The 51,396-nt window shown below is 63.2% G+C and carries 43 protein-coding genes, 1 tRNA gene and 1 pseudogene; 24 read left to right on the top strand and 21 right to left on the bottom strand.

Annotation, left to right across the window (positions count from 1 at the left end; all coding sequences use genetic code 11):
* Positions 1-184 precede the first annotated feature (184 nt).
* The gene (locus CIC12_RS16270; protein WP_168665127.1) at positions 185-1,105 is read right to left on the bottom strand and encodes a LysR family transcriptional regulator; all 921 of its coding nucleotides are present in this window, start codon (positions 1,103-1,105) and stop codon (positions 185-187) included.
* 181 nt (positions 1,106-1,286) lie between these two features.
* Between CIC12_RS16270 and speB the strand changes: the two genes are divergently transcribed.
* Positions 1,287-2,276 (top strand): agmatinase, encoded by a 990-nt coding sequence (gene speB / locus CIC12_RS16265; RefSeq protein ID WP_168665126.1) that lies wholly within the window; start codon positions 1,287-1,289, stop codon positions 2,274-2,276.
* 109 nt (positions 2,277-2,385) lie between these two features.
* Here speB and cytX read toward each other — a convergent pair whose 3' ends face one another.
* On the bottom strand, positions 2,386-3,702 hold the full coding sequence (gene cytX, locus CIC12_RS16260) for a putative hydroxymethylpyrimidine transporter CytX (protein ID WP_168665125.1): 1,317 nt from the start codon (positions 3,700-3,702) through the stop codon (positions 2,386-2,388).
* A gap of 321 nt (positions 3,703-4,023) precedes the next feature.
* Between cytX and CIC12_RS16255 the strand changes: the two genes are divergently transcribed.
* From CIC12_RS16255 to CIC12_RS16200, 13 genes and pseudogenes are all read left to right on the top strand, one after another.
* Positions 4,024-5,337 (top strand): replication-associated recombination protein A, encoded by a 1,314-nt coding sequence (locus CIC12_RS16255; RefSeq protein ID WP_168665124.1) that lies wholly within the window; start codon positions 4,024-4,026, stop codon positions 5,335-5,337.
* Between the two features lie 156 nt (positions 5,338-5,493).
* On the top strand, positions 5,494-6,789 hold the full coding sequence (gene serS / locus CIC12_RS16250; protein ID WP_168665123.1) for a serine--tRNA ligase: 1,296 nt from the start codon (positions 5,494-5,496) through the stop codon (positions 6,787-6,789).
* Positions 6,790-6,973: 184 nt separating this feature from the next.
* A tRNA-Ser gene (locus CIC12_RS16245) sits at positions 6,974-7,063 on the top strand.
* 112 nt (positions 7,064-7,175) lie between these two features.
* Entirely contained in the window at positions 7,176-7,556 is a 381-nt protein-coding gene (locus CIC12_RS16240; protein ID WP_168665018.1) for a hypothetical protein, read from the top strand.
* A 99-nt stretch (positions 7,557-7,655) separates the two neighbouring features.
* Positions 7,656-7,700, top strand: a pseudogene (locus CIC12_RS33880) (hypothetical protein); the annotation flags it as partial.
* Positions 7,701-7,709: 9 nt separating this feature from the next.
* On the top strand, positions 7,710-8,648 hold the full coding sequence (locus CIC12_RS33770; protein ID WP_446728017.1) for an SAM-dependent methyltransferase: 939 nt from the start codon (positions 7,710-7,712) through the stop codon (positions 8,646-8,648).
* A complete protein-coding gene (locus CIC12_RS16230) occupies positions 8,563-8,850 on the top strand; it encodes a hypothetical protein (RefSeq protein WP_168665017.1) in 288 nt (95 codons plus the stop codon). The genes CIC12_RS33770 and CIC12_RS16230 overlap by 86 nt, the downstream gene beginning before the upstream one ends.
* Before the next feature lie 234 nt (positions 8,851-9,084).
* Entirely contained in the window at positions 9,085-9,870 is a 786-nt protein-coding gene (gene map / locus CIC12_RS16225) for a type I methionyl aminopeptidase (RefSeq protein WP_168665121.1), read from the top strand.
* Positions 9,871-10,057: 187 nt separating this feature from the next.
* Positions 10,058-10,591, top strand: a complete 534-nt coding sequence (locus tag CIC12_RS16220) for a GNAT family N-acetyltransferase (RefSeq protein ID WP_168665120.1) — start codon at positions 10,058-10,060, stop codon at positions 10,589-10,591.
* 232 nt (positions 10,592-10,823) lie between these two features.
* The gene (gene minC, locus CIC12_RS16215) at positions 10,824-11,660 is read left to right on the top strand and encodes a septum site-determining protein MinC (protein WP_168665119.1); all 837 of its coding nucleotides are present in this window, start codon (positions 10,824-10,826) and stop codon (positions 11,658-11,660) included.
* A 104-nt stretch (positions 11,661-11,764) separates the two neighbouring features.
* Positions 11,765-12,580, top strand: coding sequence for a septum site-determining protein MinD (gene minD, locus CIC12_RS16210; protein ID WP_007175863.1), 816 nt, complete (start codon positions 11,765-11,767; stop codon positions 12,578-12,580).
* 14 nt (positions 12,581-12,594) lie between these two features.
* Positions 12,595-12,849: a cell division topological specificity factor MinE gene (minE, locus tag CIC12_RS16205; RefSeq protein ID WP_008922443.1), complete on the top strand. Its 255-nt coding sequence runs from the start codon at positions 12,595-12,597 to the stop codon at positions 12,847-12,849.
* 401 nt (positions 12,850-13,250) lie between these two features.
* Positions 13,251-13,559, top strand: a complete 309-nt coding sequence (locus CIC12_RS16200) for a YXWGXW repeat-containing protein (protein WP_168665118.1) — start codon at positions 13,251-13,253, stop codon at positions 13,557-13,559.
* A 216-nt stretch (positions 13,560-13,775) separates the two neighbouring features.
* Here CIC12_RS16200 and CIC12_RS16195 read toward each other — a convergent pair whose 3' ends face one another.
* Positions 13,776-15,197: a chloride channel protein gene (locus CIC12_RS16195; protein ID WP_168665117.1), complete on the bottom strand. Its 1,422-nt coding sequence runs from the start codon at positions 15,195-15,197 to the stop codon at positions 13,776-13,778.
* A 212-nt stretch (positions 15,198-15,409) separates the two neighbouring features.
* Between CIC12_RS16195 and waaC the strand changes: the two genes are divergently transcribed.
* Positions 15,410-16,414: a lipopolysaccharide heptosyltransferase I gene (gene waaC, locus CIC12_RS16190; protein ID WP_168665116.1), complete on the top strand. Its 1,005-nt coding sequence runs from the start codon at positions 15,410-15,412 to the stop codon at positions 16,412-16,414.
* Positions 16,415-17,042: 628 nt separating this feature from the next.
* The gene (locus CIC12_RS33645; RefSeq protein WP_274597559.1) at positions 17,043-17,174 is read left to right on the top strand and encodes a hypothetical protein; all 132 of its coding nucleotides are present in this window, start codon (positions 17,043-17,045) and stop codon (positions 17,172-17,174) included.
* 19 nt (positions 17,175-17,193) lie between these two features.
* Here the strand turns inward: CIC12_RS33645 and CIC12_RS16185 are convergent, their stop codons facing one another.
* From CIC12_RS16185 to CIC12_RS16165, 5 genes are all read right to left on the bottom strand, one after another.
* The gene (locus CIC12_RS16185) at positions 17,194-17,373 is read right to left on the bottom strand and encodes a hypothetical protein (RefSeq protein ID WP_168665115.1); all 180 of its coding nucleotides are present in this window, start codon (positions 17,371-17,373) and stop codon (positions 17,194-17,196) included.
* 222 nt (positions 17,374-17,595) lie between these two features.
* Positions 17,596-18,903 carry an MFS transporter gene (locus tag CIC12_RS16180; RefSeq protein WP_168665114.1) on the bottom strand — a complete coding sequence of 436 codons (1,308 nt, stop codon included), beginning with the start codon at positions 18,901-18,903 and terminating at the stop codon, positions 17,596-17,598.
* 606 nt (positions 18,904-19,509) lie between these two features.
* Positions 19,510-20,049: an energy transducer TonB family protein gene (locus CIC12_RS16175; RefSeq protein WP_168665113.1), complete on the bottom strand. Its 540-nt coding sequence runs from the start codon at positions 20,047-20,049 to the stop codon at positions 19,510-19,512.
* A 388-nt stretch (positions 20,050-20,437) separates the two neighbouring features.
* A complete protein-coding gene (argH, locus tag CIC12_RS16170; RefSeq protein ID WP_168665112.1) occupies positions 20,438-21,844 on the bottom strand; it encodes an argininosuccinate lyase in 1,407 nt (468 codons plus the stop codon).
* Positions 21,845-22,055: 211 nt separating this feature from the next.
* Positions 22,056-22,868, bottom strand: a complete 813-nt coding sequence (locus CIC12_RS16165; RefSeq protein ID WP_168665111.1) for a helix-turn-helix transcriptional regulator — start codon at positions 22,866-22,868, stop codon at positions 22,056-22,058.
* A 169-nt stretch (positions 22,869-23,037) separates the two neighbouring features.
* Between CIC12_RS16165 and CIC12_RS16160 the strand changes: the two genes are divergently transcribed.
* A complete protein-coding gene (locus tag CIC12_RS16160; RefSeq protein WP_168665110.1) occupies positions 23,038-23,790 on the top strand; it encodes a class I SAM-dependent methyltransferase in 753 nt (250 codons plus the stop codon).
* A gap of 126 nt (positions 23,791-23,916) precedes the next feature.
* On the opposite strand, the gene ppc is transcribed toward CIC12_RS16160, so the two are convergent.
* Complete coding sequence (gene ppc, locus CIC12_RS16155) at positions 23,917-27,123, bottom strand: phosphoenolpyruvate carboxylase (RefSeq protein WP_168665108.1); 3,207 nt, start codon at positions 27,121-27,123, stop codon at positions 23,917-23,919.
* A gap of 450 nt (positions 27,124-27,573) precedes the next feature.
* On the opposite strand from ppc, the gene hemC reads away from it, so the two are divergent.
* From hemC to CIC12_RS16140, 3 genes are read left to right on the top strand one after another with little or no spacing between them, the layout of a single operon-like run.
* Positions 27,574-28,581, top strand: a complete 1,008-nt coding sequence (gene hemC / locus CIC12_RS16150) for a hydroxymethylbilane synthase (protein ID WP_168665106.1) — start codon at positions 27,574-27,576, stop codon at positions 28,579-28,581.
* A complete protein-coding gene (hemDX, locus tag CIC12_RS16145; protein WP_168665104.1) occupies positions 28,581-30,599 on the top strand; it encodes a fused uroporphyrinogen-III synthase HemD/membrane protein HemX in 2,019 nt (672 codons plus the stop codon). The genes hemC and hemDX overlap by 1 nt, the downstream gene beginning before the upstream one ends.
* Positions 30,600-30,601: 2 nt before the next feature.
* Positions 30,602-31,792, top strand: a complete 1,191-nt coding sequence (locus CIC12_RS16140) for a heme biosynthesis protein HemY (RefSeq protein ID WP_168665102.1) — start codon at positions 30,602-30,604, stop codon at positions 31,790-31,792.
* Between the two features lie 148 nt (positions 31,793-31,940).
* Here the strand turns inward: CIC12_RS16140 and CIC12_RS16135 are convergent, their stop codons facing one another.
* From CIC12_RS16135 to CIC12_RS16095, 9 genes are all read right to left on the bottom strand, one after another.
* Positions 31,941-32,342 carry a hypothetical protein gene (locus CIC12_RS16135; RefSeq protein WP_168665101.1) on the bottom strand — a complete coding sequence of 134 codons (402 nt, stop codon included), beginning with the start codon at positions 32,340-32,342 and terminating at the stop codon, positions 31,941-31,943.
* Positions 32,343-33,074: 732 nt separating this feature from the next.
* Positions 33,075-34,727, bottom strand: a complete 1,653-nt coding sequence (locus CIC12_RS16130) for a P-loop NTPase fold protein (RefSeq protein ID WP_168665099.1) — start codon at positions 34,725-34,727, stop codon at positions 33,075-33,077.
* A 67-nt stretch (positions 34,728-34,794) separates the two neighbouring features.
* Positions 34,795-35,148, bottom strand: a complete 354-nt coding sequence (locus tag CIC12_RS16125; protein WP_238812656.1) for a hypothetical protein — start codon at positions 35,146-35,148, stop codon at positions 34,795-34,797.
* A 258-nt stretch (positions 35,149-35,406) separates the two neighbouring features.
* A complete protein-coding gene (locus CIC12_RS16120) occupies positions 35,407-36,150 on the bottom strand; it encodes a hypothetical protein (RefSeq protein ID WP_168665096.1) in 744 nt (247 codons plus the stop codon).
* Between the two features lie 281 nt (positions 36,151-36,431).
* On the bottom strand, positions 36,432-36,725 hold the full coding sequence (locus CIC12_RS32810) for a hypothetical protein (protein WP_202984871.1): 294 nt from the start codon (positions 36,723-36,725) through the stop codon (positions 36,432-36,434).
* 462 nt (positions 36,726-37,187) lie between these two features.
* Entirely contained in the window at positions 37,188-37,973 is a 786-nt protein-coding gene (locus CIC12_RS16110) for a hypothetical protein (RefSeq protein ID WP_168665093.1), read from the bottom strand.
* Between the two features lie 601 nt (positions 37,974-38,574).
* Positions 38,575-39,891: an MFS transporter gene (locus CIC12_RS16105; RefSeq protein WP_168665091.1), complete on the bottom strand. Its 1,317-nt coding sequence runs from the start codon at positions 39,889-39,891 to the stop codon at positions 38,575-38,577.
* A gap of 215 nt (positions 39,892-40,106) precedes the next feature.
* Complete coding sequence (locus CIC12_RS16100) at positions 40,107-40,865, bottom strand: SDR family oxidoreductase (RefSeq protein WP_168665089.1); 759 nt, start codon at positions 40,863-40,865, stop codon at positions 40,107-40,109.
* Positions 40,866-40,921: 56 nt separating this feature from the next.
* Complete coding sequence (locus tag CIC12_RS16095; protein ID WP_168665087.1) at positions 40,922-42,361, bottom strand: aldehyde dehydrogenase family protein; 1,440 nt, start codon at positions 42,359-42,361, stop codon at positions 40,922-40,924.
* A 311-nt stretch (positions 42,362-42,672) separates the two neighbouring features.
* On the opposite strand from CIC12_RS16095, the gene ppa reads away from it, so the two are divergent.
* Entirely contained in the window at positions 42,673-43,200 is a 528-nt protein-coding gene (ppa, locus tag CIC12_RS16090) for an inorganic diphosphatase (protein WP_168665086.1), read from the top strand.
* A 313-nt stretch (positions 43,201-43,513) separates the two neighbouring features.
* Complete coding sequence (locus CIC12_RS16085) at positions 43,514-45,610, top strand: FUSC family protein (protein ID WP_168665084.1); 2,097 nt, start codon at positions 43,514-43,516, stop codon at positions 45,608-45,610.
* A 15-nt stretch (positions 45,611-45,625) separates the two neighbouring features.
* Here CIC12_RS16085 and CIC12_RS16080 read toward each other — a convergent pair whose 3' ends face one another.
* Together CIC12_RS16080 and CIC12_RS16075 are read right to left on the bottom strand one after the other, a co-directional pair.
* Complete coding sequence (locus tag CIC12_RS16080) at positions 45,626-45,952, bottom strand: GIY-YIG nuclease family protein (protein ID WP_168665082.1); 327 nt, start codon at positions 45,950-45,952, stop codon at positions 45,626-45,628.
* Positions 45,953-45,961: 9 nt separating this feature from the next.
* The gene (locus CIC12_RS16075) at positions 45,962-47,131 is read right to left on the bottom strand and encodes a GNAT family N-acetyltransferase (RefSeq protein ID WP_168665081.1); all 1,170 of its coding nucleotides are present in this window, start codon (positions 47,129-47,131) and stop codon (positions 45,962-45,964) included.
* A 132-nt stretch (positions 47,132-47,263) separates the two neighbouring features.
* Between CIC12_RS16075 and CIC12_RS16070 the strand changes: the two genes are divergently transcribed.
* Together CIC12_RS16070 and glnK are read left to right on the top strand one after the other, a co-directional pair.
* Positions 47,264-48,952 carry an NAD+ synthase gene (locus CIC12_RS16070; RefSeq protein WP_168665080.1) on the top strand — a complete coding sequence of 563 codons (1,689 nt, stop codon included), beginning with the start codon at positions 47,264-47,266 and terminating at the stop codon, positions 48,950-48,952.
* Between the two features lie 137 nt (positions 48,953-49,089).
* Positions 49,090-49,428, top strand: a complete 339-nt coding sequence (gene glnK / locus CIC12_RS16065) for a P-II family nitrogen regulator (protein ID WP_168665079.1) — start codon at positions 49,090-49,092, stop codon at positions 49,426-49,428.
* Positions 49,429-49,683: 255 nt separating this feature from the next.
* Here the strand turns inward: glnK and CIC12_RS16060 are convergent, their stop codons facing one another.
* On the bottom strand, positions 49,684-50,835 hold the full coding sequence (locus tag CIC12_RS16060; RefSeq protein WP_168665078.1) for a porin: 1,152 nt from the start codon (positions 50,833-50,835) through the stop codon (positions 49,684-49,686).
* Positions 50,836-51,396: the final 561 nt, after the last annotated feature.

The following is a 51,396-nucleotide window of genomic DNA, read 5'->3' as shown; positions in this document are numbered from 1 at the left end:
AGAAGAACCCGCCGCTGCCCACCGATGCATTCAAGTTCACGGTGCCGAAGGGCGCGGATGTGATCAACGGATAAGCCTGCTGATTGACATAGCTTTGCACGCAGGCAGCAACAAAGCCGCGCTCTTCGGGCGCGGCTTTTTGATTTTCGGGTGCTCGTCACAAGTACGAGCGCTGTAGGACGCGCTACTCGTCCCCCATCGGAACGGGTAGCGCATGTGCGGCTTTCATATCGTCGATAAATGCTTCGACGATCTCCGTCCGATGCTGGCGCGTGCGCGTGACCATGTGAAACGCGACGCGGTAGCGCATCTGCACCGGATTCAACGCGGCGAGCAGCCCTTGCGCGACGAACGGCGCCGCGAAATGCCCCGGCAAATAACCGAGGTGATGCGATGACAGCACCAGCATCGCAACCGCTTCCATGTTGTCCGCGACCGCGGTGACGTTCTGCGGCGTGGTCGAACTCTCCGCTTCGGGCAACGGATAACTGCGCCATGCCCATTCATTCTGTGCGGCCTCTTCAGGTGATACGTCGCCCGCCTGCGCGAACAACGGGTGACCTTTCGCGCAGTAGGCGAACTGGTCCTCGGCGAACACCTCGGTGTATTCGAGCGACGGCACGCGATGCCAGAAATAGCCGATGCCGATCTGAATCCGCCCATTGAGCAGCAGTTCTTCCAGCTCGCCCGGCGAGCGCACCAGAATCGAAAAACGCACCGACTGATCGCGCGCGCGAAAACGGCCGATCGCGTCGCTGATGCGCGCGCTCGCCGACACCGGCGTATGGCCGATCATGCCGATGTCGAGCGTGCCGACCAGCGTGCGGCCCACGTTGCGCGCCTGCATGCCGAAGGCGTCGACGGCCGACAGCAGCGCGCGGGCGGCCTCGATGAACTGCTCGCCGCGCGCGGTCAGACTGAAGCCGCTGCGGCCGCGCGCGCACAGGCGATAGCCGAGGCGCGTTTCGAGCGTTGCCAATTGGGTGCTGATGGTCGACTGGCCGATGTTGAGCGTCGCCTGGGCGGGCGAAACTCCGCCCGCGTCGACGATAGCGAGAAAGACGCGAATCAGCCGCAGGTCAAGATCGGTGAGTTGGGAGAACATGCTTCAGCATACATCGCCGTGGATCGATGTGAAGGATGCGCCACCGCTATTTAAGTTGGCGGGAAATGGCTCAAGAATTGGAGTTCCTCCAAAAGGCGCGCTGTTTTGGTCGCATTTTGGCCGCGTTTCGGCCAATTTCCGCCGATTTTTCGCGCCGAATCTCTTTCATTGCCGAGCCACGATGAATACTTCCTCCTTCATTTCCCCCGAAGCCGGCGAACGGCCGCAACCGCTGTCCGGTAACGCGATGCCGCGCTGCGGCGGTATCGCGACGATGATGCGGCTGCCGAACATCGGCTCGGCTGCCGGATTCGACGCGTGCTTCGTCGGCGTGCCGTTCGATCTCGGTACGTCGAACCGCACGGGCGCCCGCTTCGGGCCGCGCCAGATCCGCAGCGAATCGGTGCTGCTGCGCCCCTACAGCATGGCGACCCGCGCCGCGCCGTTCGACTTTCTGCGCGTGGCCGATCTCGGCGACGTCGCAATCAATCCGTACAACCTGCACGACTCGATCGCGCGGATCGAAACCGCGTACGACGAAATCCTCCAGCACGATTGCAAGCCGATCACGCTCGGCGGCGATCACACCATCGCGCTGCCGATCCTGCGCGCGATTCACCGTAAGCACGGCAAGGTCGGGCTGATTCACGTCGACGCGCACGCCGACGTCAACGACACGATGATGGGCGAGAAGATTGCGCACGGCACGCCGTTTCGCCGTGCGGTTGAGGAGGGGCTGCTCGATTGCGAGCGAGTCGTGCAGATCGGTTTGCGCGGCACCGGTTACGCGGCGGAAGACTTCGACTGGTGCCGCGATCAGGGCTTCGAGGTCGTGCAGGCGGAGGCATGCTGGAATCAGTCGCTCGCGCCGCTGATGACGCGCATTCGCGAGCGGATGGGCGACGGCCCCGTGTACATCACGTTCGACATCGACGGGATCGATCCGGCTTTCGCGCCGGGCACGGGCACGCCGGAGATCGCGGGCCTGACGGTGCCGCAGGCGCTGGAGATCATTCGCGGTGCGCGCGGCTTGAACATCGTCGGCTGCGATCTGGTCGAGGTGGCGCCGCCGTACGATCCGTTCGGTACGACCGCGCTCCTCGGCGCGAATCTCGCGTTTGAATTGCTATGCGTGCTGCCGGGTGTCGAATATCGCGCCGCCGTGCGTTGAAGTGACTGAACCGGGCAGAACGCGTGGAGCCTCATGCGCAAAAGAAAAAGCCTGCTAATGCAGGCTTTTTCTTCGTCAGCCGACTCGCGCTGACAACGCGCCCGATGCGTCAGGCGTATGCCGTCTTACGCGCCGACACGAACACGTAGTAGCACACGGCGCCGATCACGAGCGACGGCAAGGTCGCGCCGAGATTCGGCAGCCATTGATTGATCACCTGATACGAGGCGATGCCGATCGCCCACGCGATGAACGCGCTCAGATGCCAGCCGCCCGAGAAGCCGTAACGGCCACGCACGTCGGCGAGCACGGCGGCCTCGATACGGCGCTTGCGCACGATGAAGTGATCCATCAGCACGACGCCGAACAGCGGTGCGAACACCGAGCCGATCAGCAGCAGGAAGTTCTGATACTTCGCCATCGGCACGAGCAGCGCGATGAGCGTGCACAGCGCGCCGAACGCCGCCGACAGCAACGGCACGCTGCCGCGTGTCCAGAACGTGCCGGTCGAAACGGCGGCCGAGTGAATGTCGGCGAACGCGTTGTCGATTTCGTCGATCAGGATCAGCAGCAGCGCAAGGCCGCCGCCCGCCTGGGCCAGCGCGCTGGTCAGCAGCGCGTCGCCGCCGCCGGCCGCGAGCCCGTAGACCGCGCCTAGCGCGTAGAACCAGATGTTCGCGATGCCGTAGCCGAGCAGCGTGCCGCGGAACGTCTCGCCGGGTTGCCGGCCGAAGCGGGTGTAGTCGGCAATCAGCGGCAGCCACGACAGCGGCATCGCCACCACGAGGTCGATCGCGCCGCCGAACGACATCTCCCCAGTGCCCGGCCGGCGCATCAGCTCGGCCAGGTGGTGGCGCGCGAGCAGATTCCACGTGAGCCATGCAGCGCCCGCGAGCAGCAGCCAGATGCCCCACTTGCGCAGAAAGCGCCGCACGAACGACAGCGGGCCGCTGATCGCCAGCAGCGTCGCGAGCAGGCCGAACACGATGGTCCAGACCAGCGGCATCGACAGGCCGAAAGACTGTTTGGCGAGGGCGTCGGCGGAATCGCGCATCACGATCACTTCGAACGAGCCCCAGCCGACCAGTTGCACCGCGTTGAGCACCGCCGGCACCGACGCGCCGCGCACGCCGAGCGTCGGGCGCAGCGACGACATCGCCGCGAGCCCCGTGTCGGTGCCGATCACGCCGGCCAGCGCGAGCAGCACCACGCCGATTACGCTGCCGATCACGATCGCCAGCAGCGCGTGCGGCAGCGACAATCCCGGCACCAGCAGCGCGCCGGCCTGCGCGACCAGCAGGCCGATGCCGAGCGAGAACCAGAGCGCGAACGCGTCGCCGGTGCGGAACGCTCGGCGCGCGTCGGGCACCGGCGTGAGCGGCGCGTAGGTGGAACCGGCATCGCCGGCGAGAGGATCTTGTGCCATCTGTAGTTGTCCCTGTTGGTGTTGCGACGTTGCTTGCCATGCCGCCCGGCGGTGTGCGTGCCGGGTGGCTTGTTCTGTTATGTTTGCATTTGCCTTTCACGCCGCGGTGGTGTGCGCCGCTGCGGTCCTCATGACCGAACTTCCGGCGCGCGCTGCCGCCCGGGTCGCGCCGCCGCGCCGCGCAGCCATCGTACGCACGCCGTCACTGTCATAATGCGGGACGTTGCCCGCACCTTCACGTGCCGGCTTTGCGCTCATCCGGCAGCACGCCGCCTTCCCACGGACCGCGTCCGGAAAAGCCGAGATTATCCCCAAAACGTCATGTTTGAAGAAACCCGTGCCAATGTTCCGCTCGCCGAACGCCTGCGGCCCCGCCATATCGACGAAGTGATCGGCCAGAAGCACCTGCTTGGCCCGAACAAGCCGTTGCGGGTCGCGTTCGAATCCGGCGAAGCCCATTCGATGATCCTCTGGGGCCCGCCGGGCGTCGGCAAAACCACGCTCGCGCGGCTCATGGCCGATGCGTTTCACGCTGAGTTCATCGCGTTGTCGGCGGTGCTCTCGGGCGTGAAGGATATCCGCGAAGCCGTCGAGACCGCGCAGATTCATCGCGCGAACGGCCATCAGACGCTGGTGTTCGTCGACGAAGTGCATCGCTTCAACAAGAGCCAGCAGGACGCGTTCTTGCCGCACGTCGAGTCGGGACTGTTCGTGTTCGTCGGCGCGACGACCGAGAATCCGTCGTTCGAGGTGAACAGCGCGTTGCTCTCGCGGGCCGCGGTCTACGTGCTCAAGAGCCTCACCGACGAAGAACAGCGCGAACTGCTCGAGCGCGCGCAACAGGAACTCGGCGGCCTCACGTTCACCGACGAAGCGCGCGACGCGCTGATCGGTTCCGCAGACGGCGACGGCCGCAAGCTGCTGAACAACCTCGAAATCGTCGCGCGCGCGGCCGCGCAGCAAAAGACCACGGAGATCGACGGTGCGTTGCTCGGCAGCGCGCTCGCGGAAAACCTGCGCCGCTTCGACAAAGGCGGCGACGCATTCTACGACCAGATCAGCGCGCTGCATAAATCGGTGCGCGGCAGCAGCCCCGACGGCGCGCTGTACTGGTTCTGCCGGATGCTCGACGGCGGCGCGGACCCGCGTTATCTGGCGCGCCGCATCGTGCGCATGGCGTGGGAGGACATCGGCCTCGCCGACCCGCGTGCCGCGCGCATCGCGCTCGATGCCGCCGAAACCTACGAGCGCCTCGGCACGCCGGAAGGCGAACTGGCGTTGGCGCAGGCGATCATCTATCTCGCGGTCGCGCCGAAGTCGAACGCCGGGTACAACGCGTATAACGAAGCGCGGCGCTTCGTCGGCAAGGATCAGTCGCGCGGCGTGCCGGTGCATCTGCGCAACGCGCCGACCAAGCTGATGAAGGAGCTTGGCTACGGCCACGAGTATCGCTACGCGCACGACGAACCCGACGCGTATGCGGCCGGCGAGACCTATCTGCCGGAGAACATGCGCGACCCGCGCTGGTACGAGCCGACGCCGCGCGGGCTCGAAGGCAAGATCGGCGACAAGATGGCGCGTCTGGCCGAACTGGATGCGCAATGGCGCAGCGAGAACAAGCGCAAGAAGGGTTGAGCGTTGCCGGTTTTCCGGCGCGGCCCATTGCGCCATTGCGGTCGCGGCGGTGTCGGCCGAGGCGGCGATCCGCGCGCGTCGACCATCGAACGCACCGGCCGCGCGCGCCGGTGCGCTAAAATCCCACCTTCATACAACGAATACCCGTCCCATCCCATGCTCGACATTCAGCTGCTGCGCAAAGACCTCGACGGCATCGCCAAACGCCTCGCCGACCGCGGCTATACCCTCGACGTGGCGGCTTTCACCGCGCTCGAAGCGGAACGCCGCGACACCCAGACCCGTACCGAAGAAATGCAGGCGCGCCGCAACAGCCTGTCCAAGCAGATCGGCGCGATGAAAGGCAAGGGCGAGGACACTTCGGCGGTGATGGCCGAAGTCGGGGGCATCGGCGACGAGATGAAGGCGTCGGCGGCGAAGCTAGACGATATCCAGAAGCGTCTGTCGGACCTGCTGCTCGGCGTGCCGAACCTCGCGCACGAAAGCGTGCCGGCCGGCGACGACGAAGCCGGCAACGTCGAAGTGCGCCGCTGGGGCACGCCGCGCCAGTTCGATTTCGAGGTGAAGGATCACGTGGATGTCGGCACGCCGCTCGGGCTCGATTTCGAGACCGGCGCGAAGCTGTCGGGCGCGCGCTTCACGCTGCTGCGCGGACAGATTGCGCGGCTGCATCGCGCGCTCGCGCAGTTCATGATCGACACGCACACGCAACAGCACGGCTATACCGAGGTGTACACGCCGTACATCGTCAATCCTGAGATTCTGTACGGCACCGGCCAGCTGCCGAAATTCGCCGACGACATGTTTCGCGTCGAGAAGGGCGGCGACGAGAACACGGTCACGCAGTATCTGATCTCCACGTCGGAGATTTCGCTGACGAACACGGTGCGCGAGAGCATCGTCGAAGCAGACGCGTTGCCGATCAAACTGACCGCGCATTCGCCGTGCTTCCGTTCGGAAGCGGGCTCGTATGGCCGCGACACACGCGGCCTGATCCGCCAGCATCAGTTCGACAAGGTCGAGATGGTGCAGATCGTCGCGCCGGAAGCGTCGTACGACGCGCTGGAGCAGATGGTCGGCCACGCCGAGGCCATTTTGCAGAAGCTGGAACTGCCGTATCGCGTGATCACCTTGTGCACGGGCGACATGGGCTTCTCGGCCGCGAAGACTTATGACCTGGAAGTGTGGGTGCCGGCGCAGAACACCTATCGCGAGATTTCGAGCTGCTCGAACACCGAGTCGTTCCAGGCTCGCCGGATGCAGGCGCGCTATCGCAACGCCCAGGGCAAGCCGGAGCTGGTGCATACGTTGAACGGTTCGGGGCTGGCGGTGGGCCGCACGCTCGTGGCCGTGCTGGAGAACTACCAGAATGCCGATGGCTCGGTGACGGTGCCGACGGCGTTGCAGCCGTACCTCGGCGGTGTGGCGCGGCTGGAAGTGTCGGCGGCCTAATTTGCTTGCAACGACAATGCGGTGAGGGGTCGCCGCGGCGTGCCATGTGATTGGCCAGCCTCTTGGAAAATTTTTTGACGAGGGACTTGGAAAACAGATTTAGCTGTTCTATAATCTTTCTCTCCCAAGCAACGACCCGCTTGGTTCTGACGAAACAGCTTGGTCGCTGTGAGCCGGAAAACACGGAAAGGTGGCAGAGTGGTCGAATGCGCTGGACTCGAAATCCAGTGTACCTTTAGGGGTACCGTGAGTTCGAATCTCACCCTTTCCGCCACATTTAAAAACCCCCGCTGAACGAAAGTGCAGCGGGGGTTTTGCTTTTGGAAGTCGGAAGCGTTCGCGTGCCTTGCTTCGTGCGTTCCTCGGAGAGTACCGCGGCGGCGTCAGTGCTCGACAAAGAAGTGCTGTGCGACCTGAAGATCGGCACGCCGATCAATGGGAACATCGTGTCGTATGCACGCGTTGGCTTGACGGCTTCCTGGCCGCACATCCGTCTGCACTACGGTGGCGGTATCGAATACAAGTACGCGAAGGCCTGGAGTGCGGCGGGCGAATACTCTGGCGACACGTCGAGCTACCAGCGCACAGCGGCGCCGAGCACAACCTCGAAATCGCGATGCAAACGCGCGCGTCGATGGGCGAGCCGCAAACGCCGCACGTGGTTCGCGGGTGTGCGGACCGGCTACGGATTTCACGGGGACGGTCTGAAATCGGCGCTGCGCGTTGCCGCCGATTTCAACGCGGCGCCGGGATGGACGAGGCTATGACGCATACTCGCATCGCGTCGGTAAGCCGCGTCGGTAAGCCGCGTCGCCGCCGACGTCGCCAACCTCACGCCCGCCGCGTGGCTCCTCAGCTGCGGTGTGATGCACGCGCGGCTACGTCGGAAGCGTCATTGCTTCACTTATCCGCTGTTCTACGTGCGCTTCGATCTGGACCGTCTCCCACTCGACAACAATGTTCGGCGATCCGCATGGGATGCCGGGCGCGTCTGGAGTTGCGTGACTGGTGCGCTGGCGGCGCGATCCTGCGCAAGGAGATATCGGTTTCGCCGACGCGTGGCGCGCGTGGCGGGTCGACACGCCCCATCTCGCCACGCTGTCGCGCGTCGCGATCCGCAACGAGCGCGCGCTGCAACTCACGTGTACGGTGGCTGCTTCGCGCAGTTCCGGTACGGGCTGCGCCATCGGCTCAGGCCGAACACGCGCTCGGGCAGCCGGCGCAATATTCACGCGCATTACGACATCGGCCACGCGTTCTACGCACAGTGGCTCGACCGACGTTCACCTACTCGAGCGCAGTGTTCGACAGCGATCTTCAACCCTCGCTCGAAGACGCACAGCGTGCGAAGTATCAACGCTTCATCGATACGCGAGATTTTGCCTGCGGGCATGCGGGTTCTCGAAACCGGCTGCGACTGGGGCGGTTTTGCGCTGCACGCGGCGCGACAGGGCATCGACCTGCACGGCGCGACGATCGCGCCGGCGCAGCTCGAATTTGCGCAGGCGCGAGCGCACGAGGCAGGGCTCGGCAGCCGGGTCCAACTCGAATTGCGCGACTGCCGGACGTTGACGGGACAGTACGACGGCATCGTTCTCGATCGAAATGTTCGAGGCGGTCTGCGAGACCTTCTGGCCGCCGTGCTTCGGCATGCTGCGCGAGCGTCTGCGTCCCGGCGCGCGCGCTGGTGCAAACCATCACGATCGACGACTCGCACTCGCCGCTTATCGCGCGACGAGCGATCTTTATCCGTGATTTCATTCTTGCGGGGGCATGTTGCCGAGTCCACAGCGTTTCGCCGACGCGGCGTGGCGCGCCAGGCTGGCGGCGTGCACGTCGCTGGCATTCGGCCGCGATGACGCGAAGACCTTGCGCCGCTGGCGCAACGCGTTCGAAGCGCAACTCGATACGATCCACGCGCAAGGCTTCGACGAAGGGTGCACCGACGTCATGCAGTCGTACTCCCCAAAGCCGACTGACCGGTGCGCTGCCGGTTCTCGTGCCGGGACTATGGGCGAGCCAGCACGCGTGCCAATTCGCGCAGCGACGTACACCGTTTGAGACCCGTCGCATGAAGCGCGGACGGGCGGGCGCGATGGATTCCACCTGCCATCCACCGCCGTCACACGATCGCCCGGCTAGCCCGTTCGGCCCATTTTGCCGGGCTCGGGCGGCGATCCTCTGTACAATTGGCCGATCGATCCCGGCGTGGGCCTGCTTTTGCCGTGCCGCTTGCGGCGGCCCGGCGTCCTGCGCCGAACCTCGAACCCCATCCGACTCACATCGATTGAATTCATGGCCATTACTTACAAGACTCCCGACGACATCGCCAAACTGCGCATTTCCGGCCGCCTCGCGGCCGACGTGCTGGCGATGATCGGCGAGCACGTCAAGGCCGGCGTCTCCACTGACGAACTCGACGCGCTGTGCAACGACTACATCGTCAACACGCAAAAGTCGATTCCGGCCAATGTCGGCTATCTGGGGTTTCCCAAGACCGTTTGCACGTCCGTCAACCAGGTGGTGTGCCACGGCATCCCGAATCGCGGCGAGATTCTGAAGGACGGCGACATCATCAACATCGACGTCGCAATCATCAAGGACGGCTATTTCGGCGACACCAGCCGCATGTATTGCGTGGGCCAGCCGAGCACGGTGGCACGCCAGTTGATCGACACGACCTACGAGGCGATGCTCGCCGGCATCCGCGAAGTGAAGCCGGGCGCGACGCTCGGCGACGTCGGCTACGCAATCCAGAAAGTCGCGCAGCGCGACGGCTTTTCAATCGTGCGCGACTACTGCGGGCATGGCATCGGCAAGGTCTATCACGAAGACCCGCAAGTGCTGCATTACGGCCAGCCGGGGCAGGGCGTGCGCCTGAAACCGGGCATGGTCTTCACGATCGAGCCGATGATCAACGCCGGCCGCGCCGGCACCAGCGTGCAACGCGACGGCTGGACGGTGGTCACGAAAGACCGCTCGCTGTCCGCCCAATGGGAGCACATGATTGCCGTCACGGACGACGGTTATGAACTGCTGACGCCCTGGCCGGATGGCACCGGTAGCTACGAAGCGCCGTGAGTACGCAGCGCACGCAACACCTGGCTGCTTGCAGCTGGCAGCCTATGCCGCCGGCATGACATGCCGTGGCTTTGTGCGTGCCGCGTGCGAATCGTCGAGCCATGGCGCGGTCTGGTCAATAATGATTTGACTCGCGCGCCGGTTCGGTTAAAGCTACGCCTTAGGGTTTCAAGGGGTTTTCGTCTGCATGAGTCCGTCATTGACCGTTCGCCGTATCGCCGCTGATCAGGGCGCCGTTTTTCGCGAACTCCGTACTGCGTCGCTACGCGAGGCGCCCTATGCCTTCGGCGCGACGCTCGAAGACGCGTTGTCGGCCGATGCAGCCAGTTTCGACACCACCGCCGTGGAGCGCGCGGTTTCGTTCTCCGTTGCCACTTTCATCCTCTACACCGAAGGCCACCCGGCCGGCCTGATCGAAGCGCATTTCGACGACACCGCCGCGCGCCGCGCGTTCGTCTGCGAGTTGTGGGTAGCGCCGGCCGTGCGTCATCTGCGCGGCGGCGAACTGCTGGTCGACACGGCCGGCCATTGGCTCGCCGGCGAAGGCGCGACGGAAATCTACGCGTGGGTCGCCGACGCCAACCGCAACGCCATGCGCTTTTACGAGGCGCTCGGCTTCGGTCCGACCGGCGAACACCGGCGTGTCGAACGCGCGCCCGAGCAAGTCGAAAGTCTGCTGGTGCGCCACGTGCCGAGCACCTCACAGGCGTCCCAGCAGTGATCTCGCGAGCGGCCCAACAGTCTGCCGCTCGAATCCCCTCCGCGTCAGTCCAGCAATCGTGGCCGGCTCCCGGTCTTGCGAGCAGCCCGATCCTTGGCCATGGCGCGGCCCGAACGCCCTGTGCGTGGTTGCGTCGATCGAGGTGGCTCGTCGAGGTCGTGCATTCACCGGCAAAAAAGCTGGCCGCGCGCGTGGACGCCTGTAAAATACGCAAAATTTTTTGCCGAACGCTATGTCGCCCAAGAAATCGCCTTTTTTCGAACTCCGCAGCGGCTCGGTCGATACGCTCCTGTTCGTGGTCAAGACGACCGACCTCGATGCCATGCGTGCCGAGCTGACCCGGCGCTTCGAGGCGACCCCCGAGTTTTTCGCTAACGACGTCGTCGCGATCGACGTGCGGCGTCTCGCCGACAACGAACGCGTGCGGCTTGCCGACATCGCGCAACTGCTCGACAGCGTGCGCATGCGTCCGGTCGGCGTGGTCGCCGACGCGCAGCAGAAGTGGGCGGCGGAATCGGCGCTGCCGTTGCTCGAAGCGCGCGATCGTCGCGGCGCGGTGGCGAAGCCTGCCGACGAAGGCAGCACCGACGCGGCAAGCGGCACGAGCGGTGCTGCGCCGGCGGCAGACGCGCCGGCCCAGGCGAGCCTGCTTCCGCCCGAGGTCCCCGAATCCGGCTCCCCCACTGCGCTCGAGCCGGCTGTCGCCGCCGAGCCCGTGCGTCTCGCCACGTCGTCGCAAACGATGGTGGTCGAGAAGCCGTTGCGCTCCGGTCAACGCATCTACGCAAAGGGCGATCTGGTCGTGCTCGGTCTTGTGAGCTACGGCGCGGAAGTGATCGCGGAAGGGAACATCCATATTTACGCGCCGCTGCGTGGCCGGGCATTGGCCGGCGTGCAGGGCAATCACGACGCGCGCATTTTCTGCACGTGTCTCGAACCGGAACTCATCTCGATCGCGGGCATCTATCGAACGACCGAGAACCCGCTGCCATCCGATGTACTCGGCAAGCCGGTGCAGATCTGGCTCGAAGAAGAAAAGCTGATGATCGAACCGCTGCGGCTCACGTAAGTGACGCGAAACGGGTGCGGCGCTAAACGAATCCGGCGCGCGGCGTTTCGCGGCAAATATGGCCGCACATAATTAATGAATTTGACGAACACAAGGTAAGGGTAATGGCAAAAATCATTGTGGTGACTTCGGGCAAGGGTGGCGTGGGCAAGACGACCACGAGCGCGAGCTTTGCATCGGCCCTCGCACTGCGTGGCAGCAAAACCGCCGTGATCGACTTCGACGTCGGCCTGCGTAACCTCGATCTCATCATGGGTTGTGAGCGCCGTGTGGTGTACGACCTGATCAACGTGATCCAGGGCGAAGCCAACCTGAACCAGGCGCTGATCAAGGACAAGAAGTGCGAGAACCTGTTCATCCTGCCGGCCTCGCAGACGCGCGATAAGGACGCGTTGACGATGGAAGGCGTCGAGAAGGTCATCAACGACCTGATCGCGATGGACTTCGAATACATCGTCTGCGATTCGCCGGCCGGTATCGAATCGGGCGCGCTGCTCGCGATGCACTTCGCCGACGAAGCGCTGATCGTGACCAACCCCGAAGTGTCGTCCGTACGCGACTCGGACCGCATTCTCGGCATCCTGTCGTCGAAGACCAAGCGCGCGATCGAAGGCAAGGAGCCGATCAAGGAACACCTGCTGATCACCCGCTACAACCCGAAGCGCGTCAGCGAAGGCGAAATGCTGTCGCTCACCGACATTCAGGAAATTTTGCGCATCGATCTGATCGGCGTGATTCCGGAATCGGAAGCGGTGCTGCACGCGTCCAACCAGGGTCTGCCCGCCGTGCATCTGGACGGCACCGACGTGGCCGAAGCCTATAAGGATGTCGTGTCGCGTTTTCTCGGCGAGCAGAAGTCGCTTCGCTTTACCGATTACCAGAAGCCCGGGCTGCTGCAGCGCCTCTTCGGCACCAAGTAAGGGGAGCGCACGTAATGTCGATTCTTTCGTTTTTGCTGGGAGAGAAAAAGAAGTCCGCGTCGGTAGCGAAGGAACGCCTGCAGTTGATCATCGCGCACGAGCGCGCCGGCGGCCACGCGCCCGCCGATTATCTGCCTGCGTTGCAACGTGAACTGGTTGCCGTGATTTCGAAGTACGTGAAGATTTCCGATGACGATATTCGCGTGAGTCTCGAGCGTCAGGACGATCTCGAAGTGCTCGAGGTCAAGATCGAAATACCGCAGGCCTGAGCGGCCGCAAGCGGTTCTGTTCTGCGGCTGGTTTCAGCCGATGTACGCCGCGCGGTGTTGCGTTGAGATGACGTGGCGCCGTGCGGTGTTCGCTGCGTGATTGTCGAGTGCGCGGCTGCCAGTCGTTTCCTTGCCGTTTCCTGCCGTTTCCTGCCGTTTCCTGCCGTTTCATTTCCCCCTCGTTTTCTTCGAGCCGTCGCGAGCCGCGCTGCGTCGCTGGCCCAGCCGCGTCTTTAAGTGTCGCGCAAGCCCGTCCTGACGCTTTCCCATGCGCAGTCCGTGCGTCGAAATAAACCGTTGCACTTCAGCGTGTGCCGTTACACGCGCACCGTCAGCCGGTCGCAGCCCTCGCGCATTAAACGGATAACGCCGTATCCGGTGTTTAATCAGAGAGGGAAATCATGAACAGAACCTTTCGCTTGCTGCTGACCCATACCGTGTTGATCGCGGCTGGTGCCGCCGCTGTGGCGTGCGCGTCGGCCGAAGTGGTCGTGATCGCGCCGTCCGAGCCGCCGCCTGTGCGTGACGAAGCCGTGCCCGCGGCGCGAGCCGGCTACGTGTGGGACCACGGTCACTGGCGCTGGGATCATGGCCGCTACGTCTGGGTCGCGGGACACTGGCAGGCCGAGCGCATCGGCTATCACTGGGTACCGGGCCACTGGGTCTCGCAGGGTCCGCACTACCGGTGGGTGCAGGGCCACTGGGCGTAACGCGAGAACGTCGGGCAAGGCACGGCGCGTTCGATCTCGCTCGCGTCGCCTTCACCCGTTCGACAACACGGGCGCCGCGTAGCGCGCGCCCGTCGCTTCAGGAAAACACGTGATGAAAAAGAATCTGCTTCTGCTTGCCGCGCTGGCGGTGATACTGGCCGGCTGTGTCATCGTGCCGGCCCGGCCGTTGTATGTGCACGCGCCGCGCGTCGTCGTTTATTGACGCGGCGTGTCGGCGCTGTCTTCGGCAGGCGGCTCGCCGTCGACCGGCTCCATTGCCGGTTCGGGCACGTCGAGCACCTCGGGGACTTCGGGCGTTGGCGCGGGCGTCGGCTGCGGCAGCGGCGCCATATAACGTTGCGCCAGCGACTCGTAGAGTGGCGGCGCGAACAGGCGCGACACGCGGCTCGCGATCAACGCGGTGGCCATCAGCGAAATCACCAGCGCGTGGCCGTCGATCATCTCCATCACGATCACGAACGACGTAATCGGAGACTGCGTCACGGCGGCGAGATAGCCGACCATTGCGAGCGCGATCAGCATCGGCAACTGCATCGAGTCGAACACCATGTGCAGCAGATTGCCGAAGCCCGCCCCGATCGACAGCGACGGCGCGAAGATACCGCCCGGAATGCCGGGCAGGTATGAGCCGATCATCGCGATCATCTTCAGGAACGGATAGAAGACCGACAGGCGCTCATGGCCGTCGAGCAATCCGCGCGCTTCCGCATACCCGCTGCCGAAGGTCGTGCCGCCCGAAATCAGCCCGACCAATGCGATCGTGAAACCGCACAACGCGGCGAACACGACCGGCCGTTCGCTGTGCAATCGACGCAGCGGCGCGGGAATCCAGCGCGCGGTGTTTAGCAGCAGCCAGCCGAACACGCCGCCGGCAATGCCGGTGACGAGCGCGGTGAGCAACACCGCGAGCGCAAGCAGGTCAGGGAAGTGCACGCCGATCTGGATGGTGCCGAAATACGTGTAGTTGCCGTTCAGCCCAAGCGCGATTACGCCGGCGATGATGATCGCCGTAATCAGTACGCCGCTCGCGCGCGCCTCGAAGCTGCGCGTCAGTTCCTCGATGGCGAACACGATGCCGGCGAGCGGCGTATTGAAGGCGGCGGATAAGCCCGCGGCCGCGCCGGCCAGCACCAGTTGCCGCTCGATCTGGGCATTGGAGCGCGGATAGAGCCGCCGCAGATTGAACATGAGCGCCGCGCCGACTTGCACGGTCGGTCCTTCACGGCCGATGGTGAAGCCGCCCAGAATCCCCAGAAACGACACGGCGATCTTGCCGAACAGAATCCGGAACGACAGCAGCCGTTCGCCGTAGGGACCGGGTTTCGAATGCAGCGTCGCGATCACTTGCGGGATGCCACTGCCCTCGGCGCCGCGAAAGAAGGTGCGCGTGAGCCAGACGGCGAGCGCCGCGACCGCGGGCGTGACGATGAGCGGCGCCCATGCGTGCCCTTGCTGCAAGGAGCGGAATTCGGCGTAGCCCCAGTCGATCAGGCGGGCATACAGCACCGCGATCAGGCCAACGGCGATCGCGCCGAGCCAGAAAATGCCGTACTGCCGCCAGAGGCGTTTAGCGCGGCGCAGGAGGACGGATGGACGCAGAGAGAAGAGTTTGGGCATGGCAGGCTGGCGCGAAAGCGTAAAGTATAGAGCGCCGCGCGCGTGCAAACGCGTATGAAAAGTTTTTTGAAATGCCGCAGAATCGTCGCGTCGCAGACGCGTGACGTAATGCGCGGTATTGCGATTGAGGCGTGCGGGCCAATGCGATGTGGCAAAAAGATTTCAATCGTCGGCTAAAATGATGTGATTTTTGAACAACTAACAGGTCTTCAATGAAGCGAGTCCTCATCGTCAAGGTCACCTCACTCGGCGATATCGTGCAGGCGCTGCCGGTCGTCGCCGATATCAAGCGCGCGTTTCCAGGCGTTCAGGTCGATTGGGCGGCAGACGAGGCTTTCGCCGAACTCGTGCACTGGAGCGAAAGCGTGGACCGCGTGCTGTGCGCGCCGTTGCGCCGCTTCAAGAAAGCGCGCAACTGGAGCGACCTCAAGGCCATCTGGGCGTCCATCGCCGAGTTGCGCGCGTATCGCTACGATTCCATCATCGACATTCACGGTGTCTACAAGAGCGCGATCATCGCGTTCCTCGCACGCTCGTCACGGCGTATCGGCTACCAGTCCCAGGATCTGGGCGAGCGGGGCGCTGCCTTCGCCTATACCGGGCGATTCGGCCCGCGTCCGCAAGGCAATGCCTGGCACGGCATGCGCATCAGCGCAGGCGAGGCGCTCGGCTACGAGGTGGACGGCCCGCCCGTCTACAATCTGCGCCTGCCTGAACCGGCCAGCGCGCCGTTCGCCGCGGACAGCGCGCCGGTCGCGGCGTTTTTCCACGCCACCTCCAAAGACGACAAGAAGTGGCCGCTGAGTCATTGGGTCGAGGTCGGCCTCGACCTCGCGGGACGCGGTTTTCGCGTGGTCTTGCCGTGGGGTTCGGACGCCGAACGCGCCGAGGCGGAGAAGATCGCCGCGCAGGTGCCGGGCGCGAATGTGCTGCCGAAAATGAGCGTGACCGAAATCGCGCAGATGATCGACGCGTGCGCGCTGGTGGTCGGCACGGACACGGGCTTCGTCCATCTTGCTCACGCGTTGCAGAAGCGCACTGTGATGATCTTCGTGGCGACGTCGCCGTCACATTGCGGCGTCGAATCGCCGAATCGTTCCATCTCGATCGGTGACGGCCATTCGGTGCCGCCGGTCAGCGCCGCACTCGACGCGATCGACTACGTGCATGGCAAGCCGCATGAGCGCGCCAACGAGCCGCGTTCGGCCATCGCGTGAGCGAGTCGCGGCGGCGTCCTGCTGGTGGCGCAATCGTTTGCTCGAAAAGAAAAGAGGCGTGACGCGCATCCGCCCAATCCACCGGGCGCTGCGACGTAACGCCTCCGAAAACGCCCGTGTCGGGGAACGGCGGGCGGAGAGGAAATCATTGCAAAAATCGGAACCTGCATCGGCTGCCTGATGCAGCGGTCCGGCTACGCGTTCCGATCTCAGTGTCGGTCAGCGTGAGATTCGCGGCGCTCCTCGCACATTACACGCCTGTTAAATCTGTCGCTTTCCGTTGAGTGCGTCATTGCTTATGCCGGCTGTGTTCGCATGTCTGGCGGCTTTGGCCTAGCGTGCGCCGCAGCGCAAACCCGTGCCTATCCCGCCATGGCTTGAACCGCCTGCGCCACGCCAGCGGGCGCGCGCACGCAATTCATGCACGTTCAACGCAGTATAGGCGCTGATTTCCGCCGACGTGAACCGATCCTCCGATGCTTCGGAGCGGGCGAGTTACTCGCACCGATCATGTAACGCGTTGGTGATGTTCCCTTACAAATCGCAACGTTCCCGTGGGTCGAGGTCGTGTCCAATCGGGTCATTCGGGGATTTGGCTCGAATGAATCTCGACTCGATGGAGAACAATATGAAACGCTTGATCTTGACCCTCGCCGCCGGCACGCTCCTCGCAACGGCACTCGGCGGCTGCATCGTTGCCCCGGCGCCGGGCTACTACGGTGGCGGCTACCACCATCACGGCGGCTATTACTACCGGTAAGCCACCGCGGATACGCCGCTCAGGCCATCAGCATTTCGAACGCGACTACCGCGGCAATGGCAGCCGCGTTCGCAGCCACTGCTTCGACGACGATGCCCTTCCATGTCGCCGGACGAAAACGCAACGCGAGCAGCAGCGCACCGAGCAGCGCGAGCGCGATGATCATCACGATGTCCGAGTTGTGAAGATGAATGTTCATCCGGGCCTCCCTGCTTGCCTTAGGGTTGTTCAAGCTGAGTATAGGCAAGTCAAAAAGGCGCGCAAGGCAGGGGATTTACCCAGAGAATGCCCGGTAAGCAGAACGAAAGCCGAGCTTGAGCGCAAGGGCAACGGATGCCGCCACGGCGTGTCCATCAGGCGCCGGGCGGCTTTGCAATTGAGGCATCGGCAGAGGACCCGTGCGCCGATGCCGTCTACGGCGTTACATCAGGCGCGCGTCGCGCGTTTCGCGCATGCACAGCACGCCGATCAGGCTGACCGCCGCAGCCACCGACACATACATGCCGACCCACGGCAGCCCGCCGTGCGCGGACAGCACCTGGGCGATATACGGCGCGACCGAGGCGCCGAGAATCCCGCCCAGGTTATATGCGACGCCCGCGCCGGTATAGCGCACGTTGGTCGGAAACAGCTCCGGCAGCAGCGCGCCCATCGGCGCGAAGGTCACGCCCATCAGGAACAGCTGGATCACGAGAAACAGCAGCACCAGCGGCGTTTCTCCGCTGCCAAGCAGCGGCGCCATCGTGAAGCCCGACAGAATTGCCGCGATGATGCCGACGATCAGCACCGGCTTGCGCCCGAAGCGGTCGCTCGCCCGCGCCGACAGGGGCGTCGCGAGCGCCATGAACACGACCGCGATGCACAGCAGGCCGAGGAACGTCTGCCGCGGAATATGCAGCACCGACACGCCGTACGACAGCGAGAACGTGGTCGCGTTGTAGAACAGCGTGTAGCAGACCACCATCGCAAGTGCGCCTAGCACAGTCGGCACCCAGTGTTGCGACAGCAGCGTGGCGATCGGCACCTTGACGCGTTCCTTGCGCTCGATGGCGGCCTGGAAGGCGGGCGTCTCGGCGATTTTCAGGCGCACGTACAGGCCGAGCACGACCAGCACCGAGCTGACGATGAACGGCACGCGCCAGCCCCAGCTGCGGAACTGCTCGTCGCTCAATGACGTGGCCAGCGCGAAGAACAGCCCGTTGGATGCGAGAAAGCCGATCGACGGCCCGAGCTGCGGGAACATGCCGAACCACCCTCGCTTGCCGGCCGGCGCGTTTTCGGTGGCGAGCAGCGCCGCGCCGCCCCATTCGCCGCCGAGGCCGATGCCCTGGCCGAAGCGCAGCACGCACAGCAGGATCGGCGCGAGGCTGCCGATCGAGTCGTAGCCCGGCACGAAGCCGATCAGCGTGGTCGACAGGCCCATCACGAGCAGCGAGGCGACCAGAGTCGATTTACGGCCGATGCGGTCGCCGAAGTGGCCGAACAGGAACGAGCCGATCGGCCGAGCGATGAACGCGATGCCGAACGTGACGAAGGCCGACAAGGCCTGGGCGGTCGTCGAGCTATGCGGGAAAAACACCGGTCCGATGACGAGCGCCGCAGCGGTCGCGTAGACGTAGAAATCGTAGAACTCGATCGCGGTGCCGATGAAGCTCGCGAAGATGATCCGCGCGCTGCTGTTCTGCCCGCTTGCGTTGGGCTGGGCCGAGGAAATCGGCGATGTGGACATGCAGGGTCTCCAGGTATCGTAGGGCCGCCGGGGCGCCGTGCGTCGACATTCGTCGAAGCTCGACGGCGCGTGCCGGGCGGCATCTTTTTGGGTTCGCCAGCCCGGCGCCGCTCGCTGGCTCAGTGAAGCCACGTGCGGCGCGGGCGATGAAGCGACAGCTTACAACGGCAGCCCACCCAGGTCGCGCGCGACAGTGGCCATACCAGGGGAATAACCAGGTGGGTTGCATGACGCGTGCGGATGACGAGGCGGCCGGTGCGGCACGACGCGCTGACTGCCCGGTATGAGCCATCGGGCGTCAAACCTGAGCATCAGACGTCGCGTGCATCGCACATCAAGCAGACGGCGCGCGCGGATGGCACGGCGGCGCTGCAATCGGGCGTCGCGTCGCGCCGGCGGGTAGCCGGGCGGCGTGAGCCATGCCGGAAGGCTCCGGCGCAGGGAATCGGAAAATTATAGCGAGCGCGGGCGCCGAGCAGCAATGACGGCGTAAGGATCGCCGTGTGCGGTGCAATTGTGGCGAGGCGGTTGCCAGGCTGCGATGCAATCGTAATGACATCGGCCTGACGTGCACAGTCGCGCCGCGCGCCGCAAAGCCATCCGCTTTCAATCGATCGTCTGCGCTTGCGGCGAAGCAAGCTCACGCAACTGGAACTTGCCGTCGTCGTTGAACAGCCAGTCTTCGAACAGTTCGAGTTGGCCGCGCCCATTCAGCAGCTTGCCGGGCGGGTGCGGCAGCGGAGCGGCGCGCCGCAGCGTGGCGAGCGCGGTGCTCTCGGTTTCATCGTCGCCATTGGTGCGATACACCGACGACTCCACGATGTGCCCGTTGCGATCCACCGTGAACGACACGACCACCAGCGAGCGCAGCATCGCCTGCGGCGTGCCGCGCAGCACGTATGAAGGATTGCGCTCGGTGATGCGCCGCGCGACCGCCTCGCGATACTGATCGAGCGTCGCGCTGTTGATTGCGGCTACCGGCGTATTGACGGCGGCCTCGTGCGGCGGCAGCGTGATCGTGCAGCCGGCCACGGCGGCGGCCAGCGCCATGGTGAGCAGCGCCTGCCGCGCGCGCGATGGCGCCGCGCCCGCGCGGGCCGCGCAGCGGCCGGTCAGGCTGAGAAGGTGACGCGAGCGGGTGATCATCGTCGGCGCAAAGCATGGAGAGGACCTGCTTTGATGGTAGTCAAAACCCGCCAGGATGCAATCGGCGTTCGCCCGCAATGGGCCTCGACGTACCGCCGCGCTCGCGTGTAATAGCCGGAAATATGAGGCGGGTTGGTCGGCGCACGGAACACGCATACACTTCGATGGCCTCCTTCGGGAGGCATCGGTGGAAGTCTTTTTTTAAGCCCGCTTCGTGCGGGCTTTATTTTTTTGTGCGGCGACGCGTTCGCAGCAGACTGCTGCGGGCCCACCTGGCCCGGCAAATAAAAAAGGCGAACCCGCTGACGGGGCCGCCTTCCTCTAGCATGCGTGATGCGAACGGTAAGCGGCGCTGGCTAACCTGTCGCGCCGCCTCCTGCCACTTTCGTTACTTCAACGCCGCACGTGCAGCCTTCACCGCCGCGAGCACCTGCTCCGGCGCAGTGCCGCCCGGATGATTGCGGCTCGCGACCGAGCCTTCGAGCGTCAGGTACGAGAACACGTCCTCGCCGATCAGATGCGCGACGTTCGGCAGCTCGGCGCGCATTTCTTCGAGCGTCAGGTCCGCGAGATCGCAGCCGCGATCCGCACAGATACGCACGGCCAGCGCGACCGCTTCGTGCGCGTCGCGGAACGGCAGGCCGCGCTTGACCAGGTAGTCGGCAAGGTCGGTCGCCGTGGAGAAGCCTTGCAACGCGGCATCGCGCATCGCTTGCGGCTTCACCGAAATACCGGCGACCATTTCGGCGAAGATCCGCAGCGTGTCGGCCACCGTATCGACGGTGTCGAACAGCGGTTCCTTGTCTTCCTGATTGTCCTTGTTGTACGCGAGCGGCTGGCCTTTCATCAGCGTGAGCAGCGCCATCAGATGGCCGTTCACGCGGCCGGTCTTGCCGCGCGCGAGCTCGGGCACGTCCGGGTTTTTCTTCTGCGGCATGATTGACGAACCGGTGCAGAAACGGTCGGCCAGATCGATGAAGCCGACGCGCGGGCTCATCCACAGCACGAGCTCTTCTGAGAAGCGCGACACATGCGTCATGACGAGCGCCGACGCCGCCGTGAATTCGATCGCGAAGTCACGGTCGGAGACCGCATCGAGCGAGTTCGCGCAGATGCCGTCGAAGCCGAGCGTCTGCGCCACCGCGTGACGGTCGATCGGATAGCTGGTGCCGGCGAGCGCCGCCGCGCCGAGCGGCAGGCGGTTCACGCGCTTGCGGCAATCGAGCATGCGCTCGGCGTCGCGCGAAAACATTTCGACGTAGGCGAGCAGGTGATGGCCGAACGTGACTGGCTGCGCGACTTGCAGGTGCGTGAAGCCCGGCATGATGGTCGACGCGTTCTTCTCCGCCATGTCGAGCAGCGCGGTGCGCAGCTCGGTCAGCAAGCCGCCAATCCGGTCGATCTCGCCGCGCAGCCACAGACGGATATCGGTCGCGACCTGGTCGTTGCGCGAGCGGCCGGTGTGCAGGCGCTTGCCCGCATCGCCGATCAGCGCGGTCAGGCGCGCTTCGATGTTCAGGTGCACGTCTTCCAGATCGAGTTGCCACTCGAACTCGCCGCGTTCGATTTCACCCTTGATCTGCGCCATGCCGCGCTGGATCGCGGCGAGGTCGTCGGCGGCGATGATCTTCTGCGCGGCCAGCATCGAGGCGTGCGCGAGCGACCCTTCGATATCGACGAGCGCCAGACGCTTGTCGAAGAAAACCGACGACGTATAGCGTTTGACGAGCTCCGACATCGGCTCCGAGAAGCGAGCCGACCAGGCTTCGCCTTTTTTGTGCAGTTGGGACGTCATGGTGTTGGGCAGTTAAGCGGCAGTTGAGCGAGCGGTGAACAGGCTGTCGGCGCGCCATGCACGTCACGTACGGTGCAAAGGTGCCGCCGAAGCGAGGAAAGACAGGGATTTTAACACTGGCGGTGGGGCTGACAGACGCTGCGGACCTGCGCGTGGTCGGGGCGTCCGGCTGGCAGCGCTTCGAGCGCGCGAGGCGCCGCCGGGCACGCGCCTATTCGCGCACCAGCACCACCAGCTTCAGATCCTCGCGATGCGCGGGCTTGAAGGTGATCTGGTCATAGACGAGGCGTCCATCACGCGGATGGTTGAACTCGCGCCGTCCACCCTCGCGGCCGCCCACGTCCTGCGACGCCCAGAAGCGCGTAAACGCGTCGCTCGCCGCGCTCAGCGAGTCGATCAGCGCACGCGTGGGCGCGTCGCTCAGATGGCGGATCGAGTCGGCGCGGAATTCGGCAGCGAGCCGCCGCGCCCGCGTTTCCCAATCGACGATCAATTCACGCGCGGCCGGCTCGGTGAACGTGTAGCGCAGCAGATTGCGATCGTGCGCGCCGTCCAGCCAGCCGACGAACAGATCGGCCGCGCGCTCGTTCCACGCGAGCGCATTCCACTGCCGGTCGAGCACGTAGGCCGGCGCGTTCACGAGTTGCACCGTCTCCAGCAAGGTGGCGGGCGCGTCGGCGGCGGCCGGGTCGGGCTCGGCGGGGTCGCGCTGCGCGGCCAGCTCGAACAGATAAGCCCGCTCCGCGCGTGACAGTTGCAGCGCAACCGCGATGCGCGCGAGCGCGTCGGCGGATGCGGACACTGGCCGGCCTTGCTCGATCCATGTGTACCAGGTCGGGCTCACGCCGCATAGCTGCGCGACTTCCTCGCGCCGCAAGCCGGGCGTGCGGCGGCGCGGGCCGGGCGGCAGGCCGACCGCTTGCGGCGAAAGCCGCTCGCGATGAGCGCGGATGAAGTCGCCGAGCGCGCGGGCCGGGGTGGCGTCGAGCGGCGGCGGGTGGTTGGCGGAAGACGGCGTGGTCATGCTGATCGGCTGTGCGTGTGGGGCGTTGTTTTCGGGGGGTAATGCGGATACCAGAATAATCGCTTAACTTGTACCGGTACACGGCGGGCCCTATTGTAGCGGCTGGAACCGCGAAATGCCTCCCAGCGCTGTTGCGGCGCTGTCCCCAATCCACAACTGGAGCCTCCCCATGAAGCATCACGATCAGGTCGCCGACGCCTTTGGCTCGACCGCCGCCGCGTATTTGACGAGTCAAACCCATGCAACCGGCGCCGATCTGCGGATGCTGGCCGAGTCGATTGCCGCCACGCCGGGCGCGACGGTGCTCGACATGGGCTGTGGCGCGGGGCACGCGAGTTTCGCGGTCGCGCCCCATGCGAAGGACGTGGTCGCCTACGACATCGCGCCGCAAATGCTCGCGACGGTCGACGGTGCGGCGAAGGAGCGCGGCCTTGCCAACATCCGCACGCAGCAGGGCGCGGCCGAAACGCTGCCGTTCGACGATCATTCATTCGACTGGGCGATCAGCCGCATGAGCGCGCATCACTGGCACGATGTGCCGGCCGCCCTCGCCGAAGTGCGGCGCGTGCTGAAGCCGGGCGGCCAGGTGTTGTTCGTCGATATTGCCGGGATCGATCATCCGTTGCTCGACACGCATATCCAGGCGATCGAGTTGCTGCGCGACGGCTCGCATATCCGCGATTACCGCGCCGACGAATGGGTTGCGTTGTTCGAAGCGGCGGGGTTCAAGGCGGCGATTCGCGAGCGCTGGCGCATCGATATCGAGTTCGCTTCGTGGGTTGCGCGCATGCGCACGCCGGAACCGCGCGTGGTGGCGATCCACTCGCTGTGGGACGGTGCGCCCGATGAAGTGCGGCAGTATTTCGACGTGCAGGCGGATCACTCTTTCAAGCTCGACGCTTTGATGATCGCCGCGCAGTAAGCGCCGCCGCAAACGAAAAAACGAAAACGGCGGGATGCCGACAAACTGATATCCCGCCGCAGCGAACCACCTCGACGCTACGCGGCGCCCAATCTGCGCACGCCGCTTGCACGGCAGTGCGCGGACTCAACCCGTATTGCGCAACCCCGCTGCAATCCCGTTGATGCTCAGATGAATCCCGCGCCGCACGCGCGCATTGGTATCGCCCCCGCGATGCCGCTTGAGCAGTTCCACCTGCAAGTGATTCAACGGATCGAGATACGGGAAGCGGTTCTTGATCGACCGCGCGAGCAGCGGATTTTCCGCGAGCCGCTCGCTCTTGCCGGTGATTTCCGACAACACCTTCGAGGTGCGCTCCCACTCCGCGACGATCCGCTCGAACACGTGCTTGCGCAGCTTCTTGTCCGACACGAGCGCTGCATAGCGCGACGCAACCGCGAGGTCGGTCTTGGCGAGCACCATGTCCATGTTCGACAGCAGGTTCGAAAAGAACGGCCACGTCTTGTGCATTTTCTTCAGGAGCGCGAGACGGCGTGCGCGTTCAGCATCGCTCGGCGCGCTGTCGAGATGCGCGGCCACCGCGCTGCCGAAGCCGTACCAGCCGGTGAGCAGCAAACGGCATTGCCCCCACGAGAAGCCCCAGGGAATCGCGCGCAGATCTTCGATCTTGCGTTGCTTAGGGTCCTGCAATTTGCGTGAAGCGGGCCGGCTGCCGATGTTCAGTTCGGCGATCTCCGCGATTGGCGTCGACTCGAAGAAATACTCCTTGAAACCGGGCGTTTCGTAGACCAGCGCGCGATACGAGGCCATCGCCGCGTCGGACAACTGCTGCATCGTTTCCTCGAACGCGGGCAGTTGCTCAGGCGCATTGCCGTGCGGCAGCAACGATGCTTCGAGCGTCGCGGCCACCACCGTTTCCAGGTTGCGCCGGCCGATGTCCGGATTGCCAAACTTGCTCGCGATCACTTCGCCCTGCTCGGTCAAGCGGATCTGCCCATCGACGGTGCCCGGCGGCTGCGACAGAATGGCCTGATAGGTCGGGCCGCCGCCACGGCCGACGGTGCCACCGCGTCCATGGAACAGACGCAGCGTCACGCCGCGTTCGTTGAACAGCGACACCAGCGCGAGTTCCGCGCGATACAGCTCCCAGTTCGACGTGAGGAAGCCGCCGTCCTTGTTGCTGTCCGAGTAGCCGAGCATCACTTCCTGCTCGTTGCCCTGATGTTCGATCAGCGCATCGACGCCCGGCAGCGCGATCAGATCGCGCATGATGTGCGGCGCATTGCGCAAGTCGGGGATCGTTTCGAACAGCGGGATCACCATCAGGCCCGCGTGAGCCGGATCCTTCGCGTCGCCCAGACGCCCGCGCAGCAAACCGGTTTCCTTTTGCAGCAGCATCACTTCGACCAGATCGCTGACAGTTTCCGTGTGCGAAATGATGTAGTTGCGCACCGCGCGCGCACCGAACTTCTCACGCGTGACGCGCGCTTCTTCGAGCACGCCGAGTTCGCTCTTCACGAGGTCCGAGTAGTCGGCGTACGGCAGACGCAGCGGACGCGGCTGCGCGAGTTCGGCGAGCAGCACCTCGAGCTTGTCTTCTTCGGAGAGCGCCGCGTAGTCGTCCTCGACGCCCGCGCGCCTGAGCAGTTCCGCGATCACCGCTTCGTGGATGTCCGAGCTTTGCCGCAAGTCGATGCTCGCGAGATGGAAGCCGAACACTTCGGCGGCGCGTGCGAGCGGCGACAGACGCGGTGCGGCGAGCGGCGCGCCATGATGCTCGGCGAGCGAATCGATCAGCACGTGCAGGTCGCGCACGAATTCAGACGAGTCGTCATAGGGCTTCGCGCGGATGGGCGCCGCGCCGCGGCCCGCGCTGCGCACCGGCACGCTGCCTTCGCCCAGACGCACGCGCGCGCTCGCCGCGAGCCGCGTGTACATGCCGATCAGCGCGCGCCGGTACGGCTCGTCGGTGCGATGCGGCGACTGGTCGGGCGAGGTGGCCGCGAGTTCCTTGAGCGCATCGCTCGCGCCGGCCAGCAGGTTCGACACCGACAACTCCGCGCCGAGCTTGTGCACCTGCTCCATGTAGTGCTCGAAGATCACCGCGGCCTGGCGCGTGATCGCGTTTTCGAGGGTCTCGGCGGTGACGTTCGGATTGCCGTCGCGGTCGCCGCCGATCCAGCTGCCCATCTGGAAGAACGGCGGCAGTCGCGCTTCGAGACCGTGCTCCTTGAGCGACTCTTCGATGTCGGCGTAGAGCGCCGGGATTTCTTCGAGGAAGGTCGCGCGGTAATACGACAGCGCGTTTTCGATTTCATCGGCGACGGTCAGACGCGAGTCGCGCAGCATCCGCGTTTGCCAGAGGGACGTGACGCGCGCGCGCAGCATTGCTTCGTTGTGTGCGCGTTCACGGTTGGTCAACTGCTGGTCGCGCTCGGCGAGCAGACGCGCGACGTCGTGCTGCGCGTCGAGAATGCTCTTGCGCTGGACTTCGGTCGGGTGAGCGGTCAGCACAGGCACGATCAGCGCGTCGTTGAAGAACTGCTGCAGCACGGGCGTGGCGGCCGCGCCCGCTTCGACCAGGCGTTCGAGCGCATGGGCGATCGTGCCCGGCTGCGAGGTCGAGCCGGCCAGCGCGTGAATCCGGTGACGCCGGTTACGGTGACGGTCTTCTGCGATGTTCGCGAGATGCGAGAAGTAGCTGAACGCACGCACCACGCTAACGGTTTGCTCCGGGCTCAGTGAGCGCAGCTTCTTCTCGAGCGTCTGCGCGGCGGCGCTGTCGTCCTCGCGACGAAAACGCACGGCGGTCTGACGGATCGTTTCGACGACGTCGAACACCTCGTCGCCTTCCTGCTCGCGCAGCACGTCGCCGAGCAGGCGGCCCAGATAGCGAATGTCCTGGAACAGCGGATGGTCCTTGTTCTCACGCGTGCGGCCATTGCTTTTCGGCGCGGCTATTGGGGTGTCGGCCGACACGGCTTGCAATGCGGGCGCGCTCGCGGGTTCCGCGACGGCGCTGGTCGCCACCGCTTTGACTTTCGCGGACGCGGCGGCCTTGGGCGGCTTGTCCGCTTTGTCTGCTTTATTCGCCTTGACGGTCTTCAGCGCTTTGTTCGCCGTGACCGGGGTGGAGGTCTTCGCGGCCTTGGTGGCTTTGGCGGCCAACGCGGTTTTGCCGGCGCGGTGGCCGGCTGTCGATGCGGCTTGGGCTGCGTCGCCGATCTCGGCAGCGGTGGCGGCGGAATTCGTGGGCGCAGCGGCGTCGGCCGCGCGTGCGTTGGGCGATGCAGTGTTGCGGCGGGCAGGGCGCGCCGATCCGGAAGACGTCACGATGGGTTTCCTCAGGGAAGCCAGGGTCTGTTAAGTGATGAACTGCTACTGCGGAACTGCACTTGGAACTGCAACGTGAACTGCACGAAACGGTCAGGACCGATGGCACTACGCCGGAGAGGGGGAGGCGCATTCGCACGGACCGCACGAACCACGCGAGGTGCACTCGCTGAGTACACCCCACGCCACGCGCCACGCGCGAAGACATGTACGCCTGCAGGCGACGCGGGTTACGCCGCATTGCATCATCCCGCATGCCGGGGCACGGTGCGCGAACGACCGTGCGTGAACATAAGCGGGAATGGGGCAGGCGCGCGCCGCGCGAAGCCCGTCTCCTCCATCGATACCGCGCCGGCACGGCGCTCCGCTGTGTCTTGAGAGGCAAGGAAGACACCAGGGCGCGTGCTAACATTGATTGTTATTACATCCCGTCATTCGATCCGCAAGCTAATGAACACCGAGACGTTTTCCACGCCACCCCACACGCTTGTGATTGCGTCGAGAGAAAGCCGCCTGGCCATGTGGCAAGCGGAGCATGTGCGATGTGCGCTGCACAAATTATATCCATCTTGCGACGTAAAAATCCTCGGAATGACGACACGTGGCGATCAAATTCTCGATCGCACCTTGTCGAAAGTCGGTGGTAAGGGTTTGTTCGTCAAGGAACTCGAAGCCGCATTGGCCGATGGCCGCGCCGATCTCGCGGTGCACTCGCTCAAAGACGTGCCGATGGAGTTGCCCGAGGGCTTTGCGCTGTCCACGATCATGGAGCGCGAAGACCCGCGCGACGCGCTGGTATCCAACGAATACGACTCGCTGGCCGCGTTGCCCGCTGGTGCCGTGGTCGGCACCTCCAGCCTGCGGCGCGAGGCGATGCTGCGCATGCGTTATCCGCATCTCGAAGTGCGGCCGTTGCGCGGCAACCTGGATACGCGTCTGTCGAAACTCGATCGCGGCAATTACGCGGCGATCATTCTTGCTGCGGCCGGTTTGAAGCGCCTGGGTCTCGGCGATCGCATCCGTGCGCTGCTCGATCCTGAAGACAGCTTGCCCGCAGCGGGGCAGGGCGCGCTCGGCATCGAGATTCGTGCCGGTCGCGCGGACCTCGCGGCGTGGCTCGCGCCGTTGCATCACGAACACACGGCGGCGGCCGTCGAAGCGGAGCGCATGGTGTCGCGCGCGCTTGGCGGCAGTTGCGAAGTGCCGCTCGCCGCGTACGCGAGCTGGCATGACGGCGCGCTGCATCTGCGCGGCATCGTCGCTACGCCGGATGGTCAGCGTGTGTTGAGTGCGCAGGCCTCGGCGCCCGCGCCCACCGTTGAACGCGCGCTTGCGCTCGGCCAGGAAGTGGCGAGCGAGCTTGAACAGCAAGGCGCGATGGACATCGTGCGCGCGCTCAGCACCGCCAGCGGCCCCGCCGCCGCCTCACGCGACGACAGCGCGGCGACCGGCGTGTGATGGCAGCCGACATCCCAGGCAACACTAGTTCCTCCGCCGACAAGGCGGCGTTCACGGTCGTGATTACGCGACCGGCCGGTCAGTCGAGCGAGTTGATCAAACAGCTCGACGCTGCCGGTGTCGTCTCGCTCGAATTCGCGCTGATCGACATCGCACCTGTGGCAGACGATGCCCCCTTGCGCGCGGCGCTCGCCTCGCTCGAACGCTATGCGCTAGTCGTGTTCGTGTCGCCGAACGCCGTCGATCACGCGTTCGCGCGCCGCGACGGCATCTGGCCGCATGCGTTGCCGGTCGGCGTGGTCGGGCCGGGCAGCGTGCAGGCACTGGCACGCCACGGCGTCGCGGCCCCGGCGCATCAGGTGATCAGCCCCGCCTCCCCCAACGACGACGAATCGGCGAGCTTCGATTCCGAAGGTCTCTATGCCGCGATCGAGACATCGCTCGGCGCAACGAGTCTCGAAGGCAAGCGCGTCTTGATCGTGCGCGGCGACGGCGGCCGTGAATGGCTCGCCGACCGCCTGCGCGAAGCGGGCGCCGAAGTCGAAGCGGTGGCCGCCTACCGGCGCATCGTGCCGGAGCCGTCGATCGGCGGCTGGGCGCGCGTGCACGCGTTGCTCGCCGGCGCGCCGCATGCGTGGCTGCTCACCAGTTCCGAAGGCGTGCGCAATCTGCACGAACTCGCGCAGGAGCACCTGACCGCCGACGAAATCGTGCAACTCAAACGCGCGCCGCTCGTCACGCCACATCCCCGTATCTCGCAAACCGCGCGGGCATTGGGTTTTGATAGGATTACGGTGTCCGGTGCGGGCGACGAGCGCATTGTCCGCGCGCTGCTTGCCGCCGATCCGGCCGTAGTTCAACCGGTACCGTCCAACCCGGCTCAATCACCGGCTAAATCACGCATGACTGAAACGAACGAATCCAAGAACGCTTCTCCCCAGCCGGCCGCGAGCACCCCGTTGCCGCCGAATCAACCCTTCACGCCGTACGAAGCGCAAAAGCGCCGCAACGCGAGCTTGCCGCTCTTGTGGTTCGTGGTGGTGATCATCGCTTGCGCGGTGGGCGTGGCCGGCTTTGCGCTGAACCGCAAGCTGGAGCGCACCGAGCAGCAGCTCGCGCAGCGCCAGCAAGCCAACGACACCCAGGCGAACGAACTGCGCATCAAGATCGAGCAGGCGCTCGCGACCGTGCATCAGGCGGATGCGCAGGTCGCGCAGGTGACTGGCAAGCTCGCCGATACGCAAGCCGCGCAGCAGGCGCTGCAACAGCAGTACACGGACCTCGCGCGCAATCGCGACGACTGGACGCTCGCCGAAGTCGCACAGATGCTGTCGGCCGCGAGCCAGCAGTTGCAGCTCACCGGCAACACGCAGCTCGCGCTGTTCGCGCTGCAAAGCGCGGACACGCGCCTCGCCGCATCGGACAGCACGCAGGCGGTGGCCGTGCGCAAGGCCATTGCGCTGGACATCGACAAGCTGAAGGCCGCGCCTTCCACCGACCTCACCGGTCTCGCGATCAAGCTCGACAACGCGATCGACCACATCGACGACCTGCCGCTTTCCGGCGAAGCGCCGATCCCGCACGCGACGCCGCGCGCGGCCACGTGGGCCGACACCGAGAAGGTCGCCGCGGCCACCGGCAAGCCGCGCTGGGAAGTGTGGTTGAAGGAAGTGACCGCTGGTATCGGCGACCAGTTGACGAGCCTCGTGCACGTGCGCCGCATCGATAACGCCGACGCGATGCTGACCGCGCCCGATCAAGGCTACTTCGTGCGTCAGAACGTGAAGCTGCGTTTGCTGTCCGCGCGACTCGCGCTGCTCTCGCGCAACCAGACCACGCTGAAGTCCGATCTGCAGGCGGCGCAAAACGCGCTCACGCGCTACTTCGACAACTCGTCGAAACAGACGCAGACCGTGCTCGATCTGGTCAAGCAGGTGGATGCCGGTTCGGCGGCGGTTGCGCTGCCGAATTTGGACACGAGCCTGCAGGCCGTCAATCAATACCGGAGCCGAGGTTAATCATGGCGATCCGGGGACTTCTATGGCTGGCGTTTCTGTTCGCCATCGCGGTGGTGCTGGCGGTGGCGGGGCGCTTCGACACCGGGCAGGTGCTGCTGATCTATCCGCCGTACCGCGTGGACATTTCGTTGAATCTGTTCGTGGTCGGGCTGGTGGTGCTGTTCATCCTGCTGTATGCGCTGTTGCGCATCATCCGCAATATCTGGCGCATGCCGCAGCGCGTGGCCGCGTACCGTGCGCGCGCGCGTGTCGCGAAGGCGCACGCCGCGCTGCGTGACGCAATTGGCAACCTTTATGCGGGACGTTTTTCCCGCGCCGAAAAAGCCGCGAAGGATGCGCTCGCGAACGGCGACAACAAGGGCGCAGCCGGTTTGATCGCGGCCACTGCCGCGCATCGGATGCATGAATATGCGCGGCGCGACGAATGGCTCGCGAAGATCGACGAGGCCGACTGGCAGGACGCGCGCCTGATGGCCACCGCCGACATGCGCGCCGACGGCCGCGACGCGGACGGTGCGTTGACCGCGCTGACCGAAATGCAGTCGCAGGGCGGCCGGCGCATTCACGCGCAGCAGATCATGTTGCGCGCGCAGCAGCAATTGAAGAACTGGGGCGAAGTGCTCAAGCTCGTCAAGACGCTGGAAAAGCGCGAGGCGATTCATCCGGCGGTGGCGGTGCGTCTGCGTCAACTGGCGGCGGAGAACCTGTTGCGCGACCGTCGTCATAACGCGGACGCGTTGCTGGAGTTGTGGAATTCGCTGTCGGCGACCGAGCGTCACTCGCCGCGTCTCGCGGACCTCGCCGCCGAATTGCTGGTGGCGCTGAACCGACCGCAGGAAGCGCGCAAGATCGTCGAGGAAGCGCTCGCGCAGAATTGGGACGCGCGGTTGTTGCGGCGTTATCCGGATACGGCGGGGGGGGATGCGTTGCCGCTGATTCAGAAGGCGGAGGGGTGGCAGAAGGATCGGCCGGAAGATGCGGATTTGATGTTTGCGTTGGGGCGGTTGTGCCTGCATCAGCAGTTGTGGGGGAAGGCGCAGTCGTTTCTTGAGCGGGCTTTGAAGCTGGCGGATAACGAGACGTTGCGGATTCGTTCGCATCGGGCGTTGGCAAGGTTGCATGAGCAGCTTGGGGATAGCGATAAGGCTAGTCAGCATTATCGGGAGAGTGCGTTGGCTATGAATATTGTTTGAGGGTTTGGTGGTGGTAGCGGTGCGTGCGTTCCTGATTTCTGGCGCACCGCCTTAAGCCTCTCCAATCGCTACTCGATGGCCGCAGCTTTTGCTGCGGCCATTGTTTTTGTGCTGGCGTTGCCTGTTGTGGGGTGCCTGATTTGATCGCTTAGTGCGGGGCGGTGGACGGTTGCTGCGTTGCGGTCGAGGTCGCTTTTGCTCTCTGCGATGCTTCAGCCAGCAAGTTCGTCGCATGCTGCGCGGTGAGGCGGCTGCGCGGGATGCCCTTCGCGTCGAGAGCAATCACCTGGAACAACTCGCGGTCGCATTCGAGTTCCTGCTGATATTGCTCGGTTGTGTCCAGCAGTAGTTCGAGTAGCGTTTGGCGGCGCTTTCTTTCGTCGCGCGTAATGGCAGGATTTCTAACTATCGAGGACGCGAGTGTGATCAAGGTGTCCAGTTGACCCACCTGCCGGTCGCATAAATCGAACGCGGATAGGGCAAGCTTTTCGTACTGGAGTGCGTCGACTGGCGGACGCGAAGCCGGTTGATTTTTGATGGACTTGGGCATGGTGCGATCTCCCTGTTGACTTGCTGGGAGCCCGGACACTTGCTTCTTTTGGGAAGGGGGTGAGCGGGCACGTGGCGGGATTGACAGACTGGCACTAAACCAAACCAGCGAGCCTTGCGGCTCTCCCACCACGACCCGCCCATAGAAGATGGACGTGCAGGGGTAGACGCACGGCCTGACTGAGCAGGCGTGCGGGTTTAGTAGGCAGGCTGTCAAACCTGATCGCTGGGTGTTTCCCTGCGACTTGGTAATTATAAGGGCGGCCGGCCATCTTGGATTTAGTCTTGCGCCTAAATGTTGGGATTGGCCAATTGGATAAGAGCGAGTAGGGGCGAGGGTGATTGATCGGTGCTTTGCCTATTCCCACCGCAATTTCGTAGAAGGCTGACTAGCCTTTGTTACGTGTGGCGCTCCATCTGATGACGGCCCTGGGGCACCCGGATCGGACAACGTGGAGGACTGAAGTCGACCCTCAACAGACCTTCGAGCCTGCCGATAGCGGTCGTTCAAAATCCTCTCGCGAGTCCCTTCCCCCGTCTGGCATTGTCGATCCCAGCGGACATAGCTCACATCTGATTCCGATGCTGGCATGCTCGCAGGATCTGTTGAGCTGCATTCAAGTCATCGCACGTACGCGCCCACAGTTGCATGACCCAGCGCTAGCGAGGCGATTCTGGCAAGCCCGGCCTATACAGAGAGCCCGCAAGGTCGCGGGCTCTTTCACATCTTCGACTAGCGGCGCATGCGACGGATACGAATCTCATTGAGTTTCGATTCTGTCGAAATCTGATCCAGCGCGGCGCTGACCACACCTGCAATCGGTTCTGTTTCCTCTCCCCTCCTGTGCGCGGCCCGGTAGAGTTGATCAAGCAACGGCCGGAGACTGTCACCCTGATATTCTTTGAACAAAGTCACAAAGTCGTTGGGCGAAGCCTTCAACAGCGCGGCTTGCAACCGGTCGTCCCAATGTCCTTCCTCGAGAAGGATCGTCGCCGCCGCAGCCAACTCAAGCGGCCCTTCGTCTTCCGTCACAATCTCCGCAAAACGTTTCCTGAGCGTCTCGTCATTTATATCTTTGCTCCACGGCGAATCGTCGATCCTAAAGAGACCGGTGCGGCCCGCATTAAGCTGTACGTATCTCTCGATCAAGGCGTCGGCCTCCGCGCTGAAATCCAGTTCACGGAGCAGCGTTACCGTGCTGTTTAAATTGAGCGGAGTTATGACAGTTGCCGCAATTTCAACGGCATCGACGAACTGCTGCACCAGCTGTTCGGCTGATCCGTCGATCCGGTCGTGGAAAGTGTTCCACGCGGCTGTAAAGACCGCGTCTAACTGCCCTCTGCCTACGACTTCGTCCAAAGCTTGAGCGTGCTTCACTAGCTCGGAGCCGTGCGCATAGCCATTCTTGAGTATGGACAGCACTTCCGTATCGAATTCGTCACTGTGCAAGAACCCACAGGCGTGCAGCTTTTCTCGCCACGCGTCATCGATTGCCTCACTTTCCTCGCGCATCGCGGCGGAGAACCAGTTATAGCTAATAATATGTTCAGGTTTAGGAAAGCCCCGGCCCGATTCATATAAAGCCCCTGCAAAAACGGCGACGGCGACCGCCCCTTGCCTCTTGACGTCTTCGGAGCAGTCAGGGATAAGTCCATGAACAATAGTGAGTCCGTGAGCGATTTTTTGAATGGTGCGGATATTGTTGATATCAAGCTTTTCGATGCAGGGAACGACGTACTCACGCATTGGCGTGTCAGCGGGAAGGCCGATTTCAATAGCTTCCGCAGCGGTCGTCACAAACTCCAGCTTCTTGTCTATCACCTTTTCGCTAGCCCGTTGGTATTGCTTTGCGCGCTCGCCTAACTGTTCTTCATTAAAGAGCAAAATGATCTTGCACTGCGATTCGACCTTTAGTTCCGACACAAGGCCCAAAAGGTCGTCCATCTCAATGCCCGAGCCAAGCCGTTCGATATCATCGATACACACGATAGTTTTGCTGATAAGCGAAGTTGCAACGGTCTCCAACAAAACTGTGACCTGCTTGCCGACAATGGGGATTTTGTCCGCCGACGCCGTTAAGGCCTTCCAGATTGCCAGCCCGCGTCCCTTTGCAAAGAACGTCTCGGCGTTCTCGACGGCCTTTTCCAGCTTGTCATGTTGAACGGGAAAACGTCTCGTCTTGACCAGAATCATGGATCGCAGTTCGCCGATCGATTTCGCGCCAAACGCGGAGACATACGAGTACCAACCAAGCGAACCGGTGCCCGCATAAGAATCAATCATTGACTGAAGGGCATAGGTCTTGCCAACACCCCATTTCCCGCTAATCGCCAAAACCTCAGAATTCTGGGTGTCTAAAAAGTCGGATATAACGTTGTCGATCACGCCCCGGATCATGTGCCTCCCATTTTATGGCCTATCATTTTCGGCAGCGGTCCTGCCCCTGCAGAACCTAAACACTTGCCCCAAGCGCCCGCACATTGGCAAGCAGCGTGTCTGCTGTCAACGCCTCTACAGCCGCGTTTCGCGGAGTGTAATTTTCGTTGCGTCGGTCCTGCGGTGTCAGTGCCGTTTCGAGCGCCACAAGAGACAGGCGAAGCCAAGCGGTTGAGTCGCGATGCCCGCCTCCGATATTCCACGCGAGAGCGGCAAGCGTCTGCGCAAACCAGTGCTTTTCCCAATAGCCAAGGTTGTCACGCCGCTCTCGGATCAAACGAGAGGTCAGGTCCGCAATCCCGATGCGCAGTGCATCAACATCCCTTTCATGGTCAATCCGAGCCGCTAAAGCTTCGATCTCGTTCATCATCGGTCTCCGAAAACTTACCCGGAAGCAGTGTAAACGACAGAAGCGAGCGATTAACCGACGGAGCGGAGCACCGGTTGTTGGCGATTCCCGCAATCCTTTGAGCGTCTTAAAATGGCCGACTGCATGACTCATGCGTTTTGCACTTATCCCGGCGTCTGTTGTCGCGTGGCGAACGGCTCAGTTCGACGGTGGATTCAACCAGCCCCTGAGCTAAACCACCATCACGAAGTGGTGGTCGATTTGGACGAATTTTTGATGCTATGCGGGAAAGCCGCGCTCGCGCGTCTGATGTATGGCTGCAACATGCTCAATGAACTTGGTCACGACTCCGATGCCCTCGTTCTTAGACTTGTCCACATTCACGGTGGCGTTGGACATTTTGATGTGGTTAACACCATCCGGCACTTGCGACTGCTGGACTTTCATCTCCCGCTCGGCCTCTGCGGCTACGCATTTGGGAAACTTCGATTGAAGCTCTGTCTGAAGGTGCTGGATTACGCCATAGACATTTTCAGCAAACTCGAGTGCCTCAGCCTCCCGCACAATCTTGCCTCGGTGGACGACTTTGTTGCGCGTCTCGGTAATGCGTGGCTCAAGCTTGAACGGGCGGCTCTGGTCAAGCATGTAGAGGAACTGAAATGCACCAAATTGGCGTTCTGACTGCGCTGAGACATTCTTCCAAGCCAACTCAACCGTTTCTTCCGGCACTCCCTTTGCCCGGGACGAGACACGGATGTAGAACTCGTACATGCGTTCTAGTGCCGTGGACATAACGGCTACGACTTCATTTGTATATCCGTCGAGCGCTGCACGAGCGGCTGATTTCACGAGTACTTCGTATCTGCGGGCGTTGTATAGAACGACTCCCCTGTGCCCTCGGTCGCAGGTGACATGAATCATGCCATTGTCATCGAGTTCGCCAGCTATGGGATTGAACTTGGGCTGCCTCCCATCCTTTGATGCTTCTTGAATGCAATCTGGGCACACGGCGATGGTTTTCATAGCATCTAACGTTTGAATTAAGCGGCGCCGTCATGCCGCCGCTTGAACGAAGGGTTGCATTGGGCGGCAGCTGCGAGAAGCGAGGACTTGCTCGATCGTAGGAGCCGATTTGCTCGGGGCCTATCGGGATAACCGTGCAATTGTCGACAATGTAGGCCTCGCTGTCGAGCGGCCGAAGTTGGCCGCCTGCTGCCCGACGCAGACGGCAAGAGCCGCCCCGGAGTCGCCTGTCAACGGCAGAGCAAAGCGGCATCGGGTTGAAAGAATTGATAGGTTTTACCCTAGAAAAAATTTTCAGGCCATAGACGTTGCGGCAGGTACTGACGAATGAGATCAGCTTGCTGCTGATACCCACGCATCTCCAACTCCCGAACAAAGTAAGGCCATGGCGGGATGTTGCTCGTATACACGCTGCCAGATGAGGTAGACATGCCGCCGCCCTGCGCAGTGGAAAGGCCGCCGTATTGTGCAGTAGAGAGACCGCCGTACTGCGCTGTGGATAGACCACCATACTGCGCAGTAGAAAGACCGCCATATTGAGCTGTCGAGAGCCCTCCGTACTGGGAAGTGGACATACCTCCGTATTGCGAGGTGGATAACCCTCCGTACTGGGAGGTCGAAGCTCCTCCGTATTGCGATGTGGACATACCACCGTACTGACCGGTCGACAATCCGCCACCCTGCGCAGCGCTGAGATTGCGCGGCCACATTCGCATGTTTGGAATTACAGGCCTACTCATCAACATTCGTCCGATAGGTTTATACGTACGCGCGTTGCGGGGTCCAGCAATTGGATCCTCACGCGTATTCCGAGAGAGAGAGCTTCGCACCGCACTGCTTTAACTCCTGTTGTAACTGCTCGCGAAGCCAAAGCACCGTGATCACGGCCCAGAGTCGCGTTAGGCCACGTCCCCACTGGATTTCTTTAAACATGGTCCGTTCTTAGTTGTATTTGTAGAATGGGGACACTGTATCGCAACCGAACCAATATCGAGGGCTGCGTTTTTTCAAGCCTTATGAGGATAATAACGAGGCCATCAGGCCGATCCTGAAGCGCGGAAAGGGTTAATGGCGTCGGGGTCGCTTTGGCCGTCCGCAGGTGGATCAAATAACATGGGCTCTTTTGTGAAGTCGAAATCGAACGTGCGCGTAGTCACGCGCATATCCGTCGCGCTAACACTGACCTTGACGTTTCCATACCCCCATTTCGCAGACGCACCGGCGAGCATGCCCGGCTGGATCGCCGGGTACGCCCAGGTGAAGACCGTGACAAATCGCTCGTCACCGGGGTGAAGGTCCGTGTTTTGTTCCTTCGTCATCTCAAACTGCCCGGCAGATGGGCTATTCCTCAATTCCCCAGTCAGTTCGCAAACCACTTGGACGTCTCGGAGTGTACGTCCGCCAGTATTCCGGATCGCAACGGAGTACCGATAGTAGTTGTGACTGACTGTATTGTCGGATTTCATAACAGTCTCAATTGACCAAAAGCGGCGCTGGCGGTTGGTGGTATCGAAGATGATTTCGATAGGCGACGGCGCTTCGTAAATTGACAGACGTGCTTTGTCTTTAGCCGATGACTGGTACGAGGCCTCGTACACCCATACAAGCAGCAGAGCGAGCGTAATAGTTGCCCATATCGGTAACGGCCAATGGGGGACTAGGCCGATCAGTTTCCAGCGACTCTCATCGGTCGGTCGCCAAAACTCGTCGCGGACGAATGGAAACGTGGTCAATACGAACCAGACCAGCCCTACCCATTTCCCCCATAACTCCTCCGCCCAAAGCGATTTCAGGTGGTCCTTCCGGGTCTGCTTGATCGTCATGGCGGGTCCGTATAAGCGCGGAAAGTATATAAGGGTTGGACCGCTACCTGGCTTTGACGCGTACTGGCTCAATGATTGAGCGCGCGAATCTGAACGCACCGCGGTATTTCGCGAAGTACAGCTTAGAGCAAGTTTTTATCGCTTGCGACGAGCGACTGCTACTGGCCGACAGTGACGCGAACACGAGATTGGTGGTCACTACTTCACTGGGTCTATCCATCCCGGGCGAAGCCCGCGAACGCATTCCTCTCGGACCCGCTCGATCGATTCCGCATTGCCTAGATCGGCCTCAATCTCGCCGACGCAAGCCCAACAGTCACCGCCACAGTTCATCGACAAGGGATCGTCCGGCTGATCGAGTGCTCGTCCACATATCCGGCATTTCATCGTTCAGCTTCCAGGGTGTGAATTCGCCACATTGTCAGCGATTTACGCCGGCAGTGTCGAACGGCCGTTCATGGCCGAATATCGCCTCATGCCGTTGGCAGGAGTCGGCGGGCATTTGTCGAAGCGGTCGTTTGCAACGATCAAGCGTTCGCTCATTCGCAGCCAACGTAAAGCCTCGGCAGTAGATCACCGCCAAGGCCCGCAACTCACCCCTTCACTTATTAACCATCCTAGCCGGCACACTAATCGCCAGCAGCCCACCAAGAATCATAAACGCGGCAAGCATATACATCCCCGAATCATTAGCCGCCGTAGCCTGCTTCAACCACCCCACTGCATAAGGACTAAGAAACCCGGCGAGGTTGCCAATAGAATTAATCATCGCAATCCCCGCCGCCGCCCCAGTCCCCGCCAGAATCGCCGTAGGCAAACTCCAGAACAGCGGCAGGGTAGTAAGAATCCCCATCGTAGCCAGAGTAAGCGACGCCATCGCCAACACGGTGTTATGCGCCCAAACAACAGAAAGCACCAACCCAACAGCCCCCGCAAACGCCGGCAACGCAATATGCCACCGCCGCTCCCTCTGCCGATCCGCACTCCGCGCCACCAGCACCATCGCGACAACCGCCGCCGCAAACGGAATCGCCGACAACAGCCCGATCATGAACGCATCGGTCACGCCAGTCGCCTTGATAATCGTCGGCAACCAGAAGCTCACCCCATACAAGCCCATCACGAACGAAAAGTACGTGAGGCTGAACATCAACACACGCCCATTCGTGAGGACCTGACGAATCGGCATGTCGTGCTTGGTCGCTTCCTCCGCCGACACCTGACGCTCGAGCAATTGCTGCTCTTCCTTCGTCAGCCACTTCGCGTTCGCAATCCGGTCATCCAGCATCACGAACACCATCACGCCGACGATCACCGACGGAATCCCTTCGAGCAGAAACAGCCACTGCCAGCCATGCCATCCGTTCACGCCGTTAAAGCTCTTCAGGATATAACCCGACACCGGCCCGCCAATCACACCCGACAGCGCAATCGCCGTCATGAACCAGGTGGTCATGCGCCCGCGCCGGTGCGCCGGATACCAGTAAGTGAGATAAAGGATGATGCCGGGGAAGAACCCCGCTTCGGCCAGCCCGAGCAGAAAGCGCATCACGTAGAACATGGTCGGCGTGGTGACGAACATCGTCAGCATCGAAATGATGCCCCACGACACCATGATCCGCGCAATCCACACCCGCGCGCCCACCTTGTGCAGGATCACGTTGCTCGGAATTTCGAAGATGAAATAGCCGACGAAGAAAATCCCCGCGCCGAAGCCGTACACCGCATCGCTCAGGCCGAGGTCGCTCGTCATCTGCAACTTGGCGAAGCCGACGTTCACGCGGTCCAGATACGCGACCACGTAGCACAGCATCAGCAGCGGCGCGAGCCGCCAGCTCACCTTCCGGTAGGTGGCCTCCTCGAAGGTGGAAGGCGCCCCCGCACCGGGACGCTGCAACGGATTGGCAGGACTAGCCATGATGTCTCCTCTTTTTTGTGGAATTGAAGTGCCGACAGCTTGGACCGCGCTTTAAGACCGCTTCTGGATCATTCATGAATTGCTGGTGGACCGATTCTAGCCGCGCCCGGTGCTTTGCATGACGAATCAATACCGGGGGAAAACACTGACATCGCGAGGGCCGCGCGTGAGCGTGCCCGCACGCGCGGGCACGCTCACGTCAGGCGGGCACGCGCTTACACGCAGCGCCCGCCATCCACTTCGAGGCACACGCCGGTAATGAACTCCGCCTCATCCGAAGCCAGATACAGCGCGGCATTCGCAATATCCTGCGGCGTCGAAAAGCGCCCAAGCGGAATGCCCGCCAGAAAACGCTGGCGATTTTGCGGCGTATCTTCGACGCCCATGAACTCGGAGAGCAGCGCCGTTTCGCCGATCACCGGATTCACGCAGTTCACGCGAATCCGGTCCGGGCCGAGTTCGACGGCCAGCGACTTGCTCGCGATAATCACCGCGCCCTTGCTGCCGTTGTACCAGACGAGCCCCGGCCTTGGCCGCACACCCGCCGTCGACGCAATGTTGATGAAGCAGCCGCCGCCTTGCTCGCGGAAATACGGCACGAACTCCTGCACGCTCCAGTAGATGCTTTTGACGTTCACCGCGTAGACGCGGTCGAACTCGGCTTCGGTCACTTCGAGCACCGGCTTGTTGCGATGCGTGGTCCCCGCGTTGTTGACGACGATCTGCACGCTGCCGAAGTCTTCGAGCGCGGCCTCGCGCAGCTTGCGCCAGTCGTCCTGCTGCGCGACGTTGCCGGCGACCGCAATGGCCTTGCCGCCGGCCAGCGCGATCTCGCTCGCCACACGTTCGGCGGCCGCGCCGTTCAAATCGTTGACCACGACGTTCGCGCCTTCGCGCGCATAGGTCTTCGCAATGCCTTCACCGAAACCCGAGCCGCCACCCGTGACGATGGCCGTTTTACCTGTCAACCGCATGATGTCTCCGTTGCTTGTTGTGGATGGTGTTGCGCTTAGCTCTTGGTCTTTGGCCGCTAGCCGTGCCGGATCGCGATCGTCTTCAGCACGGTGAAGCCATACAGCGCCTCAAATCCTTTCTCGCGCCCATGCCCCGAATGCCTGACGCCGCCGAACGGCAATTCGACGCCGCCGCCCGCGCCATAGTTGTTGATGAACACCTGGCCGGAGCGCAAACGCCGCGCGAGACGCATCTGGCGTGCGCCGTCGCGCGTCCAGATGCCGGCCACCAGTCCGTATTGCGTGCCGTTGGCTAAAGCGAGCGCTTCGTCTTCGTCACTGAAGGACATCGCGGCGAGCACTGGGCCGAACACTTCGTCGCGCGCGAGGCGGTGGCTCGCGGGCACGTCGCGCAGCAGCGTCGGCGCCTGATAGAAGCCACTTTCCGGCGCCTCGGGAATCACTTCGCCGTGTGCGGCCATCGCGATGCCGTCGTGCTGCGCATCGGAGAGGAAGTCCCACACGCGCTGCTGCTGTTTCGCGTTGATCAGCGGACCGCAGTCGAGATCGGCCTGCGAAGGCCCCACGCGCAGCGCGTTGAATGCGCCGCTTAAGCGGTCGAGCAGAGGTTCGTAAATCGCCCGGTCGATCAGCACGCGGCTGCCCGCCGAACAGGTTTGCCCGGCGTTCTGAACGATCGCTGCGACCAGCACGGGCAGCGCCGCATCGAGGTCGGCGTCGGCGAAAACGATTTGCGGCGACTTGCCGCCGAGTTCCAGCGTGACGGGCAGGTGGTTTTCGGCGGCCATTTGCGCGACTGCCTTGCCGGTTTCCGGCGACCCGGTGAACGAGATGTGATCGATGCCAGCATGGCTAGCAAGCGCGGCGCCCGCTTCGTACCCATAGCCGGTGACGATGTTCAGTGCGCCGGCCGGCAAGCCCGCCTCGGCGGCGAGTTCGGCGACGCGCAGCACGGAGAGGCACGCATCTTCGGCGGGTTTGACGACGCACGCGTTGCCGGTTGCAAGCGCCGCGCCTACGCTGCGCCCGAAAATCTGCATCGGATAGTTCCACGGCACGATGTGGCCGGTCACGCCGTGCGGCTCGCGGATCGTCAGCACCGTGTAGCCATTCTGGTAGGGCAGGGTTTCGCCGTGCAGCTTGTCGGCGGCGCCCGCGTAGAACTCGAAATAGCGTACGAGGGCGGCGGAATCGGCGCGCGCCTGCTTGAGCGGCTTGCCCGTGTCGCGCGCTTCGAGTTGCGCGATTTCTTCCTGGCGCGCGGCCACCAGCATCGACAGCCGGTACAGCACGCGTCCGCGCTCGGCGGCGCTCGCCGCGCCCCACGCGCCCTCGAACGCGCGGCGCGCGGCCTGCACTGCGGTGTCGATATCGGCCGAAGTGCCGCGTGCGATGCGCGTGAACGGCTGGCCGTCGGAGGGATCGAGCACGGCGATCGTGTCGCCGCCGGATGCGGCGGACCACTCGCCGCCGATGAAGTGTCGGGCTTCTTCCATGCATGCTCCTTGATGTTCGCGCGAGCCATGTCCGGCGACGCGGTATTAACAAACGAGAGATACAGGTGAGGCACAAGCGAGAGACGCAATCGGGTGAGGCAAACGCGTGACGCGAGCGGCAGACGCAGAACGATTATCGCGCCGATCCCCGGCCAGGTGCCAACGTCCGAGCGGCTATAATGGCGCATTCCGCACTGTTCGGTGCGCAATGCCGCTCGACGCCCGGTCCACACAAGATTCACGCGGGACCAACGAATCGAGCCAGCGCGCCGCACGCGTGTCCCGACTTTCATCCTGATCAGAGAGCGCTCATGAGCTTCAATCACGTCCCCGCAGGCAAAGACCTTCCGCACGATTTCAACGTCATCATCGAAATCCCGGCGCAAAGCGATCCGGTGAAGTACGAAGCCGACAAGGAAACGGGCCTGCTTCACGTCGACCGTTTCATCGGCACCGGCATGCGCTATCCGGCGAACTACGGTTACATCCCGCAAACGCTGTCGGGCGACGGCGACCCGGTCGATGTGCTGGTGCTCACGCCGTTCCCACTGCTGGCTGGCTCGGTGGTCCGCGCACGTGCGCTCGGCATGCTGCAGATGACCGACGAATCGGGCGTGGACGCGAAGCTGGTCGCCGTCGCGCACGACAAGGTCTGCCCGATGACCGCCGACCTCAAGTCGATCGACGACGTCCCGGCTTACCTGAAAGACCAGATCAAGCACTTCTTCGAGCAATACAAGGCGCTGGAGAAGGGCAAGTGGGTGAAGGTCGAAGGCTGGGCGGGCATCGAAGCCGCGCATAAGGAAATCAGCGAAGGCGTGGCTAACTTCGGCAAGTAAGCGAGCTTGATGCCGGTTAATCGATAGACCGGCTGCTGTTCTGTTTGTAGAAAACCGCGCGAGTCCGCAAGGGCCGTGCGGTTTTTTCTTGCGCGTCGCAAAGCGTCGCTTGGCCGGATGACAGGCATGGGCTGCCGCGCTGCGTCCGCTGTGGGCTGCGCGTATAGACGCAGCGCATCACGGGGATGAAGCGAAGGCATTTTTATATTTAGGTGTAAACCCTTATCATCGCCGCAAGCCATCGACTTGGATCAGCGCGCAACGTAGCGTGAACCGCAACACCCCAAGACGCGTTTCAGGAACCACCGCCCGGATGATGAACCGCAAGCCCCACCCATCGACGTCGTCACGCTGGTCAAGCCGCTTGTATGCGCTCGTCACGATGATCTATCGCAAGCGGCCGGTCTGGATGGTGTCGTTCGCGACGAGCGAGGCCAGTCTGTCGGAAGGGCTGAGGGCGGCGTGCGTCTCCACGGCGATGCTCGCGGTGGGTAACCTGCTGCACGATCCGACCTTCGCGTGGGCCGCGATCGGCGCGTTCTGGACCTGTCTCGCCGATGCCGCCGGTTCCAACCGCGCGCGCTTTGCATCGATGATGGGCTTCGCGTTGCTCTCGACGCTGTGCGGCGGCCTCACCTCGTTTGCCTCCGGTGCCGGGGCCGGGTTCGCGGCGCTCGCGGTGCTCGTGTTCACGACGCTCGGCGCGTTCGGTCGCATCTGGGGCGCGGCCACCTCACAGGTGACGATTCTCGCGGCGACCGCCTGCGTGGTGATGGTGGACCGCCCGATGCACGACGCACGCGCCGGCCTTGCGTTTCTCGGCGTGTATCTGGTGGGCTGCCTGTTTGCCGTCGCGCTCAGTTTGAGCGTGTGGCGCATTCATCCGTTCGGCGCAAGCCGCTCGACGCTGCGCGCCGTGTATCTGCGGCTCGCGGACATCGCGTTGGACAGCGCGCGTTTGCTGGAGCATCGCGCGCCGCCGCGCGAATGGGCCACGCATGCCGCGAAATTCCGCGCCGATGCGCGCGCCGCGCTGGAGCGCTCGCGCGAGGCGCTGGCGAAGGTGCCCGCGTCGCGCGCGAATGGCCGTCAGGTCTACGACACGCTGCTCGGCTTGCTGACCGATGGCGAAGCGTTGTTCGCGTATCTGATCGCCGTGTCCGGCGCGAGTGAGAAAGTCCCCGACGAGGCCTGGCGAGCGAAGCGCGCGACACGCCTTCTGAGTGCGCTCGGCGAGGTGCTGCGCGGCATCGCCGCCGCGACCAGCGACGCGCGCTGGGACCGGATCGCAGATTTGCAGCAGCGCTTGCGCCGTCTCGCGACGCGCCTCGAAAGCGCGTTGATGGAACCCGTGAAGCTGCAGTCCGATTTCGAACTGGTCGATTTCGCGCCGCGCTATGCACAGCCCGAATCGTGGCGCGACAGCGCGGCCCGTCTCGCGGCGCGCGCCTGGGCGACGCTCAAGGCCAATCTGTCGAGCCAGTCGGTCGGGCTGCGGCACGCGGCGCGCGTCGGTGTGACGACCACGGCGGGCTTTCTGGTAATTCGCGCGCTCGGGCTGCCGTTCGGCTATTGGGCCACGATGGCGACGCTGCTGATCCTGCAGCCCTCGATTTCCGCGACCTGGCCGCGCAGCATCGAGCGCGCGGCGGGCAGCATCGTCGGCGGGGTGCTCGCGGCGGGGATCGGCTACGCGATTCATTCGCCACTCGGCATCTCGCTCGCGGTCTTCCCACTGGTGATGGCGACGATGGCGCTGCGGCCTGTCAGCTATAGCCTCTTCGTGCTGTTCCTCACGCCGACCTTCGTGCTCGTCGCCGACTTCGCGACGCCGGGCGCCAACGAATTCTCGTTCGCGCTCACGCGGCTCGGCAACAACGTGCTCGGCTGCGTGCTCGCGCTGCTCGCGACGTTCTATCTGTGGCCGACGCGTGAAAAGGCCGACTACCGCGCCTGGCTGAGCGAGGCGGTGCGTGCGAATGTGGCGTATCTGCGTGCCGCGCTGGAGTCGCCACATCGCAGCGCGAAGGACATGGAGCGTTTGCGCCGCGCCGCCGGTCTCGGCAGCAATAACGCCGAAGAAGCGATCGGACGGATTCGCCTCGAAAAACTCGAGGACTCGCTCGTCGATACCGTCACGCTGACGGTGCTCAGCCTGTTACGCAGGATGGCCGGGACCGCGACGCAGTTGCGTCTGAGTACGAACCGGCGCGACCGGCACGATGGACTGGGCGAATGGGTCGCGCAGGTGAGCGCCGATATCGACGCCGCGTTGAATCGAACCCTGCGGCCGGTGCGGCATGAGCTTCCCGCGCGGGACACGTTGACGTCGCTGGAGGCCGATGCGGTGGGCGAGCTGGCGCGGATGCAGCGATTGTTGACCGAGAGGATGCGGGAGGCGAGGGGGTAGTGGGCAGCGGGTGAGTCACGCAGCGCCACGTTCCCCCTGATCCTCTGCAACGACAGCCGGTTCGGGTTCGGCCGCCGGCACTACCGATTCAATCGTGCGCAACCCCGCCGCCAGCGCGCGCTTGTCGACCGCCGACAAGCGCTTGACCCAATACTCCGCCCGCGACGCGCTCGACCGGTCCGCGAGTTCGAACGACGCCAGCACCCGCACCGGCTTGCGCGAGCGCGTATAACGTGCGCCCATGCCGCTCATGTGCTTGTCGAAACGCGCCTGCACGTCGACGGCGATGCCGGTATAGACGCTGCCGTCCGAGCATTCGAGCAGATAAACAAACCACGCCATAAACGCGCTTTACCCTTTGAACGGATTGTGTTCGCGCAGCTCGTCCACGTAGGCGTGGATGCTGTTCTTTTCGTTGTCGAGGAAATGGCCGACCGCATCGGCGAACGCGGGATGCGCGAGCCAATGCGCGGAGCGCGTCACCGTGGGCAGGAAGCCGCGCGCCATTTTATGTTCACCTTGCGCGCCGCCTTCGAACGCGCCGAGCTTCTCCTCGATGCAGAATTCGAGCGGCTGGTAGTACGCGGTTTCAAAGTGCAGACACGGCACGTGTTCCAGCGCGCCCCAGTAGCGGCCATACAAAGTGCCGCCAGTTGCCGCGTCGCGTTGATACACCACGAGCGAACTCGCAATCGGCTTGCCTTCGTATTCAGCGATCACGAGCAGCAGATTCTCCGGCATCGTCGCGCCGATCATGCGGAAGAAATCGAGGTTCAGATACGGACTCGAAAAGTGTTCACGATACGTCTGCCGATAACACTTGCTGAAGAAACGCCAGTCCGCGTCCTGAATGTCTTCGCCGCGAATCCGCCGCATCGTCACGCCGGCGTCGTGCACCTTGCGTCGTTCGGCGCGAATGTTCTTGCGCTTCTTCTGTTCGAGCGTCGAGAGGAAATCGTCGAAGTCGCGATAGCCGTCGTTGAGCCAATGAAACTGCACGCCTTCGCGCTGCATCATGCCCATGCCGGTGAGCGCGTTTGCTTCGGTCTCGGTGGGAAACAGCACGTGCAGCGACGACACGTCGGCCTGCTCCGCGAACGCCATCAGCGTGGCCGCGAGATGCCGCAACGCGTGCGCATCGGTCGAAAGCAAGCGGTTGCCCTGCACCGGTGTGAACGGCACCGCGCACAGCAGCTTCGGGTAATACGGCAAACCGTTGCGCTTGTACGCATCGGCCCACGCCCAATCGAACACATACTCGCCGTACGAGTGCCCCTTCAGATACACCGGCGCGGCCGCCGCGAGCTTGCCCGTGCGCGCGTCGGTCAGCGTGACGAATTGCGGCGCCCAGCCGGTATCGGCGACCGCGCATTGGGTCGCATGCAGCGCGCTCAGAAACTCGTGCCGCAGAAACGGCGTGGGTTGCGACTGCTGCGCGAGGAGGGCATTCCATTCAGCGGCGTCCACCTCGGAGGGCGACGCCAGAATGCCCGTGCGATAATCGAAGCGTTCCTGGTTCAATCTGTGTGACTGTTCCCAATGAGCGGCGCGGTGTCGTGATGACCGCGTCGTTTGTTTATCCGATTTGTCCATTCCGTCGAGCCAACCAGCCGCGGTACTCGCAAGCCACCCGGCTTGCCTGTCGATCCTGCCATGAAGACCCGAATCGCTCTTGCTCAAATCAATGTCACTGTCGGCGACTTCGCCGGCAACGTCGCCAGGATTGTCGCCGCCGCACGCGCGGCGCACAACGATGGTGCGAAGCTGCTGATCGCGCCGGAACTCGCGCTGTCCGGCTATCCGCCCGAAGATCTGTTGCTGCGTCCCGCGTTTTATACCGCGAGCGCGGCGGCGTTGGCCGATCTCGCTGTGCAACTCAAACCGTTCAGCGGCTTGCACGTGATCGTCGGCCATCCTTCACGCGACGCAGCGCACGGCCATGGTAATGCAAACGCGCCGATCGAGCGCGGCGTGCCGCCGGTCGATACGTTCAACGCGGCGTCGCTGATCGTCGACGGCGAAGTCAAGGGCACCTACCGCAAGCAGGATTTGCCCAATACCGAAGTGTTCGACGAAAAGCGCTACTTCGCGTCCGACCCGCAACCGTTCGTGTTCGATCTCGACGGCGTGAAGTACGGCGTCGTGATCTGCGAAGACGCATGGCATGCGTCGGCCGCGCAGATGGCGAAGGCGGCGGGCGCGCAAGTGCTGCTGATTCCGAACGGCTCGCCGTACCACCTGAACAAGGAAGCGGTGCGCTTCGACATCCTGCGCGCGCGGATTCGCGAAACCGGCCTGCCGATGGTCTACGTGAACATGGTCGGCGCGCAGGACGAGCTGGTGTTCGACGGTGGTTCGTTCGTGCTGGATGCGCAAGGCGCGTTGATCGCGAAGATGGCGCAGTTCGAGGAAGCGACCGCGATCGTCGAATTCGACAACGGTGTACCGCTGCCTGGCGCGATCGCCGCGGAGCAGTCGCTCGAAGCACAGGTATATGCGGCGCTCGTAATGGGCGTGCGCGACTACATCAACAAGAACGGTTTCCCTGGCGCGTTGATCGGCCTGTCGGGCGGGGTGGATTCGGCGCTGGTGCTGGCCGTCGCGTGCGACGCGCTCGGCGCGGATCGCGTGCGCGCGGTGATGATGCCCTCGCGCTATACAGCCGACATCTCGACCACCGACGCCGCCGACATGGCCCGCCGTGTCGGCGTGCGCTACGACGAAATCGCGATTGCGCCGATGTTCGAAGCGTTCCGCGGCGCGCTCGCCGAGGAATTCGCGGGCCGCGCTGAGGACGCCACCGAAGAGAACATCCAGGCGCGCATTCGCGGCACGTTGCTGATGGCGCTGTCGAACAAGTTCGGCTCGATCGTGCTGACCACCGGCAACAAGAGCGAGATGGCGGTCGGCTATTGCACGTTGTACGGCGACATGGCCGGTGGCTTCGCGGTCATCAAGGACATCGCGAAGACGCTCGTGTACCGCTTGTGCCGCTATCGCAACGAAGCGACGACGTTCGAGAAGCGTGACGTGATTCCCGAGCGGATTCTGACGCGCGCGCCGTCGGCGGAACTGCGCGAAAACCAGACCGATCAGGACAGCCTGCCCGAATACGACGTGCTCGACGCGATCATGCGCATGTACATGGAGGAGGACCGCTCGCTCGCTGAAATCATCGCCGCGGGCTATGCCGCCGACGACGTGAAACGCGTCACGCGCCTGATCAAGATCAACGAGTACAAGCGCCGTCAGGCGCCGATCGGCATTCGCGTCACGCATCGCGCGTTTGGCCGCGACTGGCGCTATCCGATCACCTCACGCTATACCGAGCCGGTGGAGTAAGACGCGGCGCAGCACTGCTGCCGCCACTCGAAGCAACGCCGAAGCACGCGCCGGAATGCCGCAATGCATCCGGCGCGGCGTAGAATAAAAATCATCCATTTCCTTTTCACTCTTCCAATCACGAGACGAGGTCCGCCATGAAGCGCATCACTGCAATCATCAAACCGTTCAAACTCGACGAAGTGCGCGAGGCGCTTGCTGAAGTCGGCCTCACGGGGCTGACCGTGACCGAGGTCAAGGGCTTCGGCCGGCAGAAAGGCCACACCGAGCTCTATCGTGGTGCAGAGTACGTGGTCGATTTTCTGCCGAAGGTGAAGATCGAAGTGGTGGTCGCAGACAATCAGTGCGACCAGGTCATCGACGCGATCATCGGTGCGGCGCGCACCGGCAAGATCGGCGACGGCAAGATTTTCGTCGCGGATGTAGAGCGCGTGATCCGTATCCGTACGGGCGAAGAAAACGAAGCGGCGGTCTGACGCAGGCGTCCGGCTTCGCAAAATCGCGTATCGAAGAGCAAGGTAGCAAACGCCGGTCTTGCCCCTCTCTGATCCACGCACGCACCGAGCCGGTGCGTCGGGACCACGGCAAAACCGCGCGCGCAAATAAAAAACGGTGCAATACCCTTGCGGATATTGCACCGATACGCGCCTCTCGCAGCAGCGTGAAAAAGATTCTCTTGAAGAACTCTTGAATGCGCCCCGAAGGAATTTCTTTCGGGGCGCTTCGTTCGTTTAGAACGAGTGTTGAATACCTGCGTACACGCCGGTTTGTGCGCGACCCGGCAGCGGGTTATCCGTTGCGGCCGAGAGACCCGGGTTGTTCGCATTCAAACCGAAGTTCGCGTTGCTGCTGTTACGCACCGATGCAACCTGGAGGTCGAGCAACGTGCGCTTGGACAGGTTATACGAACCGCCGACCGTGTAGATCGTCGCATTGCCTGCGCCATTGTTGCCGTTCACGTGGTAGACCGCAGCAATCAGCGCTGCAGCCGGCGTTGCTTGCCACGTCACACCGCCCCATTCGTGATCGAGGGTGGTCGGCTGGCCCGGCAGAACGCCAGTTGCACCTGCCGAACGGACTGCCTGGTAAGCGCCCTGAATCTTGAACTGGCCGAGGAAGATGTTGAACATCGCCGAGTATTCGCGCGATGCCGAGAACACGCCACCGCCCGCGTTGCCCGTGTTGATCGTGCCGACTTGCGGGCCGTACAGGTTACCGTTAGCCGGGTTGCGGATTTCGTCGTACATGCCGCGGATCTGGAACAGCGAGTTCGTGTACGTGATCTGTGCGCCGGCTTCGCGACCTTGTGCGGTCGTACCGTTGCCGTTCCAGTTCGTTGCGTTCGACAGTGCGTATTGACCGTAGAAGTCAAAGCCTGCGATTTTCGGCGACTGGTACGCGAAGTTGTTGCTCGATTGCGGCCAGTTGCGGCCACGCACCAGCGATGCCGACGACCAGTTCGACTGACCGAACGGGTCGAAGTCCCACACGCCGTTCGAGATGAAGAGCATGCGGCCCATCGTGAACGTACCGTATTGATCGTTTGCCAGACCGACGGTTGCCCAACGATTGAAGAGACCGCCGCCGCCAGGGCCTGCGCCCGTCATCGTGTTGAACGAGCCTTCCAACTGGAAGAGGACCTTGTTGCCGCCACCGATGTCCTCAACACCCTTCAAACCCCACAGGCTGGTACCCCAGTCGCCGCTTTCTGCTTTCCAGCGGCTGTTGCTCTGGGTTGCCGCGCCGTTGACATTGGCACCGGACGGAACACCCGACATGTATTCGATGCCCGCATCAAGGCGGCCATACAGCGTGACGCTGCTTTGAGCGTGTGCGACAACCCCGGCCGACATCAGCGCAGCGGCGAGCAAAGCTTTCTTCATCTTCTCCTCCATACCCTGTCAAAAAATGAAACCCAGTACTGCGAATGGTGTTCGGACACGAGCCGTGCCGAACAGAAATCGGTGGTACCAGGGAGATTAGCGGGTGGATTGGGTCTCCTGCCGTGACGTGTAGCCTTCGGGCTATCTGCTCGTCATGCCGATCCCTCGCCGACCGGTTCTCCTCTGTGCTTTGAAGTGAAACTACTTTTAATCAACTTTGTTTTGCTACTTTGGTTACTAATTTATCAAAAATACCCTGGACTGGGAGAAGAAATTAGTACCGGCATTTGGTGGTGTCTCCAAATTGCAATAAGAATGTGTGCAATGACTCGTTGCGCGGGCCGGGAAAAGCGTGCAAACCCTTATCCGATAAGGGAATCACGGTTCGGCGCGGACAAGATTAAGGATTGCCACTATTGACGCTTTTAAAGTGGCAGAGTAGGGCGGTCTGGCAAGGGGCGAGCCCGCTGCGAAGGGTGTTTCGCGGCCATTGCAGCAAGAATGCGCGAAGAAAAGTAAAAAAGGCGCTCGTAAGCGCCTTGTAATACTGATGCGGTTAAA

The sequence above is a fragment of the Paraburkholderia sp. SG-MS1 genome, assembly GCF_012275575.1.
Taxonomy (GTDB): domain Bacteria; phylum Pseudomonadota; class Gammaproteobacteria; order Burkholderiales; family Burkholderiaceae; genus Paraburkholderia.
Note: the sequence above shows the minus strand (reverse complement) of the source record. Positions and strands in the feature narration are given on the sequence as shown.

Coding starts and splice junctions, on each gene's coding strand:
- CIC12_RS16270 (WP_168665127.1), bottom strand. CDS start 1,105: ATGTTCTCCCAACTCACCGATCTTGACCTGCGGCTGATTCGCGTCTTT.
- speB (WP_168665126.1), top strand. CDS start 1,287: ATGAATACTTCCTCCTTCATTTCCCCCGAAGCCGGCGAACGGCCGCAA.
- cytX (WP_168665125.1), bottom strand. CDS start 3,702: ATGGCACAAGATCCTCTCGCCGGCGATGCCGGTTCCACCTACGCGCCG.
- CIC12_RS16255 (WP_168665124.1), top strand. CDS start 4,024: ATGTTTGAAGAAACCCGTGCCAATGTTCCGCTCGCCGAACGCCTGCGG.
- serS (WP_168665123.1), top strand. CDS start 5,494: ATGCTCGACATTCAGCTGCTGCGCAAAGACCTCGACGGCATCGCCAAA.
- CIC12_RS16230 (WP_168665017.1), top strand. CDS start 8,563: ATGTTGCCGAGTCCACAGCGTTTCGCCGACGCGGCGTGGCGCGCCAGG.
- map (WP_168665121.1), top strand. CDS start 9,085: ATGGCCATTACTTACAAGACTCCCGACGACATCGCCAAACTGCGCATT.
- CIC12_RS16220 (WP_168665120.1), top strand. CDS start 10,058: ATGAGTCCGTCATTGACCGTTCGCCGTATCGCCGCTGATCAGGGCGCC.
- minC (WP_168665119.1), top strand. CDS start 10,824: ATGTCGCCCAAGAAATCGCCTTTTTTCGAACTCCGCAGCGGCTCGGTC.
- minD (WP_007175863.1), top strand. CDS start 11,765: ATGGCAAAAATCATTGTGGTGACTTCGGGCAAGGGTGGCGTGGGCAAG.
- minE (WP_008922443.1), top strand. CDS start 12,595: ATGTCGATTCTTTCGTTTTTGCTGGGAGAGAAAAAGAAGTCCGCGTCG.
- CIC12_RS16200 (WP_168665118.1), top strand. CDS start 13,251: ATGAACAGAACCTTTCGCTTGCTGCTGACCCATACCGTGTTGATCGCG.
- CIC12_RS16195 (WP_168665117.1), bottom strand. CDS start 15,197: ATGCCCAAACTCTTCTCTCTGCGTCCATCCGTCCTCCTGCGCCGCGCT.
- waaC (WP_168665116.1), top strand. CDS start 15,410: ATGAAGCGAGTCCTCATCGTCAAGGTCACCTCACTCGGCGATATCGTG.
- CIC12_RS33645 (WP_274597559.1), top strand. CDS start 17,043: ATGAAACGCTTGATCTTGACCCTCGCCGCCGGCACGCTCCTCGCAACG.
- CIC12_RS16185 (WP_168665115.1), bottom strand. CDS start 17,373: ATGAACATTCATCTTCACAACTCGGACATCGTGATGATCATCGCGCTC.
- CIC12_RS16180 (WP_168665114.1), bottom strand. CDS start 18,903: ATGTCCACATCGCCGATTTCCTCGGCCCAGCCCAACGCAAGCGGGCAG.
- CIC12_RS16175 (WP_168665113.1), bottom strand. CDS start 20,049: ATGATCACCCGCTCGCGTCACCTTCTCAGCCTGACCGGCCGCTGCGCG.
- argH (WP_168665112.1), bottom strand. CDS start 21,844: ATGACGTCCCAACTGCACAAAAAAGGCGAAGCCTGGTCGGCTCGCTTC.
- CIC12_RS16165 (WP_168665111.1), bottom strand. CDS start 22,868: ATGACCACGCCGTCTTCCGCCAACCACCCGCCGCCGCTCGACGCCACC.
- CIC12_RS16160 (WP_168665110.1), top strand. CDS start 23,038: ATGAAGCATCACGATCAGGTCGCCGACGCCTTTGGCTCGACCGCCGCC.
- hemC (WP_168665106.1), top strand. CDS start 27,574: ATGAACACCGAGACGTTTTCCACGCCACCCCACACGCTTGTGATTGCG.
- hemDX (WP_168665104.1), top strand. CDS start 28,581: ATGGCAGCCGACATCCCAGGCAACACTAGTTCCTCCGCCGACAAGGCG.
- CIC12_RS16140 (WP_168665102.1), top strand. CDS start 30,602: ATGGCGATCCGGGGACTTCTATGGCTGGCGTTTCTGTTCGCCATCGCG.
- CIC12_RS16135 (WP_168665101.1), bottom strand. CDS start 32,342: ATGCCCAAGTCCATCAAAAATCAACCGGCTTCGCGTCCGCCAGTCGAC.
- CIC12_RS16125 (WP_238812656.1), bottom strand. CDS start 35,148: ATGATGAACGAGATCGAAGCTTTAGCGGCTCGGATTGACCATGAAAGG.
- CIC12_RS16120 (WP_168665096.1), bottom strand. CDS start 36,150: ATGAAAACCATCGCCGTGTGCCCAGATTGCATTCAAGAAGCATCAAAG.
- CIC12_RS32810 (WP_202984871.1), bottom strand. CDS start 36,725: ATGTCCACTTCCCAGTACGGAGGGCTCTCGACAGCTCAATATGGCGGT.
- CIC12_RS16110 (WP_168665093.1), bottom strand. CDS start 37,973: ATGACGATCAAGCAGACCCGGAAGGACCACCTGAAATCGCTTTGGGCG.
- CIC12_RS16105 (WP_168665091.1), bottom strand. CDS start 39,891: ATGGCTAGTCCTGCCAATCCGTTGCAGCGTCCCGGTGCGGGGGCGCCT.
- CIC12_RS16100 (WP_168665089.1), bottom strand. CDS start 40,865: ATGCGGTTGACAGGTAAAACGGCCATCGTCACGGGTGGCGGCTCGGGT.
- CIC12_RS16095 (WP_168665087.1), bottom strand. CDS start 42,361: ATGGAAGAAGCCCGACACTTCATCGGCGGCGAGTGGTCCGCCGCATCC.
- ppa (WP_168665086.1), top strand. CDS start 42,673: ATGAGCTTCAATCACGTCCCCGCAGGCAAAGACCTTCCGCACGATTTC.
- CIC12_RS16085 (WP_168665084.1), top strand. CDS start 43,514: ATGATGAACCGCAAGCCCCACCCATCGACGTCGTCACGCTGGTCAAGC.
- CIC12_RS16080 (WP_168665082.1), bottom strand. CDS start 45,952: ATGGCGTGGTTTGTTTATCTGCTCGAATGCTCGGACGGCAGCGTCTAT.
- CIC12_RS16070 (WP_168665080.1), top strand. CDS start 47,264: ATGAAGACCCGAATCGCTCTTGCTCAAATCAATGTCACTGTCGGCGAC.
- glnK (WP_168665079.1), top strand. CDS start 49,090: ATGAAGCGCATCACTGCAATCATCAAACCGTTCAAACTCGACGAAGTG.
- CIC12_RS16060 (WP_168665078.1), bottom strand. CDS start 50,835: ATGAAGAAAGCTTTGCTCGCCGCTGCGCTGATGTCGGCCGGGGTTGTC.